Here is a 55,377-nt window from a genome sequence, read left to right on the forward strand (position 1 = left end):
CCGCAGCGCCACCGGCCCGCTCGGACCGTGTACGAGTCGGCTCCGGCCCCTCTTACAGCACGAGATCGGTGAGCTGGTCCCAGTCGAGCTGGATGCGGATCGGCAGATCGACGGCGAACGCGGTCTGCGGCTTCAACACGCGGGCGAGCCGGTAGTGACCGACGCTGTGGTCCAGGCCGTAGGTCTCGATCGCGGTCACCTCGGTGTCCGACACGCTGACCAGCCAGTACCACGGAATTCCGGCAGCGGCGTATTCGCCCATTTTCTCGAGTCGGTCCGTTTTGACATGGCTGGGCGAAATGATCTCGACGGCGATCTTCAGATGGCGCGCAGGCATCGGTCGCACATCCGCTGGCACGCACTCGAACAGTGCGATGTCGGGACGCCGAATCGTCGCTCGGGGCACTTCCCAAAGGACCACGTCGAAGTCGTGGTTGGCGTCCAGACATGCCGACGGATCTTCGGCCATGTATTCACGAGCCGCCGATTCCAGCATCGCCAAGAGCCGGTGGACGGCTTTCTGATGTGCCCTACTCGGTGATTCGCAACGGACCGCGTCCCCGTTCACCACTTCGACCAAGCGGCAGAACTCTTCCGGAAGCTCGCGCCAGATGTCGACCGTGATCGGCTCCGGCTGCACATTGTCCGGCCGGGCCCAGTCGAAGATCGCTGACATGCGTCGGATTGTAATCACGGCACCACGGTCGACCGCCTCCGTCGACATCACCTGCCGTTGGATTCGTCTCGCCTGCCGACCGCGCCGCCGCCAGGTTCGAGACAGCTCTGCCGATCGCTCCACACAGCACGCATGTCCCCTGTCGACGAAATAACGAATCAGCATCGATCGCCGCTATGGCCTTGGATCGCGGCGAACCGGCGGCGGTCGATCCGGCTATCCGGCTCGGAGTGTCCGCGTGTGTTCCGAAGCCGCAGCTCATCGCGCTGCGTGGCCTAGCACGACGCGCGCAGGAGGCGACGGCCGACCCCGGGACGCAACTTCGGGCACTTGTCCAGCAAGGCGCGGATTCACCGCGTATGCTGCACCTCGACGCACTTCTTACTCAGCAGTAAGATAGCCTTACTCTGGAGTAAGATAGCTGGGAAAGACCGCACCAACCCATCCGAGAAAACAGGTGATGATGAGCACTCGAGACAGCGCAACGAAGCGACGTCCAGACACGTCCGCGGTCGGCCTGAACCATCCCAAGCGGGATTGGATGGGCGCGGCGATGCGGGTCATGACGAGCATTACCGGGTCGGAACTGGCCGAGAAATACAACCTGCGCAAGCCGATCGAGCGCGTCACCTACGAGGGCACCAAGACCGGCTTCCGCACGCTCGGCGCGGCGACCCGCGCCTTCGCCAAGGTCGCGGGCGGCGGTGCGCCGAAGCGCCTGGCCACCAACGAGGCGAAGAACAAGGACTTCTTCGACCTGACGCCCAGCGACGAGCAGCAGATGATCGTCGAGACGGTGCAGGAGTTCGCCGCCGAGATCCTGCGCCCGGCCGCCTACGAGGCCGACAACGCCGCCAAGGCGCCGCGCGACCTGCTCGAGCGCGCCGCCGAGCTCGGCATCACCCTGATCAACGTCCCCGAGGAACTCGAGGGTGCGGCCTCCGAGCGCGGCGCGGTGACCAACTCGCTGGTCGCCGAGGCGCTGGCGCACGGCGACATGGGCTTGGCCCTGCCGATCCTCGCTCCCAGCGGCGTCGCGGTCGCGCTCGCGCAGTGGGGCAGCGACGCGCAGCAGAAGACCTACCTGCCCTCCTTCACCGGCGAGAACGTGCCGCAGGCTTCGGTGGTGATCAGCGAGCCCCGCGCCCTGTTCGACCCGTTCGCCCTGGACACCAAGGCCGTGCGCTCGCCGAGCGGCTACCGCATCTCGGGCGTGAAGAGCCTGGTGCCCGCCGCGGCCGACGCCGAACTGTTCCTGATCGCCGCCGAGCTCGACGGCCGTCCCGCGCTGTTCATCGTCGAATCGGACGCGCCCGGTCTGGTGGTCGAGGCCGATCCGAGCATGGGTCTGCGCGCCGCGGGCCTGGGCCGGCTGATCCTGGACAACGTCGCGGTCGGCGCCGACGCCATCCTGGGTGACGGTGACGCCGCGACCCGCGCCGAGGAGTACGCCGACGCCGTGCGCCTGGCCCGCCTCGGCTGGGCTTCGCTCGCCGCGGGCACCGGCCGGGCCGTGCTGGACTACGTGATCCCGTACGTCAACGAGCGCGAGGCGTTCGGCGAGCCGATCTCGCACCGGCAGGCGGTGGCCTTCATGGTCGCCAACATCGCGATCGAACTCGACGGCCTGCGGCTGGTCACCCTGCGCGGCGCGTCCCGCGCGGAGCAGGGCCTGTCCTTCGGCCGCGAGGCGGCGCTGGCCCGCAAGCTCGCCACCGACAAGGGCATGCAGATCGGCCTCGACGGCGTGCAGCTGCTCGGCGGCCACGGCTTCACCAAGGAACACCCGGTCGAGCGCTGGTACCGCGATCTGCGTGCCATCGGCGTCGCCGAAGGTGTCGTGCTCATCTGACCGGCCCGTTCCGTTTTCCAGGAGACCTCACAACATGATCAACCTCGAACTCCCCAAGAAGCTGCGGGCCAGCGCGAACCAGGCGCACCAGGTCGCGCAGGAGATCTTCCGCCCGATCTCGCGCAAGTACGACCTCGCCGAGCACGACTACCCGGTCGAGCTGGACACCATGGCCGCCATGGTCGAGGGCTTGGCCGACTCCGGCACCCAGAAGATCGGCGGCGCCGCCGGTGGCCGCTCGGATGACAGCGAGGGCGACCGCCACGCCACCGAGCTGCTCGGTAACACCAACGGCGGCAACATGTCCGCGCTGTTGAACGCGCTGGAGACCTCGTGGGGCGACGTCGGCCTCATGCTGTCGATCCCTTACCAGGGCCTGGGCAACGCGGCCATCGCCGCCGTCGCCACCGACGAGCAGCTGAAGCGCTTCGGCAAGGTGTGGGCCTCGATGGCGATCACCGAGCCGTCCTTCGGCTCCGATTCCGCCGCCGTGTCCACCACCGCCGTGCTCGACGGCGACGAGTGGGTGCTCAACGGCGAGAAGATCTTCGTCACCGCGGGTCAGCGCTCGACCCACATCGTGGTGTGGGCGACGGTGGACAAAAGCCTCGGCCGCGCGGCGATCAAGTCGTTCGTCGTGCCGCGTGACGCTCCCGGCCTGTCGGTGGCGCGGCTCGAGCACAAGCTCGGCATCAAGGCCTCCGACACCGCCGTGCTGCTGTTGCAGGACTGCCGGATCCCGAAGGACAACATCCTCGGCAGCCCGGAAGTCAACGTGGAGAAGGGTTTCGCCGGGGTCATGCAGACCTTCGACAACACCCGACCGCTCGTCGCCGCGATGGCGATCGGCGTGGCCCGCGCCGCGCTGGAAGAACTGCGCTCGATCCTGACCGCGGCGGGTGTGGAGATCTCCTACGACACCCCCGCGAACAACCAGCACGCCGCAGCGGCCGAGTTCCTGCGGATGGAAGCCGATTACGAGTCCGCCTACCTGCTCGCCCTGCGCGCCGCGTGGATGGCCGACAACAAGAAGCCCAACTCGCTCGAGGCGTCCATGTCCAAGGCGAAGGCGGGCCGCACCGGCACCGACGTCACCCTCAAAGCCGTCGAACTGGCCGGCGCCATCGGCTACTCGCAGCGAACGCTGTTGGAGAAGTGGGGCCGCGACTCGAAGATCCTGGACATCTTCGAAGGCACCCAGCAGATCCAGCAGCTCATCGTCGCCCGCCGGGTGCTGGGCAAGACCAGCGCCGAGCTGAAGTGACGCCGCGCTAGACGGTCGACAACGGAATCCGGTGCGAGCTTCTCGGACTCGCACCGGATTTTCGTTCTCTCCGCCGCCAGTAGGCGAATGACGTGTCCCCGAACACTTTCAGTGATGCGTAGCTATGGATTTCGCCCCGCGGGTTCCGTACTCTTCGCCCCCATGTGGAGCATCGTTCTCATTTCGATCGTCAGTTGTTTCGTGATAGCCGCTGGATTCGCGTGGGGGCTGCCCGGCGACTGAGACGCCCCCTCGTATCAGCGCGTTCGCTCGCTGACTTGGGCACCGCCGAGCGTTTCAGTCCGGGTTTCGGCGAGCGAGCCGGGCGGCGGTGACGTCGGCTGTCCAGAGGGGCTGGAGCATGTGCCAGTCGGCGGGGTGGGCGGTGATTCCCGCCGCGAATCGATCGGCCAGCGCCTGGGTGGTCTCACGCACTCCACGGCTGGTGTCGATAGGTGGATCCACGCGGAATCCCCAGCCGTCGGGGGTGTACCAGCAGTGCACGGGGAGAAGTGGCGCGCCGGTGTCGATGGCCAGCCGAGCCGGACCGGCCGGCAGCCGAGCCTGCTCACCGAAGAAAGTGACCGGTACGCCCGTACCGGACAAGTCGCGTTCCCCGAGTAACCCGACTATCCGCCCCTGCCGGATCCGGGCGAGCAACTGCGGGAACGGCGGCGTCGCGGTGCCGGTGAGGGGGATGATCTCGAAGCCCAAGCGTTCACGGAAACGAACGAAGCGCCGGAACAACGATTCCGGCGCGAGCCGCTCCGCGACCACGGTCGGCGAGCCGACGCGCTGCACCAGCCAGACCCCCGCCAGGTCCCAATTACCGCTGTGCGGCAGGGCGAGCACGGCTCCGGTGCCGCGTTCGACCGCCCGGTGGATGTGTTCGAGTCCGGTCGCCGAGGATTCGATGGCGTCGGCCAGGCTCAGCGGGTCCATCGACGGCAGCCGGAAGGCTTCGCGCCAGTACCGGGCATAGGAGCGCAGGCTCGCCAGGACCAGCGGCTGCGGCACATCCTCCGGCGCGGTGCCCAGGACCCGAGAAAGGTTCCGGCGCAATTGGTTCGGTCCGCCGTTCTGAGCCGCGCGTTCGGCTCCCACATCGAAGAGGCGGACGGCCAGTGGTTCCGGCAGGGCGCGCACCAGCCGCCAACCCGCGGCGTAACCGAGATCCCATGCCCTGGCCGCCGGATCCATCGGTCACCCGCCTGCGGCCTGCGTCGTTTCGTCGGTCGCCATGGCAGGAGTTGCGGCGACAGCGTCGCTGAATACGGGCAGATCGACCGCGCCCGGCATCGGCGCGCTGGTATCGACCGGCTCGCTCCGATGGCTGAACAGGTCAGATGAGGGTCGGTTACTTCGATACATTCCGGGGTTCTCCGCTCACTCGCGATCGATGGCACCCGACTGGGTGGCGTACCGCGAAGACACGATCGCCGCCGCCGCGAATTCGGCGGTCACCTCGAGAACTCCACACTACGCCTGCGCAGATCAAACGGAATGGTTTTATCGGAAGTGCGCCGAACCGCTCCTTGGAAGAGACCCGCGATGATGGCGACGACCGCGGCCGGTTCCCTTCGCGATGTCCGACGACGAGGACAACCACCGCGGCTGCTGTCGACGGGCAGGCCGCTGCATCGATGTGTCAATGACACGATCACGCCAATCCGCGTTCATCCCTGGACAGACGCGCCCCGGCCGAGGCAGCCTATCGCCCTGAGTCGCTGGATCGACGAATCAGCGGACGTATCTTCACTCGAGCAGTACCAGCAAACTTCAAGGAGAACTGGTTATGCAACGACTGAGTTTCACGCGTCGCCTCGCCACCGCTTTGGCCGCCTCGGCAGTGTTGACAGCGCCCTTCGCCGGACACGCCGCCGCCCAACCCGCCGCGGTCGATTGGTCCGCCGCCGCGCAGCAACTGCGGACCGCCGCGGCCGGTAATCCGGCGGCGGAGCAGGCGGTGGATCGGCTGATCGCCTCCGGACAGCTCGCGAAGGCAGGTCAGGTCGCCTTGCCCGCCCAGCCGTTCCAGGTTCCGGCGCAGTCGGATATCGGACGCGGTGAGGGGCCGGGCGTGTACGGATCGGGAATCGCCCTCGGGATGGACGGATTCCGCATCGGGTTCTTCGGCGGCCCCGGCACCATCTCGCCGAACCAGGGCGGCGCGAAGCTCGAGGCGCTGTGGATCAACCTGGCCAACGGGCGCAGCGGCACCGAACTGCTCTACGAACACAACGACGTTCCGGTGGACACCACCATTCGCAGCCGCGCCCTGGACACCGGCGCGGGCCCGGTGGTCGCCGCGGTGTACGGATCGCTGTGGCATCGTTGGTCGGTGCCCGTCAGCGACATGAACCCGGATGGGTACGCCTACCGGTTGGGCACCATCTCGGTTCCGTCGTTCGGCGCCGTCTACAACTGAGTACGAAAGGCCCCGGCTCCCGCCGCCACGGGAGCCGGGGCCATCGGTTTGTCGGAAGTTATGGAATTCCGTAGCTTTTGGGTTCGTGAGCCTGGAAGACCGAGTCGCCGAGTTGGAACGGCGGCTCAGCGCGCTGGAAGAAAGAATTCGCCCCGAAGATCTCCCGCCGGGCGCCGAGCAGTGGGCGGTGGCTCGTCTGCGGGACGAGTTCGCCGCGGCCGACGAGCCCGACGGCGGCGTGGTCTTCGCCGGGTCGGTCCGTTTGCCCAACGACCAGCAGCGCGAGTGGCAGGCCCGGTTCACCACCGGCGACCTCATCGAGGACGACTGGGCCGAGACGGCGGAATGCCTTGCGGCGTTGGGCAGCCCGGTGCGGCTGCGGCTGCTGCGCGAGATCATGGGCGGGCGGCGAACCGCGGCCGAACTGGCCGGAGTGGACGGTGTCGGCGACTCCGGCCAGATCTATCAGCACTTGCGGCAACTGGCCGCCGTCGGCTGGCTGCACACCGCGGGGCGCGGGCGATTCGAGGTGCCCACCGCCCGGGTGGTGCCCTTACTCGTCGCCCTGGCCAGCGCTCGCCGCTGATTCCGGCGGCACTCCGGCGGCCACGTATCCGGCGGTGGCGAGCATCCCACCGATCTGCTCGTAGGTCGCCCGCTCCTTGGGCGCGACCGTCGCCAGGCCGTCCACATAGCGGTTGAACATGCAGAACGCCGAAGCGATGAGGACCGCGTCGTGGATGTCCTCGTCCTTGGCGCCCGCGGCGCGCGCGTTCTCGACGTCCTCCGCGGTCACCTCGAGTCCCGACCGGCGCACCTTGTCCGCGATGCGCAGCAGCGCACGCAGTTTCGGATCGATCGCGGCGGAGTCCGCGTCTTCGATGACGGCGTCGATCAGCTCGCGACCGCCGTCGACCAGCGCTGCCGCGGTCGCCGCGTGCGACTGGGTGCAGAAGTAGGTCTGGTTGCGCGACGACACGTACGCGGCGATGGTTTCGCGCTCCCCCGGCGTCAGCGGGGACGACCCACGCAACAGGGTCTGCGCGAATTCGCTGAGCGCCGTTCCGGTTTCGGGCTTGAAAGCGAACAGGCCGCGGATACCGGGCAGATCGCCGGGAATGTCGATGAACGGTGCACGGTCCTTCGGATCGGACATTGGCCGCGTCTCCCTTCGAGCGGTCTCGAGACGTTGCGAGGGTAGCGCTACCGGCCGGTAACGGCGGGCGAAAAGACCGAAATCGGACCGGCGACCGCTCTCACCTGCGGTGGCCGCGACCGAACCGAGACGGGTTTGTCCGTTTCTGTTGTGACCTGTCACACTCCGCACTGCTACGGTGTCAAGTCACACGCCGTACCGGTTCGCTAGGTCGAGGACCGACGCGAGGGTTTTGTGGAGGTTGTTCGACATGAATTTGGCCCACACGCTGGAGGCCGTGAAGGCGCTGGGTGTGCTGCGCAGCCGGGGTGTCACCGATCCCCGGAAGCCGCTGGAGACACTGCGGACGATGAAGGAGTCGCGCATCCTCGGCCCGCAGGCCACGCTGATCCGGCACTCCGCGCGCGTGGCGCCGGACGCTCCGGGCATCGTGGACGAGGCGGGCGCCCTGACCTACCGCGAACTGGACGACCGGTCGACGGCCGTCGCGCGCGGCCTGCAAGCGGCGGGCATCTCCGAAGGCCAGGTGATCGGCGTGCTCGCGCGCGACCACCGCGGGCTCATCATCGCCATGGCCGCCGCGGGCAAGCTCGGCGTGCGAGTCGCGTTGATGAACACCGGATTCGCGAAGCCGCAGTTCGCCGAGGTGTGCGCCCGCGAGAAGGTCAAGGCGGTGCTGCACGACAGCGAGTTCCTCGGCCTGCTCGACGCGTTGCCCGCCGACTTGCCGCGCTACATCACCTGGGTCGACGAGGGCGCCACACTCCCCGAGGGTGCGCAGACGCTCGACGACCTGGTGGCCGCCAACTCCGCCGAGCCGCTGCCCGCGCCGAGCAAGCCCGGTGGCTTCATCATCCTGACCAGCGGCACCACCGGCCTGCCGAAGGGCGCTCCGCGCACCAAGGTCACTCCGCTGTCGACGGCGCAGATGGTCGACCGCATCCCGTTCCCGCAGCGCGGCACTCAGGTGATCGTCTCGCCGATCTTCCACAGCACCGGACTGGCCACCTGGCTGGTCGGCGCGGCGCTGGCCAACAAGGTCGTGGTGCGCCGCCGGTTCGACGCCGAGGCCACGCTCGCCCTGGTCGCCGAGCACAAGGCCGACATGCTGGTGGCGGTGCCGACGATGCTGCACCGGATGGTCGAACTCGATCCGGCGATCCGGGCGAAATACGACACGTCCTCGCTGAAGTCGATCGTGCTGGCCGGTTCGGCGCTGTCGCCGGAACTGACGATCAAGGCCACCGAGGCGTTCGGTCCGGTGCTCTACAACCTCTACGGCTCCACCGAGTGCGCCGTGGCGACGGTGGCCAACCCGGAGGATCTCGCCCTCGCGCCCGGCACCGTCGGTCGCGCGCCGATCACCTGCGAGGTTCGGCTCTACGACGACAACGACCAGCGCGTCACCGCCACCAACACCACCGGCCGCATCTTCATCCGCAGCGGCGCTCCGTTCGAGGGCTACACCGACGGCAGGCACAAGCAGATCATCGACGGCTACATGTCCAGCGGCGACGTCGGCCACTTCGACGAGAACGGCCTGCTCATGGTGGACGGCCGCGACGACGACATGATCGTGTCCGGCGGCGAGAACGTCTTCCCGCAGGAGGTGGAGAACCTGCTGCTGGAACGGCCCGACATCTTCGACGTGGCCGTGGTCGGCGTGGACGACGTGGAGTTCGGCAAGCGCCTGCGCGCCTTCGTAGTTCCCGAGCCGGGCTCCTCGCCCGACGGCGAGGAGATCAAGGCGTACGTGAAGAACAACCTGGCGCGCTACAAGGTGCCGCGCGAGGTGGTCTTCCTCGATGACCTGCCGCGGAACGCCACCGGCAAACTGCTGCGCCGCGTGCTGGTCGAGTACGAGGTCAAGGCCTGATGAACAGCGGGCCGGGCCACCGCGCCCGGCCCGTTACCAGCGGGTAGCGTCCGCTGAGATACATGACACAACCGGTTACACAAGCTTGCTAGTGTTAGCACCAGCACTGGGTATCGAAATTGCGGTCCGCACCACCCGGAGGATCACCGGGTGATACCGCCGGAAGGTTGTCGTCGATGTCTCTTTCCCTCCCCGCGTTGGGCGGCGCCGCCCGCAAGGCTGGCGATCTTGCCCTTGGCGTGAACGTGATGGTCAAGCGGCGGCTGTTCAATCCGCTGCGCCCCGACCATGCCGCTCGGTCGGCGTTCAATATCTTGAAGTTCGGCCCGTTCGCGGGTGTCGTCATGCATGCCGCGCAGACGAGGCCGCACGCCGTCGCGATCGTCGACGAGCGCGGGGAGCTGACTTTCGGCGGTCTCAACGAACAGTCCAACGCCTTGGCCCGCGGCTTGCAGAGCAAAGGCATCAATCCCGGTGACGTGGTGGCGATCCTGGCGCGCGACCACCGCGGCATGGTGCTGAGCCTGCTGGCCACCGGCAAGCTCGGCGTGCGCGGCGTGCTGATGAACACCGGGTTCGCCAAGCCGCAGTTCGCCGACGTCGCCGAGCGCGAGAACGTCAAGGCGGTGCTGCACGACAGCGAGTTCATCGACCTGATGAGCGCCATCCCCGCCGCGATCCCGCGCATCCTCACCTGGGTGGACGAGAAGGACAACGCCGATCCGGCGATCCCGACCGTCGATTCGCTGATCAGCGGGCAGTCCGGCGCATCGCTGCCCGCCCCGGCCAAGCCCGGCGGCATCGTCATCCTGACCAGCGGCACCACCGGCACCCCGAAAGGGGCCCCGCGCGACCGGGTCAGCCCGTTTGCCTCGGCTCAGTTCGTCGACCGGGTGCCGCTGCCCGCCAACGGCACCATGATCATGGCGGCGCCGATCTTCCACGGCACCGGCTTGTCCCAGTTCACCCTCGGTCTCGCGCTGGGCAACCGGGTGGTCTTCCAGCAGCGCCGCTTCAATCCCGAGCAGACCTTGGCGAACATCGAGAAATACCGGGCGGATTCGCTGGTCGTGGTGCCCACCATGCTGCAACGCATCCTGGACCTGGATGCGGACGTGCTGGCGAAGTACGACGTCAGCAGCATCAAGGTGATCTTCGCGGCGGGCTCGGCCATCGCGCCGGACGTGGTGACCCGCACGCTGGACCACTTCGGCGACAGCCTCTACAACCTCTACGGCTCCACCGAGTGCGCCGTCATGACCGTCGCGACGCCCGAGGACCTGCGCAAGGCGCCGACCACCGCAGGCAAGGCTCCGGTCGGCATCCGGATCGTGCTGCTCGACGAGAAGCGCAAGCCGATCACCGAGCCGAACGTGACCGGAACCATCTTCGTGGACAACGGCTTCGCCTTCACCGGCTACACCGACGGTCGCGGCAAGGAGATGGTCGACGGCATGATGTCCAGCGGCGATGTCGGGCACTTCGACGCCGACGGCCTGCTCTACATCGACGGCCGCGACGACGACATGATCGTCTCCGGCGGCGAGAACGTCTTCCCGCTCGAGGTGGAGAACCTCATCGCCGGTCGCGACGACATCTTCGAAGCCGCGGTCGTCGGCGTCGAGGACCGCGAGTTCGGCAAGCGGCTGCGCGCGTTCGTCGTTCCCGGTCCCGATTGCAAGCGCGATCCGCAGGAGATCAAGGACTACGTCAAGGCGAATCTCGCCCGCTACAAGGTGCCGCGCGAGGTGGTCTTCCTCGACGAGTTGCCCCGCAACGCGACCGGCAAGCTGCTGCGCAAGCCGCTCATCGAGATGGAGGTCGACGCGGGCTGAGCGGAGCGCGTCCACGGTCTTCCTGGCGGTGCGCCTGCCGCCCGCCATGGAGGCCTGAGTATTTTCGGGGCCTGCTGATGCGGTCGGACGCGTGCAACCGGTCCGCTATCATCAGCGGGTGAGTTACGAGTTCGACCGGTCTGCCGCGGGACGTCGCGGCGCCGTCGCGCGGGTGCGCGGTGGCTCGGCCGGTGCGATCTCGGGGGCCATTTCCGTCGCGGCGCACGGCTGGGCTTCCGGCGGCATGCTGCCGGACACCACCGCGCTGGCCCTGCTCGCCGCCGCGTCCGCCGTGATCGGCGCGCTGGTCGCGGGCCTGGCCCCGCTGCGCGAGACGTCGTCCGGGCTGGTCGCGGCGCTGGTCGCCGGGCAGTTGCTCGGGCACTTCACCATGGGGATCAGCTCGGGACACCTGCATCACGGTGATGCCCAGCTGACCCCGGCCATGCTGGCCGCGCACGTGTGCGCGGCATTCGCGGCGGCCATCGTGATCCGGGGGGCGGAGGCCGCCTACCGGATCGGCACCGCGGTGCTGCGCCAGGTGCTGCCGGTGCGGCACACCCCGCCCGTCGTCGCGGACCGCGCTCCTTTGCGGACGGCCCATCGTGACCGGGTCGTCCTGCGTGTTTTCGCCACCGAGGCGCTGCGCACACGCGCTCCGCCGCTCGCGGTCGTTCTCTGAATTCTTTCCACACCCGGTGCACGCGTGGCGTGAGTATCGCTCATCGTCACGGTCTTTCCTCGTGCAGCGCAGCGTCGCCGCGCACTCTCGTGCCCACTCCTGAGCGTGCCGACGCGACGCCGTTCACCGAATCGCACACCTTCCTTCCGTGCGGTGCCGAGATCGCGCTTCCGTCGAATGGACGCGTCCGCAGATGATTCCGCGACGGCTGTCCGCGCAGGACGGTCGCCGCGGCGGTCGCGTGCCCACGGCCGTCAGAAAAGGTTGCGTCCCACCCGGGTTCCGCCGTCAGAAACGAAATGATCGTGAGTACAACAGAAACTATTTCCGACGCCGACTTATCGGAGCCGTCGGATTCCTCCGGCCCACGCCGGGCCACCGCGCGTAACAGTTTGTACGCGCTGGCCATGCGGCTGCACTTCTACGCGGGAGTGTTCGTCGGGCCGTTCATCCTCATCGCCGCCGTCACCGGCGCGCTCTACGCGATATCGCCGACGCTCGAGTCGATCGCGTCGCGCGACCTGCTGACGGTCACCGCGACCGGAACGCCGAAGCCGCTGTCGGAGCAGGTCGGCGCGGCCGTCGCCACGCGGCCGGATCTCCAGCTCGTCGCCGTCGCCCCGGCGGGGGGCGCCGAGGACACCACCCGGGTGCTGTTCAGCGAGCCGTCGCTGGGGGAATCCGAGCGGCGGGCGGTGTTCGTGAACCCGTACACCGCGCAGCCGGTGGGCGATTCCGTCGTATACGGCAGCTCGGGTGCGCTGCCGATGCGCACCTGGATCGATCGGTTGCACCGGGACCTGCACCTCGGCGAACCCGGCCGGCTCTACAGCGAGCTCGCCGCGTCCTGGCTGTGGATCGTCGCGCTGGCCGGGCTGGTCATCTGGGTCCGCCGGGTGCGCAGCCGACGGGCCCGCAACGGCTGGGGCTGGCTGTTCGCGGCCGATCGGTCGCAGCGCGCGCGAGGCCGCACCCTGAACTGGCACGGTGCGGTCGGAATGTGGGTGCTTCCCCTGGCGCTGCTGCTGTCGGCGACCGGCATGACCTGGTCGACCTACGCGGGTGCGAACGTCACCGAACTGCGTGAGCAGCTCAGCTGGACCACACCCGCGGTCAGCACCGCGCTGCCCGGAACCGCTGCCTCGAGCCATGATTCGGGTTCCGATCACCACGGCGGCGGGCACGCCGACCACGCGCCCGCCGCCCTGGCCGAGCGGATCGCCCAGCTGGATCGGGTCTACGCGACCGCCCGCGCCGAAGGCATCACGCAGTCGGCCGAGATCGCCGTACCGGCCGCGCCGGGCAAGGCGTTCGCGGTGAAGGAACGCCGGATGCCCGGCACCTACACCGTCGACTCCGTGGCCGTCGACGGCGCGACCGGCGCGGTCACCGACCGTCTGCCGTACGCCGACTGGCCGCTGATGGCCAAGCTCACCAACTGGGGCATCCAGTTCCACATGGGGCTGATGTTCGGGTTGCTCAATCAGTTGTTGCTGCTCGCGGCGATGATCGGCCTGATCACCGTGATCGTGCGCGGCTACCTGATGTGGTGGCGCAGGCGGCCGACCCGCGATACGGGGCGGTTCGTGCTGGGCCGCGCCCCGCGACGCGGCGCGTTGCGCAAGACCTCGCTCTGGCTGGTCGTGCCGCTGGTGACCGCCGTGCTGGTGGTCGGCTGGTTCGTCCCGCTGGTCGGGTTGAGCCTGCTCGCCTTCCTCGCGATCGACGTACTGCTCGGCCTCGCCGGACGGATGCGCGCCGCCGCTTAACCACACATTCGCGGGCGAAGGCCCGTCACCCCAACGACCTACCGAAACGTCACGGGTATGGCCGTCGCTTCGCCATGCCTTCGAAACCGAGGATTTCCCATGCAGATCACGAAACTAGCCCTGGCCGCCGCGTTCACCACCGCTGCCGTGAGCATCGCCGCGGGCACGAGTTCCGCCGCCCCCGAGGTCGCTGCGGTGGACAGCGCGTCCGTCGAGGCCACATCCACGGAGGCCGCCGAGGCCGTCGGTTTCACCGCCCACGCCACCGAGACCGCCAGCATCATCAGCATCGATTCCGGCTCGCTTGTGGTCGAGGACCAGGTGCTGAAGGTGAAGGCCGCCGACGGCACCGTCGTCGCGGGCACGCCGTTGACCTTCCTGGTCGACGAGTTCGAATTCCCCATCGCTGCGGAGATTTCCGACCGCACCGCGACGCTGACCCCCCAGTTCGACCTGGCACACGCGGTCTACAAGCCGGTCGCCCTGCCGTTCGAGGACAAGGCGCCGTGGAAGACGGAGTACGACCGTGAGCAGGCGGCCTGGTCCCGGATGACCAGCACCATCTCCATGGGCGCCACCATCGGAACCCTGGTCGGCGGCATCGGCGGCGCGGCGGTGGGCTGCGTGCTCGGCGGCATCGCCGGAGCGACCGTCGCCGCCGCCACCATCGTCGGCATGTTCGGCCCGTTCATTCCGGCCGCCGCCGTCGGCTGCCTCGGCGGCATCGTCGCCGTCGGCGCCCTCGGCACGGTCGCGGGCCAGATCCTGGTGACGGCCCCCGTCGCCATCGGCGCGGCGATCATGTACTTCTCCACGATCAACGCACCCATGCCGGCTCCGCTGAAGTAATCTCCGGCCCGGCATCGAGAGCGTGTCACTCGGTGCCGGGCCCCGCTTCATCCGTTATCCGAAGACCGATTTCGGCGAGCAGGTCGCGGACGTGCCGTTCGATCTCGGTGCGGATCGCGCGGACGGTGGCGCGGTCTTGTCCGGCGGGATCGTCGAGCTTCCAATCGAGATAGCGTTTTCCGGGGTAGTAGGGGCATGCGTCGCCGCAGCCCATGGTGATGACGACGTCGGAGGCTTCGACAGCTTCGGGCGTCAGGATCTTCGGCTTCCGGTTGGTGAGGTCTATGCCGATCTCGTTCATGACTTCGGCGACGACAGGGTTGATCTCGTCGGCGGGGGCCGAGCCTGCGGAGCGGACCTCGACTTCGCCCTGAGCGAGGTGGGCGAGCAGGGCGGCGGCCATTTGGGAGCGTCCGGCGTTGTGGACGCAGACGAACAGCACGCTCGGTATGGCTGGCATCGCGGCCTTTCAGTGAGTGTCGATGGTGTCGCGGGGGATGACGGCCTTGTCGGCGGCGGCGGCGGTGGCCGGGTAGAGGATGGCGACGAGGGCCATGCCGATGAGTGCGCCGAGGAGTTGGGCGGCGAGGTAGCCGGGCACTGAGGCGGGGGCGATTCCGGCGAAGGTGTCGGAGAAGACGCGGCCGATGGTGACGGCGGGGTTGGCGAACGAGGTGGAACTGGTGAACCAGTACGCCGCTCCGATGTAGGCGCCGACCGCTGCCGCCGACAGGGCCGCTCGCCCGCTGCGGGCCAGGCCGAAGACGACGGCGATCAGTCCGGCCGTGGCGACGACTTCCGCGATCACATGGCCGGTGGTAACGCGATGGTGGGTGGAGATCTGCAGCGCGGATCGATCGAACATGATGTTGGCGAGGATCGCTCCGAAGACGGCTCCGGTCGTTTGGGCGGCGATGTAGCCAGGGAGGTCTCGGCCGGAAAGGCCGGTGCCTTGGCGTCGCCCGAGTAGCCAGTCCACCACGGAGACAACGGGATTGAAGTGTGCGCCCGACACCGGCCCGAAGACCAGGATCAGCACCGCGAGTCCGAGAACGGTGGCGGTGGAGTTCTCCAGCAGCTGCACGCCGATGTCATCGGGCGACAGTTGCCGGGCAGCGATGCCGGAGCCGACGACGACGGCGACGAGCAGGGCGGTGCCGAGGAATTCGGCCAGTAGCCGCCGGGCCAGGTCGGTCATCGCGCCGCTTCCGAGACGGTGATGTCGAGCAGGCGGGACAACTGCCGCAGCGCGGCGGGTTCGATGCGGTAGTACACCCACGACCCGCGACGCTCGCTGCTGAGCAGTCCGGCTTCGCGCAACACTTTCAAGTGATGGGAAATGGTCGGCTGGCTGACGTCGAAGCCTTCCGACAGGTCGCAGACGCACGCCTCCCGCCCGGCATGGCCGGCGACCACCGACAGCAGCCGCAAACGGACCGGGTCCGACAGCGCTTTGAAGACGCAGGCCAGCTCGATGGCGGCGTCGGCGGTCAGCGGTTGGCGGATCATCGGCGTGACCTCACACGATGGTGCGGTCACGCCGACGAGCGGTAACTCCTGTTTCGACACAGGTCGATATTGATATATATCGAATCCAGAGGCAAGCGAACACCTGGTGAACGCCGCCCGGGGTCAGCGGCAGCAGGTGGCGCCTGAGTCGATTGCCTCCTTCTTCGCGGCCGAGCCGCAGCACGCACCTTCGGCGGCGGCTTCCTCGGCCGTGCCGCAGCAGGCCTGAACCGCCTCGGCGTCGGAAGGTGTGGCCGCACCGGTGAGTTCGGGTGCCGTACCGAAGGTTTCGCTGTCGGCTAGCACGGTGTAGACCTCCCAGCGTTCGGTGTCCGGCGCGGTGACCCAGACTTTGTCCTGCGTGGCGAAGCAACAGGTGGTGGCGATCTGCTCCTCGGTGAACAACCCGGCTTCCGACAGGCGGGCGATCTCGGCGTGCACCCGGTCGGAGGTTTCGACTTCGACGCCGAGGTGGTTGACGCTGCCGCCGTGGCCGGGGTTCTCGATCAGCACGAGTTTCAGGGGTGGTTCGGTGACGGCGAAGTTGGCGTAGCCGGGCTTGCGCTTGGCGGGTTCGGTGCCGAACAGGGTCGAGTAGAACCGCACGGCTTGGTCGATGTCGTCGACGTTGAGGGCGAGTTGGATGCGGGACATGACTACCTCCACTTGTGTGACATATATCGAAGAACCGGTTCGATGCCGAGTCTGCCACCTTTTCGACATATGTCAACAAAGTCGGTAGAGTCGATCGCATGCCCAAGACGCTGCCCGTGATCGACATGTCCGTCCCGGTCTGCTGCGCGCCGGTCGCGGCCGGGCCGATCGACGACGCCGCCGCGCTGGAGGTGGCGTTGCGGTTGAAAGCGATCGCCGACCCGGCGCGGGTGAAGCTGCTGTCACTCCTGTTGACCAGCACTTCCGACGAGGAGAACGGCGGCGATCTCGCCGCGGCGGTCGGATTGTCGGAGTCGACGGTCAGCCATCACCTCGGCCAACTGCGTAAGGCCGGGCTGGTGGAATCGGAACGTCGCGGCATGAACACCGTCCACCGAGCCCGCCGCGACGCCCTATCGGCACTGTGCTTCGTCCTCGACCCCAACTGCTGCCGCTGAACCTGTTCCGCGAACCCTCCGAGACCGGACGGAATCCTGCTGCGTTCCGCAGCCAATCCCTCCCACAGCGAACGAACTCTCCCCACCAACGAATCCGTCCACACCCCACCGTTCTGGCCCCCTTCAAGATCAACGGCACATGGTGGAGAGGCTTACTCGCGAAATGCCGCAGTCATGCGCCGTTGACCTTGAACCTACTTGGGAAGCGCGGTGACGCATTCGTACATGTGGCCGTCGAAAGAGCCGAGCGGGGCCACGCTCCAGAGCATTCCGGTTTCTTCCATGCTGGGGGTGTAGATTTCGCTGCCCGCGCTGTTGAAGTAGCCGAAGGACGTTCCGGGGAACTTCTTGCCGGAGGAATTCAGGTATTCCGTCATCGAGTCGACGAAGGCGGAGAAGCGCGCGGAGTCGCTGGATTCCTCTTCCGCTACCGCGGCGGCGTTCTGCGACCAGTCGTCGTATTGCTCCATCAGCGAACCGGAGGGCGCGGGTGTGCCGGACGGGAAGGCGATGGCCTCGTAGATTCGGGAGCGGTCGCGGAACCCCGACAACGTCCAATAGATCGACGACGCGTCGCCACGATCGACGCCCGCGTTGTCCGACATGTGGCACACGCCGTACGCATGGACGTCCAGTTTCAAGCCGAGGCGGCTCAGCCAGCCGGGGAGCACGTCTTCGAATTGGCTGAGACACGCCTCGTCGTCGCTGCCGTCCTCTTCCGCCTCGGTGGCAGCCATCAGGCAGGCGAGCTGGTACGCGCCGTAGGCGTCGTCCCGGCCGCCGTTGGAGCCCTGAATGCGCTTTTTCAGTGCCTCGGGATCGCGCCTCTCACTGCGGGCGGGCATGTCGAAGATCTCGACCTTCTTCATTCGAACCCTCCTTCACTCGATCATCCGGCATCTGTTCGTCCTCAACCCTGACCACACGCGGGCCTGCCGTCCTCGCACATTCCGGGTGGTTCTCACGCTCGGGATGTGCGGCGCGTCGGTTCCGGAGACGCTCGGGGCGGGCTGGCTGGGCCGGTGGCGGGAACGGCGGAGCATGGCGACTCGCTGGCGGTCGAGGACCAAATGCCGGAGGTGGAGGCCGCGGTCGCCGAGACCGCCACGCTTCCCGACGCCAGGCGGCAATACCGCTGAAACGATCGCGCGAGCCCTCGATTGTGTTGTGCCAGAAGGATTGTCTGAACCAGGGGGCATCTCGTTGAAGTCGAAGTCCGTACTCGCTGGGACAGTCGTCCTGTGCGTGCTGGCTGCCTGCGGTAACGACAGTCCGATTCGAGCCCCGAGGATCAGAGCAACCCAGGAACCTCCGACACAAAGCTGGCAGTGCCCGGGCTGTACGACGCGAACAAGGGCTGGCGGATAGAAGTGCGCGAGGAACCGGCCATCTTGCCCCACTCGAAGGCCGTCGCGGTCTGGCGCGGCGAGCGGCTGGACGAAGGCGCTTTCGCCGTGCTGGACGCGACCACCGGGAAGGCTCGCTGGAGCCGACAGCGGTACGCGCGCTGGACGCATTGGCCGCCGACGTCCTCGTCTGAATTGATTCGGGAAGAAAACATGGGCCTGATCGGGCCGGAGACCTGGTCCGACGGCGCTGGGCGGCACGTGTGACGAGGATTCCGCTCTGTTTGCCCCCCAACGACCCGGGTAAGCGACCAATGTCCCGAGTCGCCCCACAAGGGAGCGCTTGTCAACCGAGAGACGCCGACCCGCGAAAGACGCGGATGGGCGAGGAAAGGGGTAGCAAGTGAGCACAATGGCCGCCACGGTGGACGTCGAGGTTCCGGTTCGCACCGCCTACAACCAGTGGACGCAGTTCGAGTCGTTTCCGCAGTTCATGGAGGGTGTCGAAGCGGTACAGCAGATCGATGACCGGCATATGCACTGGCGTGTCCATGTCGGCCCGTCGACGCGGGAGTTCGACGCGACCATCACCGAGCAGCATCCCGACGAACGCATCGCCTGGAAGTCCGACAGCGGACCCAAGCACGCGGGCGTCGTCACGTTCCATCGGCTCGACGACACCCACACCAGGGTGACCACACAGATGGACGTCGACCCGGAAGGGTTCGTGGAGAACGTCGCCGACAAGCTCGGTGTGCTGAAGCACCGGGTGAACGGTGACCTGGAGCGCTTCAAGCAATTCATCGAGCATCAGGGCAGCGAGACCGGCGCGTGGCGCGGCGACATCCCGCGTCCGGACGCCGGCGGCACCGCGACCGAACGCGGCACGGCTCCCCGGCCCGGCGTCGGCGGAACCGGCATGCCGGGCGCAGGCGGAACCGGGACCCCGGGAACGGGCGGAACCGGCAGCCCGGGTGTCGGTGGGACCGGCACACCCGGCACGTGGCCCGGCGGAACCGGTAGCCCGGGCGTCTGACCAGTGCGATGACGACGCCCCCTGGGTCTCCCAGGGGGCGTCGTTCGCGTCAGGCGGAGTCGCGCTCCTCATCGGTGTCCGCCGGACGCGCTTCCGGTGGCACCTGGACCGGGCGCAGCAGCGCCCAGGCCACGAAGGCCACCGCCACCACGCCCATGCCGAGCCCGGCCCACAGGTTCACGTTCACCCCGCCGGTCTTGGCCTGCTCGGCGGCGGTGTCGTGCACCAGGCCGGTGACCACGAGAACGATCGCGTAGCAGCCGAGCAACCCGCCGACGATGGTACGGATATCGAAAAACATTGCGGCGATTCCTTATCCGACGAAGATGTTGAGCGCGATCACGAGCACGAGCGCGATGCCTGCCAGCAGGACCGGGCGCTGGTACCAGGGCAGCGTGTCGGCCTCCGGGTCGGTGCGCACTTCCTTCGGCGTCTCCGAGTAAACCAGCCCGATCAGTTCCGCCGCCGGTTTCGGCTGGGTCACCTGGGTGACCAGAACACTGACGAGGATGTCGACCACGAACGCGACACCGGCGGCGACGAAACTCGCCCCTTGGCCGGACAGCTCGAAGACCTTCGTCTCGTGCAGGATGAAAACGACTATGGCGGAGGCTGTTCCGCAGACCAGACCGGTCCAGCCCGCGGTCGGCGTCATCCGTTTCCAGAACATGCCGAGGATGAACGTGGCGAACAGCGGCGCGTTGAAGAAGCTGAACAAGGTTTGCAGGTAGTCCATCATGTTGCTGAACCCGGAGGCGATGAACGCGGTGAAGATCGCGGCCACGGTCGCGCCGATCGTGGCCAGCCTGCCCACGCCGAGGTAGTAGCCGTCCGCGCGGTCGCGCCGCACGTACTGCTGCCACAGGTCGTAGCTGAACACCGTGTTGAACGCGGAGACGTTGGCCGCCATGCCCGCCATGAACGCGGCGAGCAGGCCTGCCAGCCCCACACCCAGCAGGCCGTTGGGCAGCACGTCCTTCATCAGGTAAAGCAGCGCCTGGTTGTAGGTGGTGTCGCTCTCGAAGTCCGGATTCGCCGTCACCGCCGCCTTGTACTCCGCCATCTGCGGCACCAGCACCGCGCTGATCATGCCGGGGATCACCACGATCAGCGGGATGAACATCTTCGGATACGCGCCGATGATCGGCGTGCGCCGCGCCGCGGAGATGGAGTGCGTCGCCATCGCGCGCTGTACCTCGACGAAGTTCGTGGTCCAGTACCCGAACGACAGCACGAATCCGAGGCCGAACACGATGCCGAGGATCGACAGGAAATCGTTGGAGAATCCGCTGAGCGCGTTACCGGGCCACGATTCCAGCTGCGCCGCGCCGCCCGGCGAGGCGGTCACTTTGTCGCGCAGCCCGTCCCATCCCCCGACCCGGTGCAACCCGACCAGGGTGAGCGGCAGCAACGCGGCGACGATGACGAAGAACTGGAGCACTTCGTTGTAGATCGCCGCGGACAGACCGCCGAGGGTGATGTAGGACAGCACGATCACCGCAGCCACGATCACAGAGACCCACAGCGGCCAGCCCAGCAGCACGTTCACGATCGAGCCGAGCAGGTACAGGTTGACCCCGGCGATGAGGATCTGCGCGACGGCGAAACTCAGCGCGTTCACCAGATGGGCTCCGGTGCCGAAGCGGCGGCGCATGAATTCCGGCACGCTGCGGACCTTGGAGCCGTAGTAGAACGGCATCATCACCACGCCGAGGAACAGCATGGCGGGCACCGCCCCGATCCAGAAGTAGTGGAAGGTCGGGAAGCCGTACTCCGCGCCGTTGGCGGACATGCCCATGATCTCCACCGCGCCGAGGTTGGCGGAGATGAACGCAAGGCCGGTCACCCAGGCCGGTAGCGAGCGCCCGGACAAGAAGAAGTCGATGCTGGATGACACCCGTTGCCTGGCCAGAAGGCCGATGCCGAGCACGAACACGAAATACAGGGCGACCAGCGCGTAGTCGACGGGCTGCGCGTCCAGGCGGAGGGTCTCGGCGGCTTCGAGGTGCGGTGGCGAAGCGGCCGAGTGCAGGCCGGGCACGGCGGCGAGAACGGACGAATCGACGAGCGGCACAGCGTTCCTCCTGGCGGTGAAACCGGGGCGGCGAGCGAGGTCGTTCGTCGTGCGAGAGCCGCGTCGTGCTGGTCCTGCCCGGCGCGCGCGACCTCCTCGTCGCCCGCCGAATGGTGTCGGCAGACACCACTGTGCGCGATCATGCCCAACGGCGTGGCACATTCGCGCACAAATCCGGTCGGTCGCTCAGTCGACCCGGTGGGCTCCAGGGGCGGGGACCACCACGAAAGTGCGCGGATCGGGGAGATCCGCGTCGGCGAAACGCTGCCGCACCGACTCCGCCACCGCCGCGGTGCGGTCCCGGTCGACGAGCGCGATGACGCTGCCGCCGAATCCGCCGCCGACCATCCGCGCGCCGTGCGACCCGGCCGCCAGCGCGGCGTCGACCGCCGCGTCGAGGGCCGGAGTGGACACCTCGAAGTCGTCCCGCAGCGAGACGTGTCCGGCGGTGAGCACCGGGCCGATTCCACGCGGGTCGAGCCCTTCCCGCAATTTTTCGGCAACTGCGACCACTCTGGCGTTCTCCGTCACCACATGCCGGGCGCGCCGACGCAGCACGTCGTCGGCGATCCGGGTGGTGTCCGTCGCCGACGCCACGTCGCGCAAGGTCTCGACGCCGAGTGCCTCGGCCGCCGCAGCGCATTCCGCGCGGCGCTCGGCGTAGCGGCCGTCGGCCAGTTCGTGCGGCTGGCCGGTGTCGACGACAAGGAGTTCCAGCTCGAAAGCGCCGAGATCGAAAGGGATCTGCTCGACGCCGCGCGGCGCGGCGGTGTCGGCGGCGAATGCCCGCACGTCCAGCAGCAGCGCGTGCCCGGCGGTGCACAACATCGCGGCCGATTGGTCGAGCAAGCCGGTCGGCGCGCCGACGTAGTCGTTCTCGGCGGCGCGGGCCATGTCGATCAGCGTGCGATCGGTCAGGCCCGGCGCGAACAGATCACGCAGCGCGATGGCCACCGCGCAGGACAGCGCCGCCGAGGACGACAGGCCCGCGCCGATCGGCACCGCGCCGTCGAGGTCGAGATCCACGCCGGGGATCCGGTGTCCGCGCCGGGTGAACTCGGCGACCACGCCGAGCGGATAGCGCGACCAACCAGGCACCCGCGCCCGCGCGCCTTCGAGGTCGGACACCGCGACGAGCACCGGCTCGCCGGGCCGCTGCCGCGAGCCGACCCGCACCAGCCCGTCCGTGTGCGGCGCCGCCGTACACCGCGCCACCAGCGGCAACGCGATCGGCAGGACGTAGCCGTCGTTGTAGTCGGTGTGCTCACCGATGATGTTGACCCGCCCCGGCGCCACCCATGTCCGCACACTCGCTCCTCGCTGTCCCGGTCGGTGCCAGGGTACGAGACACGCCGCCCGGACATCGTTTTCGGCCCGGTCGGCTGCGGGATCGGCGTTCGTGCCGCAGAGTCGAATTCGACGCAAGTCCGGCCTGCGAAATCTGGCGGCCGCGGCGGATCGGGAGGGCACCATGATTCACGACGCCTCACGCGGCGACCTACGCGCGCGGCCTCGCCCGGATCGGCTGCGGCCGCCGCTGGAGCGGACGTTCCCGGCGCCGCTGACGATCGAGATCGGCGCGGCGACCGGCGCGGGACCGACCGCCATGTCGGCGTTCGACGCGGCGCTGCGCGATCTCGGCGTGGGTGAGGCGAACCTGATCCGGTTGTCGTCGGTCATCCCGCCGCGCGCCACCGTCGAACGGATCGGCCGGGTACGCAAGCCGATACCGTGGGGTGACCGGCTGTACTGCGTCTACGCGGTGCGGCACGCCTGCGAACGCGGCGCGACCGCCGCGGCGGGCATCGGCTGGGCGCTGCGCGACGACGGCTCCGGCGCGGGGTTGTTCGTCGAGCACGAGGCCGACACCAGCGACGAAGTCGACGCCCTGATCCGCGCCAGCCTGGCGGACATGACCCGCCACCGCGGCGACGGCTTCGGCCCCGTCCAGTTGTGCACCGTGGACGCCACCTCCGACGGTGACCCGGCGTGCGCGCTGGTCCTCGCCGCGTATCACACCATTCCGTGGGGCCCGCGATGAGCGAGATCACCGTGACCGTCGAGGCGGCGATTCCGGAGGAACGGATCGCGATGTTCCATCGCCTGTACGAGGAGGCGTTCGGCCCGTTGCGCGCGAAGGCCATCGCACGGCAGGTGCTGCACCCGGAGGAGTTCCGGGAGGAGATGGTGGATCCCCGCGTGCAGAAGTACGTGGCGCACGCCGACGGCGAGCCGATCGGCGTCACCACGCTGACCAGGCATCTGGAGACCGTGCCGTGGATCAGCCCGGACTATTTCGCGGCCCGCTATCCCGAACACGCGGCGCGCGACGCGATCTACTACGCGGGTTTCACCCTTGTTGCGCCAAGTGCCCGCCAAGGGGCGGCGTTCCATGCCATGATCAAATCAGTTGTCCAGATATTGGTTGCCGAGCGCGCTGCGGTCGGTTGGGACATCTGCTCGTACAACAACACTCGGTTCTCGTTCGCCGACAGCATCAGGGCGGTGCTCGACGAACAGGCGAACGTCGAAGTCGCGGTGGAGGATTCACAGATCTATTACGCGGCCCGGTTCACCGGGGATGGAGCGACCAAGGGGGGCTGATGACACCAAGTGAACAGCCACAGACCAGCCGTCCGCGCGGCATCGGATCGGGCTGGTACCCGGTACTTCTGGGGGGAAGCGCGGCCGCGATCGCGGTCCATCTGGCGGTGGACTCGCACGTGGCGGCGTTCGTGACGATGACGATCATCGTCGGCGCGACCCTCGCCATGATCGCGGTCGGCGTGCGCACGCACCGGCCCGCGCACCCGTTGCCGTGGTATCTGCTGTCCGGCTCGGCGGTGCTGTTCGCCACCGGCACCACGCTGCGCGACATCGGCGACCACGCGGTCCATCCGCTCGACGACGCGTTCACTCTGCTGGGTTATCTCGGCGTCGGGCTCGCGGCGCTGATCTGGTTGTGGCCGCGCCAAGTGCACGGCGACTACGACCTGCTCCTGGACTCGGCCCTGATCGGGCTCGGCGCGCTGCTCGCCTCCTGGACCTTCCTCATCTCCCCGATCCTGCAATCCACCGCGACCGGGCTGGACGCGCTGTTGGCGGCGACCTACCCGGTACTCGACGCGCTGCTGCTGACCTTGGTGGCGCACTCCATGGCGACCTCAACGCGCGCGGAGACCTCGCTGTGGTTGCTGCACGCCGGACTCGTCGCGGTGCTGCTCGGCGACTTGGGCTACAGCCTGGAGACCGCGGGCGCGACCGTGTTCGGGCGTGAAGTGCTGCTGGCTCCCCTGCTCGCCGCCTACGCCACCGTGGGCGCCGCGGCGCTGCACCCGACCATGACCGCGCTCGGCACGCCACGGCGCATCCACCCACACCACTCCAGGCAGCGCGCCAGCCTCATCGCGATCGCGCTGATCGTGGCCTCACTGGTGCCGGTGGTCGGGTCGAGCCTGCGCCCGCTCGATCGCGTGGTGGTGTCGTCGCTGTTCGGGTTACTGCTGATCGGCATGCTGGTGCGCAGCGAGCGCGCCATCGTGCGCAGCGCCCGCAGCGAGCGGCGCGCGCAGTACCAGGCCGACCACGACATACTCACCGGATTGCTGAATCGAGCCGCACTGCTGCGCGCGCTGCGGCAGCGCGGCGAACAGTGGGCCGAGCAACCGATCTCGCTGCTGTTCATCGACCTCGACGGCTTCAAGCGGGTCAACGACAGCTACGGGCACGCCGTCGGCGACGAACTCATCTCGACGGCGGCCGGCCGGATCCGGCGAGTCGCGCGCCACGAGGACGTGGTGACCCGCTACGGCGGCGACGAATTCGTCGTGCTCGCCCGGCTCGCCCGGCCGGAGGCCGCCGTGCTGGCCGAACGGCTGCTCGGCGCGTTCGTCCGGCCGTTCGGGCTGAGCGCCGGGGAGATACCGATCACCGCGAGCGTCGGCGTGGCGTGCGTCGGTCCACGCAGCTCGGACACCGACGTGCACGGCCTGCTCCGGGACGCGGACGCGGCCATGTACCACGCGAAGCAGTACTCGCTCGGTTACGCGTTCCACGACGACGTGCGGCACACGCCTCCCGGCACTGAGCGACGGATCTGGCGCACGGCTGCCCGATCCGCCAGTCCCGCGGTCTGACTCAGTCGCTCAGCTCGTTCAGCAGGCGCTTGGCCTCCTCGAGCTCGGCCTGTAACTGCTGCACCTTGGCCTCCTGCACCCCGCGCAACGCGTCCAGGACGCCCGCGACCACCTCGGCGACCTCCGGATGCAGGATCTTCGCCGCCTGCGCCACCGTGGAACCGGCCACCGGAAGACCGCGCAGGGTGCGCTTCTTCCCGCTGACCACGTCGATGGACCACTCGCCGTCGGCGGTGCCGGTGAGCGTCACGGTGACCTCGGGCGCCTTGGCCTTGCGGGCGGCGGCCGCTTTGGCCGGTTTGGGCGCCGCGGCCTGCTTGGCCGCGCTGTCGGCTCGACTCGCTTCCGCGGCCGCCGCGGGCTTCGGGGTGGCCGCGGGCGCGGGTGCGCTCGGCCGCGCGGGCTCGGTCGTGGTGCTCGTCGTGGTCGACGACTGCGTCACAGGGGATTCCTTCCGTGTTGTCGACTTCTGCTGGGCGGTGGCGCCCGCCGCCCCTCGCGGCGGCTTGGTCAAGGTCACCTCGGTGGGAGAGAAGGACAGTACATCCTTCGATCCGGTCGGCCGGACCTGGAGGAAGTCACCGTCGGCAGGGTCGCCGAGCGCGATCACCTTGCCCGAGCGCCCCTCCGGCACGCCGACCGCGGCGGAGGTGAACCACACCATGGGCGGGCTGCCACCGGCTATGTCCGCGGCGATCTGTTGAATCTCGCTGTCCGACAAGGGCTGCGGTTTGGTTCGTGGGGACGACATGGGTAACTCCGAGCGATTTCGTGGTTGGCTGCGTGCACAGATGATGCCGCACGACGCCGACAGATTCGCGGGCCACCGTCGAATAGGGGCGGCGGACGACACCGTTCACGCATCCAGCGAACAGTGGGCAACACATGCCGTCACCCTGCGGACAGCCCCCACAGACCACAACGCTTCGGCGTCCTATGCGAGAAAACCAGTGCTGGAGGCCTTCTCGCACCTCAGCCGACCCGACGTCACCGACTGGCCCGCCCAGGAAGGTCGACTGTGCCGAACAAGCCCGCTCAACTCGCGTCCGTCGGCGCGCGCAGCGCCGGAAACCAGATGTCGGTGAGCACTTCGACGGCTTGCTCCACCGAGACGTCGATGGTGCCCTGCATCGCCCATCGGGTGAAGAACCGCTCCAGTTGCGCGACGAGCAATTCCACGCGCAACCGCGCCTCGTCGCGCCGGTCGGCGGGCCACGCCGCCAGGTAGGCGGTCATCGCGTTGGGCAATGCGAGGATGCCGTCGCGGGCGATCTCGCGAAACTCCGGTTCCAGCGCGGTCGCCTCGTCCCAGGCGGGCAGCAGGTCTTTGTATTGGTGGAACCACTCGATGGCGCGGGTCATCCAACGGGCGAACTCGGCGCGCGAACCGGTCTCCAGCACCCGATCGAGGTCCTGATAGGAGTGCAGCACGGTAGACAGGGTGCCCTGCTGGGCGATCGCGCGCAGGATCTCTTGTTTCCCCGCGAAGTGCAGGTAGAACGTGGCGCGGCTGCAACCGACGGCAGCGACGATGTCGTCCACCCGCACCGCCGCGTAGCCGCGGGTGGCGAACAGCTCCTTGGCGCCCTCCATCAGCCGGACCCTGGTCTGCTGCTTCTGCTCGTCCCGCAGGTTCGCGCTCGCGTTCGTACGCATGGTGAACAGGTACCTCGTATCCGTGAAAAGAGGGACTGACGTGCGGTTGACGCCGCCCGAGTCTACGCGGGAACGGGAGCGATGGACAGTGCGTCACTCACTAGACACTATGTCTACCGAGTGTTACTTTGTTGCCTACGTCACTCCGGCGCGTGAGCCGCACCGGACGGTTCGGCCGTCACCGACGACGGCCTCCAGCACGAGGACAGTGAATGACGTCAACCGCACTCCCCCGCGTCTGCGTGATCGGGGCGGGTCCCTCCGGGATCACCGCCGCCAAACGCCTGAACGATTACGGCATACCGTTCGACTGCTACGAAGCGTCCGACGAAGTCGGGGGCAACTGGTACTTCAAGAACCCCAACGGCATGTCGGCGTGCTACCAGAGCCTGCACATCGACACGTCCAAGTTCCGCCTGGCCTTCGAGGACTATCCGGCGCCCGACGAGTGGCCGGACTTTCCCCACCATTCGCAGCTGTTCCAGTACTTCCGCGACTACGTCGACCATTTCGGCATCCGCGACCGGATCGTGTTCGGCACCAGGGTGACCGCGGCCGAGCGCGGGACGGACGGCCGCTGGCTGATCAGCACGAGCGACGGGAGCACCAAGGACTACGACGCGCTCATCGTCTGCAACGGGCACCACTGGGATCCCCGCCTTCCGGACTACCCGGGCGAATTCGACGGCACGCTGCTGCACAGCCACGCCTACAACGACCCGTTCGACCCGGTCGACATGCGCGGCAAGCGCGTCGTGGTGGTCGGCATGGGCAACTCGGGCCTGGACATCGCCTCCGAGCTGTCGCAGCGGTTCATCGCGACGAAGCTCTACGTCTCCGCCCGGCGCGGAGTCTGGGTACTGCCGAAGTACGTCAACGGCAAGGTCGGCGACAAACGCTCGATGCCACGGTGGATGCCGCCGAAGCTGGGCCTGAAACTCAAGCAGCGTTTCGTCCGCAAATTCCGCGGCAACATGGAGGACTACGGCCTGCCCAAGCCCGACCACCTGCCCTTCGAGGCGCATCCATCGGCGAGCGAGGAGTTCCTGCACCGCGCGGGCTGCGGCGACGTCACGTTCAAGCCCGCGATCACCGCGCTGGAAGGTTCGCGGGTGCGCTTCGCCGACGGCAGCGCCGAGGAGGTGGACGTGATCGTCTGCGCCACCGGTTACCGCATCTCCTTCCCGTTCTTCTCCGATCCGGAACTGCTGCCCGACAGCGACAATCGCTTCCCGCTGTTCAAGCAGATGGTGAAGCCCGGCATCGACAACCTGTTCTTCCTCGGGCTGGCCCAGCCGCTGCCCACGCTGGTGAACTTCGCCGAGCAGCAGAGCAAGCTGGTCGCCGCCTATCTGACCGGCCGCTACCACCTGCCGCCCGCGGAGGAGATGCGGGCGGCCATGCGGTCCGCGGAGTCGGCCAGGTCGGGGCGCTACTACGACTCGCCCCGGCACACCATCCAGATCGAATTCGAACCGTACGTGCGGGACATGCGGCGGGAGCTGGCGCGCGGCGCGAAACGCGCCACCGCCGCGGGAAACGCGCTGCCGGTTCCCGGCCGCACGCCCGAACACGTGTGAGGCGGCGATGACCACTACCACGGGCACCGCCACCTCGGGATTCTGCGCCGAACGATTCGCACGGGTCCGCACGGAACTGGAGTCCCGGCTCGCCTCCGGCGACGAGCTGGGCGCATCGATCTGCGTCACCGTCGACGGCGAAACGGTCGTCGACCTCTGGGGCGGCTACCGCGACCGGGAACGCACGCAGCCGTGGACCGAGGACACCTTGGTCAACGTCTTCTCCATCACCAAGACCATGACCGCGCTGTGCGCCCTGCTGCTGGTCGAGCGCGGCGAACTGGACGTGCACGCGAAGGTGGCCAGGTACTGGCCGGAATTCGCGGCGAACGGCAAGGGCGACATCGAGATTCGTCATCTGCTCGCGCACACCTCCGGCGTCTCCGGGTGGCAGCCGCCGATCGAGCTCGCCGATATCTACGACGCGGAAGCCTCCGCCGCCCGTCTCGCGAGCCAGCCGCCGTGGTGGGAGCCCGGCACCGCCTCCGGCTACCACGCGCTGGCCTACGGCCACCTGATCGGCGCGGTGATCCGCCGCGTCACCGGTCGCTCGCTGGGCGAGTTCTTCGCCGATGAGCTCGCCGGGCCGCTGGGCGCGGACTTCCACATCGGCACCGCGCCCGAGCACCACGGGCGGATCGCGACCTTGATCCCGCCCGCCATGCCGGAATTCGACATGGCCGCGCTCGACCAGGAAAGCGTGCTGGTCAAGACGCTCACCAGCCCGCTGCTCGACATCGCCGAGACGGCGAGCGCCGGGTGGCGGCAAGCCGAGATCGGCGCGGTGAACGGCCACGGCAACGCCCGTTCGGTGGCGCGGGTGCAATCGCTGGTGTCCTGCGGCGGCGAACTGGCCGGACGGCGGCTGCTGTCGGAGCGGACGATCGAGCTGATCTTCCAGCAGCAGTCCGACGGCGTGGATCTTGCGCTTGCGGTGCCGCTGCGATTCGGCATCGGCTACGGTCTGCCGCAGCGGCAGACCGCCCCGGAGGTTCCCGACGGCCGGGTGTGCTGGTGGGCCGGGTACGGAGGCGCGATGGTGGTCAACGACCTCGAGCACCGCACCACCTTCGCCTACGCCATGAACCGGATGGCGCCGGGGCTGATCGGCTCCGACCGCGGCGATGCCTATCTGCGCGCGACATTCGCGGCGGTGCGCGGATGATGCGGGCACTGCAGCTCACCGAGCCCGGTGTGCTGGAACTGCGCGAGGTACCGATTCCGGAGATCGGTCCCACCGATCTGCTGCTGCGGGTGGGCGCGGCGGGCATCTGCCATTCGGATCTGCACGTGCTGCACATCCCCTTCCGGATGCGCGAGGAACCGTTGACCCTCGGCCACGAGATCGCGGGCACCATCGAAGCCGTCGGCGCCGGGGTCGGCGGCCGCCGGGCGGGCGAGCGCGGCATCGTGTATCTGTGCTGGTCGTGCGGGGTCTGCCGGGAGTGCGTCGGCGGCAACGAGAACGTCTGCCTCGCCGCGGGTCGCACCGCCATGCCGCCGTGCCCCGGACTCGGTCCGGACGGCGGGATGGCCGACTACATCCGGGTGCCCGCGAGTTCGTTCGTGCCGATCGGCGACCTCGACTTCGCCGAGGCCGCGCCGCTGGCCGACGCCGCGCTGTCGAGCTACCACGCCATCCGCGGCGCTCGTGATCGGCTGGGGCCGGGGTCGGTGGCGGTGGTCGTCGGGATCGGCGGGCTCGGCCACCTCGCGGTGCAGATCCTCGCCGCGACCACGGCGGCCGAGGTGCTGGCCGTGGACGTGAGCGCCGACAAGCTCGAACTCGCCGCGCGGTGCGGTGCGGCCGAAGGACTTCTCGCGGGCGACGACACGGCGAAGGAGATCCTCGACCGGACCGCAGGTCGCGGCGCGGACGCGGTGTTCGACTTCGTCGGCGTCGACGCCACCGCGCGGCTCGCGGTGGAATCGGTGGCGCCCGACGGGGCCTACCGCATGGTCGGCCTCGGCGGTGGCGCGCCGGAGATCACGGCGGCGCCCGCCACCGGCACGGGCTGGCCGTGGGGCGCCACGGTCCGGAAATCCTACGGCGGCACCAGATCCGACTTGATCGACGCCGTGGCGTTGGCCGCGGCGGGCAAGCTGCGCGCCGAAGTGGAGCGCTATCCGCTGGCCGACGGCCGCGCCGCCCTCGACCGGCTGGAGCGCGGGCTGATCACCGGCCGCGCCGTGCTGATCCCAGAGCCGTGACGAATCAACCCTTGCGCAGTGACGAGGAAGTATCCGATATGACAAAAGCCATCGACCCGCAGACGTTCGTGGCACAGGCCGCGAGCAGGCTCACCGGACCCGGCGGTCGATTCGAGATGGTGGTCGAGGACGTGCTCGGCGCGCCGCTGCCGGTGGTGCGCCATCGCAAGTCCTCGCTGCGGGAAGTGCTCGTCGCCGGGGCCGCGCACGGCGACCGGGACTATCTGGTCACCGCGGACCGCAGGATGTCGTTCACCGAGCACGCCGCCGCGGTCGCGGCACTGGCCACGGCCCTGCGCGACCGCTTCGGCGTCGGCAAGGGCGACCGCGTGGGCATTCTCGCCGCGAACACGCCCGAGTGGGTGCTCACCTTCTGGGCGGCCCAAGCGCTCGGCGCGATCGCGGTGGGTTACAACGCGTGGTGGGCGCCGCGCGAGATCGCCTACGGCGTCGAGCACACCAGCCCCTCCGTGCTCGTGGTCGACGCGAAGCGCGCGGCGCTGGTGGCGGAACTGGATATCCCGGTCCCGGTGCTCACCATGGAACACGACATACCCTCGCTGCTGGCCGAATACCGCACCGACGACCTGCCCGACACAGAGATCGACGAAGACGATCCCGCGGTGATCCTGTACACCAGCGGCACCAGCGGCCGACCCAAAGGGGCGGTGCACTCGCACCGAAACCTGGTGGCGGTCACCGACTATCACCTCTTCAACGACGCGCTGGCCGCCGCGCTCACCGAGGCGGACGAACTGCCGAGCGGGCGGCGCTTCCTGCTCACCTCGCCGCTGTTCCACATCGCCAGCCTGCACAACCTGGTGGTTCCCCGGCTGGTCAGCGGTGACGCGGCGGTGATCCACCAGGGCTCGTTCGACGCCGACCGGGTGCTGCGGCTGATCGAGGCGCAGCGGGTCACCAACTGGGGCGCCATGCCGACCATGGCGACCAGGATGCTCGAACTCGACCTGTCCGACTACGACCTGTCCTCGCTCGCTTCCTTCTCGCTGAACTCCGCGCCGTCCTCGGCCGCGTTGCAGGAGAAACTGCGCGATCAGCTGCCCGTCGCCCGCAACGCGCTGGTGACCAGTTACGGGCTCACCGAATGCAGCACCGCCGCGACGCTGGCGAGCCCGGCCGAGCTGGCGGCGTTCCCGGACACCGTCGGTCGTCCGGTCGTCGGGGTCGCGCTGGAGATCCGCGACAGCGCGGGCAACGTGGTCCCCGACGGCACCGAAGGCGAGATCTGCGTGCGCAGCCCTTACGTGATGCTGGGCTACTGGCAGAACGAGGCAGCGACCGCCGCGGCGATCACCGCCGACCGCTGGTTGCGCACGGGCGATATCGGGGTGCTGGAGGACGGCAGGCTGCGCTTGTCCGGGCGTCGTTCGGATCTCATCCTGCGCGGCGGGGAGAACGTCTATCCCACGGAGATCGAGCAGTGCCTCGAGGAGCATCCGGCGGTGCGCGAGTGCGCGGTGCTCGGGGTACCCGACGCCGACCTCGGACAGCAGGTCGCCGCCGTGGTCGTGGTCGAAAGCGTCACGGCGACAAGCGAAGAGGAGCTGCGCGCGTTCGCCGCCGAGCGGCTCGCCTACTACAAGGTGCCCGCCCGCTGGCGGCTCACCACCACCGCACTACCGCGCAACGCGACCGGCAAGGTCATACGCGCCGATCTCGAGGTGTAAAGCCATGTACGACACCATCATCGCGAACGGCCAGTGGTTCGACGGCACCGGCGCGCCCTCGGCGATCCGGCACCTCGGCATCCGCGACGGGCGCGTCGCGACCGTCTCGGCCGACCCGATCGAGGACCCCGACTGTCCGAACATCGTGGACGCCACCGGGAAATGGGTGATCCCGGGCATGCTCGACATCCACACCCACTACGACGTGGAGGTGCTCCAGCATCCCGCGCTGACCGAATCGCTGCGCCACGGCATCACCACGGTCCTGCTGGGCTCGTGCTCGCTGTCGACCGTCCACGTCGACGCCTCCGACGCGGGCGACCTGTTCGCACGGGTCGAGGCGATTCCGCGCAAGCACGTCCTCGCCGCGGTCGGCGAGCACAAGACCTGGCGCTCGGCGCACGAATACGCGGCCGCCCTGGAACAACTGCCGCTGGGCCCGAATGTGGCCGCGTTCATCGGGCATTCGGACATCCGCGCCGCGGAAATGGGTCTGGAGCGCGCGACCCGCAAGGACGTCCGGCCCGATGCCGCCGAACTGGCGGGGATGGCGGCGAAGCTGACCGAGGCGCTGGACGCCGGGTTCGTCGGCATGTCCTCCCAGCAGCTGCTGTTCGACAAACTCGACGGTGCGGTGTGCCGATCGCGCACCCTGCCGTCCACCTACGCGACCACCCGGGAACGGCGCAGGCTCAACGCCATCTTGCGCCGGCGCGGGCGGGCACTACAGGGCGGACCCGACGTGTCCCGCCCGCAGAGCCTGGTGACGATGGCGGCCGGTAGCCTCGGCCTGTTCCGCAAGCCGCTGAAGGTCAGCCTGCTCTCTGCCGCCGACCTCAAGGCCATTCCCGGCATCGCGTACCTTTTCCCGCTGATCGCGCGAGTGCTCAACGCGCTGGGCGGCGATTTCCGCTGGCAACACCTTCCGGTGCCGTTCGAGGTCTACGCCGACGGCATCGACCTGGTGGTGTTCGAGGAGTTCGGTTCCGGCGCCGAAGCGCTGCACCTCGCCGACCAAGTGGACAAGCGCCGGGAACTGTTGCGCGACCAGCAGTACCGGCGCCGCTTCCGCAAGGACTACGACAAGAAATTCGGTCCACGGGTGTGGCACCGTGATTTCTTCGATGCGCGGATCGTGGAATGCCCGGACGCGAGCGTGATCGGCAAGACCTTCGGCGAGGTGGGCGCGGAGCGCGGCGGCACGCACCCGGTGGACGCGTTCCTCGACCTCGTGGTGGAACACGGCGGCAAGGTCCGCTGGCGTACGACGATCTCCAACCACCGACCGGAAGTGCTCGATCGGCTCGCCGCCGACCCCGGCGTGCAATTGGGCTTCTCCGACGCGGGAGCGCATCTGCGCAACATGGCGTTCTACAACTTCGGGCTCCGCTTCCTGCGCCGGGTGCGCGACGCCGCGAACGCGGGCCGTCCGTTCCTGTCGATGGAACAGGCGGTGCACCGGCTCACCGGCGAACTCGCGGACTGGTACGGCCTGGACGCCGGACATCTGCGGGTGGGCGACCGAGCGGACGTCGTCGTGCTCGATCCGGCTCGCCTGGACGATTCGCTGGACGCCTACCACGAATCCCCCATCGCCCCCTTCGACAACCTGTCGCGCATGGTGAACCGCAACGACGAGGCGGTCACCGCGGTCTTGGTCGGCGGCGTGCCGGTGTTCGGCGGCGGCGCGCCCGCCGCGGAGCTCGGCGCCCGGCGGACCGGCCGTTTCCTGCGCGCGGCGACCGCCACCGGATAGTCCAACCGCCCGCTCGGTCCGGTTCGTCCACGTAAAATCGCTGCTACCCGGCGGTTCGCTCGCCGGTGGTTCGTAGGGAGTCAGCGTGGACGTATTCGAACATCGGGGCAGGTCCGTGGTCTTCGACCGCACGGGCAGCGGGTCTCCGGTCGTGTTCCTGCACAACGCGGGCACGCAACGCCGCATCTGGGACGACCAAGTCGCGGCACTGCGGGACTCGCATGAGGTCTTCGCGCTCGACCTGCCCGGCTACGGGCAGTCCGACCAGCCCGCGACCGGCTACCGCCTCACCGATTACGTCGACATGCTCACGGCGTTCCTCGACGCCCAACGCGTCACCGACGTGGTGCTGATCGGCAACTGTCTCGGCAGCGCCACCTCGCTGCGCTACGCCATGGGGCATCCCGACCGGGTGCGCGCGCTCGTCCTGATCAATCCGCTCACCTTGGACACTGTGAGTTCGGGACAGTCGGCGGGCTTGGCCTGGCTGGACGCGCGGCTGCCGCTGGGGCCGCTGGCCCGCCGGATCAGCCTGCCGGACCCGGTGGTCTCGCTGATCGTCGGCAATCAGCTCGGCCCCCGCGGCCGGCGTCTGCGCACCCAGCACGAGCCGCGCGTGCGGGCGCACTGGACCGATCGGGGCAGGCTGCGAGCTCTGCACGGCTTGGTGCAGGATTTCCCGTCCTACCGCGCGTTGGACACCTTCGAGCCGCCCGCCGGTTTCCCGCCGATCTGCACGATCTGGGGGCGGCGCAACCGCATCCTGTCGGCGAAGGCGGGCGGACGGCTGAACCGCAAGCTGCGCCCGCACACGGCGGTGGAACTACCGGACTGCGGTCATCTTCCGATGGTGGAGGCTCCGGAGCGGGTCGCTTCGATCATCACCGGCTTCCTGGCCGCGACCGACGTCCCGGCGCGCGAGCAGTCCGGCGGCCGCTGAGCCGCACTCAGAGCGGAGCCACGGTCGGGCACAGTTCGGCGAAACTGGCCGAGTGCACTCCGCATCCGGCGCATTCGAACACCATGCCCATGTCCAGCATCCAGTGGATGCGGGTATGGCAGGTCTCGCAGAGGAAATCCACACCCGCCGGATGGCAGCAGGACCGTTTACGGATGAACCATTCCGCGCGATGACGGCAGGGCACGGAATCGAAGCGGAACGTGCACTTCGGCGCGGCGGGCAACTCGGCGACGACGGCATCGAAAGCCGTTGTGGCCGTATGGGTGTTCACAGCGGATACCTTCCGGCGGAGCAGGGGCGGGAGAACGAGCGGTGCGGCGGCGCCTTCTACCCCCTGGATCGATCTCTCTCGATTAGCTGTTACCCGGATGAGTCCGCTTTCACACGGCGGCGGACCCGCTTGTTTGGTCACGAATCGCGCGGGAATCCGAATTGTGACGCCATCTAAGGGAAGGGGTTCTGTCATGTTGTTGCGCCGACTCGCCCGGCCGCTACTGGCCACCGTGTTCGTGGTCGACGGGGTCGATACGCTGCGGCACCCGGACGAGCGGGTGAAGTCCGCGAACGCACTGCTGGAACGGGGGCAACGGCAGCTGCCCGCAGAGGTCGCCGCGAAATTGCCATCGAATCCGTCGACCGTCGTGCAGGTCAACGCCTTCGCCCAGGTGGGCGGCGGCGTCCTGCTGGCCCTCGGCAAGGCGCCGCGACTGGCCGCTTTGGTGCTCGCCGCGACCGTCGTGCCCGCGGCCGTCACCGAGCAGGACTTCTGGAACGAACAGGATCCCGCCCGCAAGTCGGCGAAGCGCACCGCGTTCCTGAAGGATCTCGGGCTGCTCGGCGGACTGATGATCACCGCCGCCGACACCGAGGGCAAGCCTTCGCTGGGTTGGCGTGGCCGCAGGGCCGCGCGCGATGCCGCCGCCGCGGTGACCGCGGCGTTGCCGTTCGGCGCGGCCTCGGACACCGCCACCGGCGCGGCACTGCGCAAGCACGCGCACGAGGCCGCGGACAAGGCGCGGGCAGTGGGCGCGGTGGCCGCGAGCAAGGGGGCGGAACTCGCCGAATCGGCCCAGCGGCACCGGCCCGGGTGGGCGGAGTCGGCCAAAGAGCACAGCAGCGACTGGGCCGAGACCGCCAAGACGCACGGGCAGGAGTGGGCCGAGATCGCCAAAGAACACGGTGCCGACTGGGCGGAGATCGCCAAAGAACGCGGCGCGGACTGGGCGGAAATCGCGAAAGAGCGCGGCGCGGAATGGGCCGAGATCGCCAAGGAGCGCGGCGCCGAATGGGCGGAGGTCGCCAAGGAGCAGAGCGTTCACCTCGCGGATCTGGCGAAGCAGCGCGGCGCCGAATGGGCGGAGATCGCGAAAGAGCGCGGACCTGAGCTCGCCGACGCCGCCAAGGAACGCGGTGTGCACGCGGCACACCTGGCGCGCGAGCGTGGAGCCCAGACCGCGCACGCGGCCCGCGACGCGATCGAGTCACGTCGCCACTGACGCTTCACCACGGGCTCTCGGCCCGGAAAGGAAAGACGTGTCCGGCGAGCCGCACGAGGTGCGGCGCCCGAGTCCATGGCCGCCGGTCATGTCGGCACGGACACGTCGCGCACAAGGTGGTCGGCTGGGCCATGCTCGGCCTCATGAGCGTTCGGTAGCGGGTGTCGCGCGACACCCGCTACTTTCGCGGGTGGGCATCCGTTTCGCCGCGCACGCCTTCGAGCGACTCGCCGTTACGCGCCCGTTGTGACGGGACATGCGCTATGAGGTGCTCGCGCTCCCGCCGCAGGAGATGGTGACGGCTTCGCCGTTGAAGTGGCGGCCGTGCTCGGAGACCAGCAGCAGCATCGCCTCGGCCACCTCGGCGGGCTGGATCAGATCACCGTTGGGCGGCCCGGATTCGATGATCGCCATCCAGTCCTCCCTGGTGGGATTCTCCTTGTCCGGCATCATGAGCCGCCAGGTCGCCGGATTCTGGATCATGTCGGTGTCCACGCCGGAGGGCAGCAGCGCGTTCACCGTGATGCCGTACTCCGCCACTTCCAACGACAGTGACTTCACCAAGCCGAGCACGCCCCATTTGCTCGCGGCGTAGTGCGCCGCGTTGCGCACGCCCATCTTCGCCACGATGGAGGAGGTGGCCACCACGCGACCCCAGCGGCGCTCGATCATGTGCGGGACGACCGCGCGGAAGCTGTGGAACACGCCCGTCAGGTTGGTGTCGATCATGTCCCGCCACAACCGCTCGTCCATCTCGGCGACGGGCGAGTTGGACGCGATGCCCGCATTGGCGACGAGGATGTCGATGCGATCGAACTCCTCGAGCGCGCGCTCGGCGACCGTCCGCATCTGTTCCAGGCTGCGCACGTCGGCTCGGACGGCGACACAGCGGCGGCCGGTCCGCTCGACCAGCGCGGCGGTCTCGGCCAAATCGCCGGGGGTGCTCAGCTCGTAGGGCAGGCCGGGCACCGGTGCGGCGATATCGCACACCACGATGTCCGCGCCCGCGTTCGCCAGCGCCAAGGCGTGCGCGCGCCCCTGCCCGCGGGCGCCGCCGGTGATCACCGCCACCCGGTCGTCGAGGTTGCCCATGACTGGCCCTTCGTCGGTCGGTACCTGCTTCGGCCGCCCCCATCGTGTCATGGGCGAACGAGCTGATCTCCCGGTTTTCCGGGGGCCGCGTCGCCGAGGCGATATTTCCCAGAGTTGGGAACGGGCCGCACCCGCTGCCTGGCACGACGTGCGCTTCTGCGTGCCGCAGCACGTCCGCAACCTGCGTAGACGGGGTCGCTGCGCCGAATTGTCCAGGGAGAGTGGAACAATGGGCACGATCTCGGCGCCGGAGCGGGCACGGCCATGGCACGGACGCGCCGACCCGACTGCGGCACGGAGACCACATGCACCCATTTCGACCCGGTCCAGCGACCGACCGTCCGCGATGTACGCTGCGCCCCGGAACGATCTCGCCCGTGCCCACCGCGTCGTTCCAGGCACGAGCGTCGCATTGACATGGTTTCCTGGGGGCCCGATGACCGATTGTGAGTACCTTCCCGTGAATCTCGACCGACAGCTCGACGCCGAACCGACCGAGCACGACAACACCCTCGCCGACCGGCTCGCCAGCCCGCGGCTGCGCAGGCTGCTGCACACGGCCATCGGCCTGTCCGAGGACTCCGTCGACCTGCTGACGACCATGACCACGCGCCTGCGCGCGGCCGAGGGCATGATCCTGCGCGACCCGCTCGAGGACTACTGACCCACGGGCGGCCGGGGACTCCGGGCGGACAGCCGGCAGGGCGGGTTGCCGAACCGGCAACGATATTTGCCGTTCCAGTCGGCCCGATGGATGGTGGGACGCATGAGTGCGACACCCCATCACCACGCCGACCGGACGACGCCGACCACTGTCGAGTACTGGGAGGCCTTCTACCAGGAGCGCGACCAGATCTGGTCCGGACGGCCGAACTTCTTGTTGGTGCGTGAGCTCGAAGCCGTCCCCCCTGGCACCGCACTGGACCTGGGCTGCGCCGAGGGCGCCGACGCGATCTGGCTGGCCGGGCGCGGCTGGCGGGTCACGGCGGTCGACGTGTCGGAGACCGCGCTGGCCCGCGCCAGGACGAACGCGGCCCGCCAGGGAATCGACGGCGAAATAGATTGGCAGCGGCACGATCTGGACCACACCTTCCCCGCGGGAAGTTTCGACCTCGTCACGGCGCAGTATCTGCACTCACCGGCGGCGAAGGACGGCGAACGGACGCGCATCCTGAGCCGGGCGGCCGATGCGGTGGCTCCCGGCGGGCTGTTGCTGATCGTCGGTCACGCGCAATGGCCCTCCTGGGTACTGGAACCACCCGCCGACGTGCATTTCCCGACCACTGCCGAAGTACGGGCCGGTCTCGCGCTGGATCCGGCCGAATGGCACGTGGAAGTGGACGAGGAGGTCGAGCGCGAACACGCGAGCCCCGAGGGCAGCCCGGGCACGCGAAAAGACAACATCCTACGAATTCGCCGCAACTGACGGCGAGAGCAAATAACGGGCCAATCTCCTTGCAGCCGAGGAGAATTCGCGGAGCCTGCGCACGGAATTAACTCCGATATTACTCAGGATTCATGGTGCCGAGACGTATTTCTCGCTACTGTGGACGAAGCCTACAGTGCGGTGGGAATCGAGAATCTCACGTCGGTCGGGGGGAAATTCGCCCGTAGGAGAGTTCCCAGTGAAGTATCCCGTATGCGCACGCGTGCTAGGTCCGTTGACGCTTGCCCTGAACAATCACAATGCGACGCCGACCGCGCAGAAGCAGCGGCAGTTGCTGGCATTACTTTTGGTTCGGCACGACACCGTTGTCCCGGTGACGGCCCTGATCGAAGAACTGTGGAACGACGATCCGCCGCGCAGCGCGGTGACGGTCGTGCAAACATACGTGCTCGGCATTCGCAAGAAGATGGCGGAGCAACTCGGAGTCGGACAGGCGGAGGTGGCCGAACGCTATTTGCGCACGCGCAGCAAAGGCTATTCCTTCGACGTGCGGGACTGTGTGTTCGACCTGCGTGACTACCAGTCCATGTCCGACGCCGCCCGATGCGCCGCCAAGACCGGCGACGACGAGCGCGCGGTGGACCTGTTCAGCGCCGCGGAAGCGCTGTGGAGCGGTCCCGCGCTGGTGGACGTGGAGGGTGGCATCCCGCTCGCCGCCGAGATCTCGCATCTGGATCACCTGCGGCTGACCAACATCGAGTTGCGCGTGGAGGCGGAATTGCGACTGGGCAGGCATCGTGAGGTCTGTCCCGACCTGGCGCGGCTGACCATGCAGCATCCGCTGCACGAGCGGCTCCAGGCGTACTACATGTTCGCCCTGTGCCGGTCGGGCCAGCGCGCTCGCGCCCTGGCCTCCTACCAGCGGTTCAGCCGGTCCATGCAGGACGAACTGGGGCTCGACCCCTGCCAGAAGCTGCAGAAGTTGCACCGGGACATCCTGACCGCCTCCGACGACTCGGTGAGCGCGATGCTCAACAGCCGCCACGCCGGTTACCTGATCGGGTGGTACTCCCCCGAGCGCCGCGCCGCCGCCGAGACCGCCTGACGCCGACGCCCGGCCGCGATCGCCGCGGGCCGGGCGAACCTCCGGCGCGCTCATCCCCGCCCGAGGAGCTCGTCCACCAGCCCGGTGGTGTGCGTGGCGGCGCGCATGGCTGGATGGTCGAGCACCTCGTACAGGAAATCCCGGGTGGTCGCGACGCGGGCGCCGGAAATCCGGAATTCCGCCAGCGCCCGCCGCATCCGGGCCAGCGCCCGGTCCCGGTCCGGCGCCCACACCACCAGTTTGGCCAGCAGCGAATCATAGTGCGGAGGTATCGAATAACCGGCGTGCGCATGGGTGTCGACGCGGACGAAGGGGCCGCCGGGCGGGGTGAATTCCGCCAGGATTCCCGGAGCGGGCGCGAAGTCCGCGGCAGGGTCTTCGGCATTGATCCGGCATTCGATCGCCGCGCCGCGCAGGACGATATCTTCCTGATCGATGCCGAGTGGTTGCCCCGCCGCGACTCGAATCTGCTCGGCGATGAGATCTATACCTGTCACCATTTCGGTGACCGGATGTTCGACCTGAATTCGGCAGTTCACTTCCATGAAATAGTAATTGCCGTCCCGATCGACCAGGAATTCCACGGTTCCCGCGCCGGTATACCCTGCCTCGAGCACACCGTGCACGGCGGATGCGCCCATTTGCTCGGCCAGACCGTCCGGCAGCAGCGGGGCAGGCGATTCCTCGATCAATTTCTGGTGCCTGCGCTGCACCGAGCAGTCGCGTTCACCCAGGTGCACGCCATTGCCGTAGGCATCGCACAGCACCTGGATCTCGACGTGTCTGGCGGCGGCGAGGTACTTCTCCAGGTACACCCGGCTGTCGCCGAACAGCATCCGCGCCGTCGCCCTGGTCTCCTGATAGGCGCGCGGGAACGCCGCACTCTCGTGCACCACCTGCATGCCGCGCCCGCCTCCGCCCGCGGCCGCCTTGACGATCACCGGGTAGCCGATCGAATCCGCGAGCGCGTGCGCCTCGTCGAGTTCGAGCGGATCGAGGCTGCCCGGCAGCAGCGGCAGTCCCGCCTTCGCCATCAGCGTGCGCGCCGACTGCTTGTCGCCGAGCTGGGCCATCACGTCGGCGGGCGGCCCGATCAACGTGACGCCCGCCGCCCGGCACGCATCGGCGAAATCCGGTGACTCGGAGAGGAATCCGTATCCGGGATGGATCGCGTCCGCGCCGGTGAGCTCGGCGGCGGCCAGGATCGCCGCGGCGTTCAGATAACTGCGCTTGGCCGCGGACGGGCCGATCTGCACCGCCTCGTCGGCGAAACGCACCACCGCCGACTCGGCGTCGGCGACCGAGTGCACCGCTACGGTGCGCACGCCGAGTTCGCGGCAGGTGCGCGCGACGCGCAGCGCGATCTCACCACGGTTGGCGATCAGGATCTTCTCGAACATGGCGCCACTCCTACGCGACCGACCGGACCAGGACCTGCCGCCGCGCGCCGAAGCGCCGGAACCGGGCGCGGCGCTCGTCGGCCAGCTCCGCACCGGTGCGACCGGACAGTTCGCCGAGGGTCGCGGTCAGGGCCCGGTGCAGCTGTTCGGCCGCGGCCACGGGGGCCGCGCCCACGTCGTCGCCCGGCTCGGGCAGCACCGCGTCGACGACACCGAGACGCAGCAGGTCCCGCGCGGTCAGCGACAGCGCGGCCGCGGCCTCCGGTGCGGCGGCGGGATCGTTCCACACGATCGCCGCGCAGCCTTCCGGGCTGATCACCGAGTACGTGCCGTTCGCGAACATCAGCACCCGGTTTGCGACGCCGAGCGCCAGGGCCCCGCCGCTGCCGCCTTCGCCGATCACCACGCTGATCACCGGCACCCGCAGCGCGGACATCAACCGGATGTTCTCCGCGATGACGATCGCCTGCCCCTGCTCCTCGGCGGTCGCGCCCGGATACGCGCCGGGCGTGTCGATCAAGGTGACCACGGGCAGCCCGAGCTTCTCGGCCAGGCGCATCAGACGAGCCGCTTTGCGATAGCCGGCCGGAGTCGGCATGCCGAAGTTGCGTTCCATCAGCTCCTTGGGGTCGTGTCCTTTCTGGTGGCCGATCACCATGACCGGCCGCCCGCCGAGCCACGCCGTTCCGCCGACCACCGCGGCGCAATCGCCGGAGATCCGGTCGCCGCGCAGCTCGCGGAACTCGTCGAAGGCGAGTGCGAAGTAGTCCAGCGCGGTCGGCCGCTGCGGAGACCGCGCCCGGCGCACTTGTGTCCAGGGATCGGTCGCGGGAACGCGGGCCGGATCGGTGATCACGCCCGCGTCGGCGGGGACGAAGGTCTCGGCGGAATCGACCGGCCCCGCGGCCCGCAGCAGTGCGCCGAGCGCCTGGCGCAGGCCCGCGCGCGGCACGATCTTGTCGATGAGCCCGCGTTCCAGCAGGAATTCGGCGGTCTGGAACTTCGGCGGCAATTCCTGCCGGATGGTCTGCTCGATCACTCGCCGTCCAGCGAACCCGAGCCGGGCGCCCGGTTCGGCGATCAGCACGTCGGAAAGGGTGGCGAAGGAAGCCGCGACGCCGCCGTAGGTTGGGTCGGTGATCAGGGTGACGGTGAGGATGCCCGCCCGGTCCAGTTGCTCCAGCGCCGCGCTGGTCTTGGCCATCTGCATCAGCGACAGCGGGCCCTCCTGCATCCGGGCGCCTCCGGAGGCGGTGACAATGATCAGCGGAACACGTTGGGCCAGAGCGGTTTCGGCGGCAACGGTGATCATTTCGCCGACCGCGGTGCCGAGGCTGCCGCCCAGGAAGCGGAAGTCCATGGCGGCGATCACCACCGGCCTGCCCTCGATCGCGGCCAGCGCGCACAGCACCGCGTCGTGCATGCCGGTGCGGGAGCGCGCGGCGGCCAGCCGGTCCGGGTAGGGCTTGGTGTCGGTGAAGGTCAGCGGGTCTTCGTCGGTGGCGGCGACCGGCAGCGACTCGAAGCGTCCCTCGTCGGCGAGCTGCTCGATGCGCTGCCGCGCGGTGATCGGCGTGTGCCTGCCGCATTCGCCGCAGACGCCGAGGTCGCGGGCGAACCGCTTGCCGTACAGCGGGATCAGGCATGCCGGGCAGAGCACCCAGTCCGCGGCGCCGTGCTGGCCGTGTGCTGACTTCATCACGCGTGTCTCCTGTGCTCGGGAACAGGTGATCGATCCGGGCGGCGCCGGCCGGGCGATCACAACGACAGCCTGCGCCCCACCGCTCGAGAACAACTCGACTCGCTCGCTCGAGCGAGGTTCGAGGACCGTCCCCGATGCTCGATCGCACCATCGAAGGGAGAACGCCATGAACACCAATGCATCCGGTGGTGTGCGATGAGCCGCCGCGTTGTCGTCACCGGGCTCGGCGTCCGCGCGCCCGGCGGGTCGGGCAAGGACGAGTTCTGGAAGCTGCTGTCCGAGGGCCGCACGGCGACGCGCCGGATCTCGTTCTTCGACGCCTCGCCGTACCGGTCCCAGGTGGCCGGCGAAGCGGACTTCGACCCGGCGCTGGAAGGGCTGTCCCCCAGGGAGATTCGGCGCATGGACCGGGCTGTGCAGTTCGCCGTGGTCTGCGCGCGGGAGGCGGTGGCCGACAGCGGGCTCGACCTCGCGACGGTCGATCCGCACCGGCTCGGCGTGAGCCTCGGCAGTGCGGTCGCCGCGGCCACCAGCCTGGAGCGCGAATACCTGGTGCTGTCGGACTCCGGGAAGAACTGGCTGGTCGACGAGACGTATCTCTCTCCGCACATGTTCGACTACATGATCCCCAGCGTGATGCCCGCCGAAGTGGCCTGGAGCGTGGGCGCCGAGGGACCGGTGGCGATGGTCTCCAACGGATGCACCTCGGGACTGGACTCGGTGGGCCACGCGGTGCAGCTGATCCGCGAGGGCTCCGCCGACGTCATGGTTGCGGGCGCGTCGGACACCCCCATCACACCGATCGTGGTGGCCTGCTTCGACGCGATCAAGGCGACCACCCCGCGCAACGACGAGGCGGAGGTGGCCTCACGGCCGTTCGACAACTCGCGCAACGGGTTCGTACTCGCCGAAGGCGCCGCGATGTTCGTGCTGGAGGCGTACGAGAGCGCGCGCAAGCGTGGCGCGCACATCTACGCCGAGATATCCGGGTACGCGACCAGGTGCAACGCCTACCACATGACGGGCCTCAAGGCCGACGGCCGCGAGATGGCCGAGGCGATCCGGGTCGCGCTCGACGAATCCAGGATAGACCCGACCGGTGTGCACTACATCAACGCGCACGGCTCCGGCACCAGGCAGAACGACCGGCACGAGACCGCGGCGGTGAAGCGCAGTCTCGGCGCGCACGCCTACGCCACGCCGATGAGCTCGATCAAGTCGATGGTCGGGCATTCGCTCGGCGCGATCGGCTCGGTCGAGATCGCCGCCTCGCTGCTGGCGCTGGAATACCAGGTGGTGCCGCCGACGGCGAACCTGCACGAACCCGATCCCGAATGCGATCTGGACTACGTGCCGCTGGTCGCCCGCGACCATCGGATGGACACCGTGCTCACAGTGGGCAGCGGGTTCGGCGGCTTCCAGAGCGCGATGGTGCTGCGCAAGGCGGAGGCGGTGGCGGCATGATCCTCGTGACCGGAATGGGAGTGCTCGCGCCGAACGGCATGGGCGTGGAGCGTTTCTGGGACGCCGTGCTGGCCGGGCGCGGCGGGATCGCGCCGCTCACCCGGTTCGACACCAGCGGCTCGTCGGCGCGACTGGCCGGACAGGTGGCCGATTTCGACGCCGGTGAGCACCTGCCGAGCAGGCTGCTGCCGCAGACGGACGTCTCGACCCGGATGGCGCTGGTCGCCGCGCAGTGGGCGCTGGACGACGCGAAGGTCGACACGGCGACGATGACCGACTACGACATGGGCGTGGTGACCGGAAACGCTTCCGGCGGTTTCGAGTTCACCCATCGCGAATTCAACAAGCTGTGGTCGCTCGGCTCCGAGCACGTCAGCGTGTACGAGTCCTTCGCGTGGTTCTACGCGGTCAACACCGGCCAGATCTCCATCCGGCACGGCATGCGCGGACCGAGCAGCGCCTTGGTCGCCGAGCAGGCGGGCGGACTGGACGCGATCGGCCACGCGCGGCGCACCGTGCGGCGCGGGACGCCGCTGGTGGTCACCGGCGGCGTCGACTCGGCGCTGGACCCGTGGGGCTGGGCCTCGCATCTGTCCAGCGGCGGGGTGAGCGCCGCGACCGACCCCGACCGCGCCTATCTGCCGTTCGACGCCCGCGCCGCCGGCTACGTGCCCGGTGAAGGCGGCGCGATGCTGGTCGTGGAGGACGCCACCGCCGCGCGTGCCCGTGGGGTGCCCAAAGTGCACGGTGAGATCGCCGGCTACGCCTCGACCTTCGACCCGCCGCCCGGTTCCGGTCGTCCGTCGGGCCTGCGCCGCGCCGCCGAACTCGCGCTGGCCGACGCCGGGATGACGCCCGGTGACATCGACGTGGTGTTCGCCGACGCCTCCGGCATACCCGATCGCGACCGCGACGAGGCCGCCGCCATCGAGGCGCTGTTCGGGCCGGGCGGCGTTCCGGTCACCGCGTCGAAACCGCTGACCGGACGCCTGTTCTCCGGTGCGGGTCCGCTCGACGTCGTCACCGCGCTGCTGGCCATGCGCGACTCGGTGATCCCGCCGACCGCCCGCACCTCCACGCTCGCCGAGGATTACCGGATCGATCTGGTTCTCGGCGCCCCGCGCTCCGCCACCGTCGGCGGCGCGCTCGTCCTGGCACGCGGGCGCTGGGGTTTCAACTCCGCGGTCGTCGTGCGCGCCGTGTCCGATCGAGATCTGCCGAGGAGCGAATCATGACCATGACCATCACCGAACTACGCCGCATTCTGGTGGACTGCGCGGGCGGCGAGGACCTCGCCGAACTCGGCGGCGACATCGCCGCCGTGGAATTCGAGGAGCTGGGCTACGACTCGCTCGCGCTCATCGAGACCGCGGCGCGGATTCAGCGCGATTTCGGCGTGACGATCCCGGAGGAAGAACTCGTCGAGGTCAAGACGCCGCAAGAGCTGGTCGACATCGTGAACGCCCAACTGCGCGGTGCGGCATGAGCGGCGAAGTGATGTCCCACAGCAGGGTGGTGCAGGCCGCCCCGGACGTCGTCTACGGTCTGGTCGCCGACGTGACCAGATGGCCGGTGATCTTCGAGCCGAGCGTGCTGGTGCGCCACCTGCACCAGGGGCCGGACGAGGAGCGCTTCCGGCTGTGGGCGACCGTCGGCGGCGCGGTGAAGAACTGGACGTCGCGGCGGGTGCTGGACGCCGAGCAGCGCCGCATCGTGTTCGAGCAGGAACGCAGCCAGGCGCCGTTCGCGTCGATGGGCGGCGGCTGGTCGTTCCGCGAGATCGGTCCCGGCGCGACGAAGGTCACCTTGGACCACCACTTCGCGGTGGTGGACGGGGCCGATGCCGCGCAGGTCGCCGCGTCGGTCGATCGCAACAGCGTGGTCGAGCTCGCGGCGCTGGCCCGCGTCGCCGAGCTCGGCCACCCGGTGGACGAGGTGATCCACACCTTCCAGGACACCGTGACGCTGGAATGCTCGTCCTCCGAGGCGTATGACTTCGTCTACCACAGCGAACGCTGGCCCGAGCAGGTGCCGCACGTCGGCCGCATCGAGCTCACCGAGGATGCCGATGGCGTGCAGCTGATGGAGATGGACACGGTGACGGCGGGCGGGATCCCGCACACCACGAAGTCGATCCGGGTGTGTGTTCCCGGCGAACGAATCGATTACAAACAGTTGGTGCCGCCCGCGATCCTGTTCGGCCACAGCGGTGCGTGGGAATTCGCCGAGGGTCCGGACGGCGCGGTGGTGACCGCGCGGCACACGGTCGCGATCAATCCCGAGGCCGCGCGCGAGATCCTCGGCGCGAACACCGATCTCGCCGACGCCCGCGCGTACCTCACCGAAGCGCTGTCCGCCAACAGTCGCAACACGCTGCGGTGCGCGGAACGCTGTGCCGCGACGACGAAGTCACCGACATGACCGCCACCGAGACGACCGCGACGCCGCGCGTACAGGAGATCGCCGACGGCGTCCACGCCTACACGCACAGCCGCGGCGGCTGGTGCGTCAGCAACGCCGGCGTGCTGACCGGGCCGGACGGCGCGGTGGTGATCGACACGCTGGCGACGGAAGGGCGCACCCGGGCACTCGTCGAGTTCGTCGACGGGCTGGGTACCGGCCCGGCCCGCGTCATCGTGAACACCCATCACCACGGCGACCACAACTTCGGCAATCACCTGTTCGGCCCGGCCGCCGTCGTCGTCGGCCACGACCGGATCCGGCCGGAGATGATCGAGACCGGCCTGGCGCTGACGAAGCTGTGGCCGGATGTCGAATGGGGCGATGTGCGGGTCACGTTGCCGAGCATCACGTTCAGCTATCACCTGACCTTGCACCAGGGCGAGCGCCGGGTGGAGCTCATTCACTTCGGCACCGCCGCGCACACCACCAACGACGTGGTGGCGTGGCTGCCCGAGGAGCGCGTGCTGTTCGCCGGAGACCTGGTGATGGCGGGCGCTGCGCCGTTCTGCCTGATGGGGTCGGTCAGGGGTTCCGTCAACGCGATCCGGCGGCTGGCCGCGCTGGGCGCCGAGACGGTCGTCGCCGGACACGGCCCCGTCACCGGACCTGAGATCTTCGACCAGACGCTGCGTTATCTGCGCTGGGTGCAGGACCTGGCCGTGGAGGGACGCGCACTCGGGCTGACGCCGCTGGCGATCGCGCTGGAGGCCGATCACGGTGAGTTCGCCGACCTGGTCGACCAGGAGCGGTTGGTCGGCAACCTGTATCGCGCCGATGCGGAACTGTCCGGCGGCGAACTCGGCGAGCCGCTGGACGTGCCGGCGATTTTCGACGAGATGGTGCTCTACAACGGCGGGCAGGTCCCCACATGCCTGGCGTGAGCACCGAATCCGTGCGGGTCTGCGTGATCGGCGGCGGCCCCGCCGGATTGATGACCGGCCTGCTGCTGGCGCGTTCCGGCGTGGAAGTGCTGGTGCTGGAGAAGCATCCGGACTTCCTGCGGGATTTCCGGGGCGACACCGTGCACACCTCGACACTGCTCGCGATGAACGAACTCGGCTTGGCCGAGGAATTCCTCGCGCTGCCGCACGTCGAGCTGCCCCGGCTGCCGATGGCGACCGCCACCGGTCCGGTGGTGTTCGCCGACTTCAGCTCCCTGCCCGGGCCCTTCCCGTTCGTGGCGTTCATGCCGCAGTGGGATGTGCTGAATTTCCTCGCCGAGGCGGGCGGGCGCTACCCCGGCTTCCGGTTGGTGCAGGAAGCGGAGGTCACCGAGCTGATCCAGCGCGGCGGTGCGGTGGCGGGCGTACGCGCCGAGACCGCTGACGGTCCGCTGGAGGTCAGCGCCGACCTGGTGATCGCGGCCGACGGGCGGCACTCGATCGTGCGCCGATCGGGGCTGCTCGAGGTCGCCGCCAGCGCGGCGCCCATGGACGTGCTCTGGTTCCGCGTCGGCAAGCCGGAGGGCGAGCGCCTGCCCACCGTGCGCAGCGGGAAGGGATTCTTCATCGTCTGTATCGATCGCGGTGACTATCTCCAGGTCGCGTACATGATTCCGAAGGGCGGCTTCGCGACGATCCGGGCGGCGGGGCTGGCGCGGTTCCGTGCGGATCTGTCCGGCATCTATCCCGTGCTCGCGCCGTGTCTGGAGGCAGAGATCCTGGACTGGGACGACGTGAAACCCCTCGACGTCCGGGTGGACCGGCTGCGCCGCTGGTACCGTCCCGGGCTGCTGGCGATCGGGGACGCGGCGCACGCGATGTCCCCGGCGGGCGGGGTGGGCATCAATCTCGCGGTGCAGGATGCCATCGCGACCGCTCGCCTGCTGGCGCCGATCCTCGCCGCGGGCGCGACCGCGTCCACGACGCAGCTGCGCACCGTTCAGCGCCGCCGCGAATTCCCGATGCGCGTGGTGCAATTCGCGCAATTGCACTTGCTGTCGGACCTCTACCCCAGTGCGGGACGGCCCGGGACCGACAAGCCGCTGCTGGTGCGGCTGCTGCGCCGTTTCCCGCGCCTGCCCCGGCTGGTGGCCAGGGTGATCGGCCTCGGCATCCGCCCGGAGCCGGTGCCGACCGCGACCGAAACCGTCACGACTCTAACGAAACTCAGGGAGAACTGATCGTGTCGACCTACCTGCTCATTCACGGCGCCTTCCACGGCGGATGGGTCTGGCAGCGGGTGACTCCGCTGCTGGAAGACGCTGGTCACCGCGTGCTGGCCCCCTCGCTGGTCGGTCTGGGCGACCGCGCGCACCTGCTGACCCCGGATGTCGGGCTCGACACCCATGTTCAGGACCTGATCGAGCTGGTCACCGCAGAGGACGCGACCGAAGTCGTCCTGGTGGGTCACAGCTACGGCGGCATCGTCGTCACCGCGCTGGCCGACGCCGTGCCGGACCGCATCGCCGAACTCGTCTACATCGACACGTTCGTGCCGCGCGACGGCGAGGCGGTGGCCGACATCATGCCGGGCATGGTCGATGCCTTCGCCACCGCGGCGGCCGCAACCGGCGACGGCTGGCTGGTGCCGCCGCAGACCGAACCGACCGGCGACGGCGGCCTCTACGGCGTCACCGAGGAACCCGATCTCGGCTGGCTGGCGTCCATGCAGACGCCGCAGTCGCTGAAGACCTTCCAGCAGCCGATGACACTGACGAATCCCGCCGCACTGGCGAAAATTCCGGTGACGCACGTCCACTGCGGCGAAGGCGGCGAGGACTTCAAGGCGATGCGCGCGGCCATGCCCCGCACCCTGCCACCGGCCGATCTGCCTCCCGACCGCCTCCATGTACTCCCCACCGGGCACGACTGCATGATCACGATGCCGCGCGAGTTGGCCGGATGCCTGCTCGAACTCGCCGCTCGACCAGCGCCCGCACCGTAGCGCCACCGCGCTCGGCGCTCGTCCGCGATGGCCGGCGCAGTGGCAGCGGCCGCCCTGGACCACGGATCACTCGTGTCTTCGGTAGGGCGGATCAGCCCGGGGTCTCTCCCGAGTCATAGGCGGCGCGGGCCGCGAGGACCTCGCCGAGGTGTTCGGACGACCAGGTCACGATGCTGCTGAACACCGGGGTGAGCGTTCTGGCCAGTGGGGTCGCCTCGTATTCGACGCGCGGCGGGACCTCGGGGTGGTAGGTGCGCGCGACCAGGCCGTCGCGTTCGAGCTGGCGCAGACGCTGGGTGAGGACCTTGGGTGTCAGGCCGGGAATGCGCTGTTGCAGTTCGGTGAAGCGCAGCTTGCCGTCGTGGGTGAGCACCCAGAGCACCTGGGTGGACCAGCGGCCGAACACCAGGTCGATGACGGGTGTGATCGGACAAGGGTCGACCGGCGCGGTTGTCATACGTCCTCCCGGTAAGTCACTTTCCCCTTGGTTACTACTATACTTTGGAAAGTAATGTGTTTCCAGGGGTCGCGAATACGCGAAATCCGAAGGGAGCACAGTCATGACGACGACAACAGTGGACGGCCGCCTGGATCTGCCACGGCGCTCCGGTGACCGGCCGCGCACTCGTGCGCACAATCCGCACCAGCAACTCGACCAGATCGCTCCGCCGGAGTTGCAAGAGGAGCTGTGGTCGCGGATGACCACGCTCGACGGCGTTCTGCTCGGCCGCAGTGGAGTCTCCCTGCCCGACACCCGGGCCCTGCACCTGCGGCCGACGATCGCCCATGGACCCGGCGAGGCGTATCTCGCGGGCACCGAATTCGCCCACCTGCACGGGCACGGGGACGGCAGTCTGCACATGTGCCTGCCGAAAGACACTGTGGCGCAGTCGATTCGGTTGGGCTGGGCGGAGGCGCATCCGATGGCCCGGCGGGGATACCTGCCCGGGACGCTGGTGATGGTGTACGGGCCGCGCGATCGCGAGGAGCTGGACGTCGTCTGGCAGCTGGTGCGGGCCAGTCACCGCTTCGCCCGGCAACCGGCTACAGCGTGATTAGAGCGGCGGCCGCCATCGTCGGTGTCATGAACGCAACCGATCTTGTCGGCACCTGGGAACTGGTCTCCTACTACGACATCGACGAGCAGGACGTCACCAGCACGGGCCCGCTCGGCGACGCACCACGCGGCCTGCTGATCTACGGCGCGCACGGTTACATGTCGGTGAGCATGATGCGCACCGACGGAGCCAAGGGAGCCACCCCGTTCATGGGGTACGCGGGCACCTGGCGGCGCACCGGCACGGAGGTGGTGCACGCGATCAGCGTCTGCTCCAACCCGGCTTGGGCGCGGACCGAGCAGGTGCGGCAGATGTCGCTGAACGGCGACGTGCTGACGCTCATCGGCGCCGCACAGGTCGGCGGGCGGACACAACGCCGGGTGCTCACCTGGCGTCGCGGCCGCCCGCTCGAAACACACCGTCATTCCGGCGAATACGAGAACAGGGGCTCGTCGAATTGAACCGGTTCGCCGTCTTCCTTGAGGATCCCGGTGATCACGCCCGCCTGCGCCGTCACCGGGATCATCAACTTCATCGCCTCGACGATGCCGACCTGCTGCCCGGCGCTCACCCGTTCGCCGACCTCGACGAACGGGTCCGCGCCCGGCTCAGGGCATCGGTAGAACACGCCGACACTGGGCGCGCGGACGACCGCGCCGAGCGCGGGAGCCTCCGGCGCGGCGACGGCTTCCACCGCGGCCGCCGCGATCGGTGCGGGCACGGCCGCCCACTCGGCCTCGACGGTCACCTCCCCCACCTGGAAGCGCAGTGCGCTCGGCTGCTGCGGAAAGCCCGCGAGCAGCTGCAACGCGCCGGTCTGGATCGCCTCCAGCACCCGCAGATAGTCCTCGTGTCCGGTGGTGGGGACGTTCTCCTCCACTGCGGTCATTGCCGTCACTCCTTGTCAGTAATTACCCAGGCCGCCACAGACGTTCAGCGCCTGCGCGGTGACGGCGCCCGCTCCGGGACCGATCAGATAGTCGACCATCGCCGCCACCTCGAACGGCTGCACGTAGCGGCCGATCGGCACTCGCGCGCTGACCCGGGCGTGCACCTCGTCGGTGTCCACGCCCCACAGCCCCGAATACACCTCCCGCACCCGCTCGGCCATCGGCGTCTCCACGAATCCGGGGCACACGGCGTTCACGGTGATCCCGGTCTTGGCCAGCTCGAGGCCCAGCGCTTTGGTGAAGCCGACCACGCCGTGCTTGGACGCGGAATACGGGGCGCCGTGCACCACGCCCTGTTTACCGCCGGTGGAGGCGATGTTGACGATGCGGCCGCTGCCGCGCTCGAGCATGCCGCCCGCGTTCAGCGCCGCCTTCGTCATCAGGAACACGCTGTTGAGATTGGTGTTGATCACGTCGAACCACAGTTCGTCGGTCACCTGCGCGGTGACGCCGCCGCCGCTGCGGCCCGCGTTGTTGATCAGGATGTCGATCGGGCCGTAGCGCCGCACACCCGCGTCGACGTACTCGCGGACCTGCGCGGCGTCGGCGACGTCGCAGACGGTGCCGTCCACCTCGTGACCGTCGTCCTGCAGACTCTTCACCGTGTCGGTCACCCGCTGCTGATCGCGAGCGCAGAGGAACACCGCGATCCCCTGGGCCGCCAGGCTTTTGGTGATCTCCAGGCCCATTCCGCTGGTCGCTCCGGTGACCAGCGCGACGCGCCGATTTTCCGCCATGACTCCTCCATCGGTCGAACTTCCGAACTCGCCGGGCTTCTCGACCACCAGGGTCGACCCGCGTCCTATAGATCCGGTCAACCGCGGACGACGGAGATCGGCTCAACCGAGGCTCTAGCGGCGTGGACCACGCTGGCGTGCAGCCGAGCCCCGCCGCGACCACAGGAGCAACCATGACCACCGTCGCCAGCCGCACCGAGTTGTACGCCGAGGTCCAGCAGTTCTACGCCGAACAGATGCAGCGGCTGGACAACCGCGACATCCCCGGCTACGCCGCGACTTTCACCGAGGACGCGGAATTCGAGCACACACCGGGCATTCCGCCGGCCCGGACCAGGGCCGGGATCATCGCCGACCTGGTCGAGTTCCACAAGCGCTTCGAAACCGACCCGATGCAGCGCAGGCATTGGTTCAACATGATCAACCTGCAGCCGCAGGACGACGGGACCATCGTGTCCACCGCCTACTGCCTGGTGGTGAAGATCCGCCCGAACAGCAAGCCGGAGATCGCGCCGAGCTGCGTCGTGCACGACGTGCTCGTCCGCGCCGACGGCGCCTTGCTGACCCGGTCGCGGCGCGTCGTCCACGACTGATCCGACCACTATCGAGGAGAAACCCTGTGAACTCCGTTCAGCCGGATTTGCTCACGCTCGCCGCCGACGCCGGGGACCTGCTGTTCCGGGAGGCCCGCACGGCGAACGCCTTCACCGACGAGCCGGTCACCGACGAGCAGATCCGCGCGATCTACGAGCTGGTCAAATATGGACCGACCTCGATGAATCAGCAACCGCTGCGGATCGTTCTGGTGCGCAGCCCCGAGGCCAGGGCCCGGCTGGTCACCCACATGATCGACAACAACAAGCCGAAGACGGCCGCCGCGCCGCTGTCGGCGATCCTCGCCGCCGACCTGAATTTCCACGAGCACCTGCCCACGGTGTTCCCGCACGCGCCGGAGGCCAAGGACTACTTCGCGGACGCCGACTACCGCGCGGAGTCCGCGCGCTTCAACGCCCTGATCCAGATCGGCTACTTCATCCTCGGCGTCCGTGCCGCCGGTCTGGCGGCGGGCCCGATGAACGGCTTCGACGGCGCGGGCCTGGACGAGGACTTCTTCCCCGGCGGCGAATACACCGGCCTCGTCGTGGTCAATATCGGCAAGCCCGGCCCGAACGCGTGGTTCCCGCGTTCGCCGCGACTGGCGTACGAGGAGGTGGTCAGCACGGTGTGATCCCGCCGAGCGAGTGACGAGGGCCGCTCGGCCGCACAGCGCACTCCCAGGTTTGCCCCAGCTTGCGGGCAGGCTGCCTTCCTAGCCTTCGAGCAGAGGTTCAGACGAAAGGAAGGCGAAATCATGGCGCTGATCACGAGCGTCCCGCCGGGCGTCGCGGCCGACGAGCGACTCGTCGGCGCCCATCGCGCACCGGCACGCCGGTCCCGGGCGGGTCGCGTGTTCTTCGGGCCCGCGACCCAACCGCGATGGGCGCGCCCGGCGTTGTTCGCGCTGCTCGGCGCGACCGCGGTGCTGTATCTGTGGAATCTGACGATATCCGGTTGGGCGAACGAGTATTACGCCGCCGCGGCGCAGGCGGGCACGCAGAGCTGGAAGGCACTGCTGTTCGGCGCGCACGACGCGGGCAACGCGATCACGGTGGACAAGCCGCCCGCGGCGCTATGGGTGATGGGGCTGTCGGGGCGGCTGTTCGGATTCGGCTCGTGGTCGCTGCTTGCGCCGCAAGCGTTGATGGGCGTCGGCTCGGTGGCCCTGCTGTACGCCGCGGTGCGGCGGTGGAGCGGGCCCGGCGCGGGCCTGCTGGCGGGTGCGGCGCTGGCGGCGACTCCCGTCGCCGCGTTGATGTTCCGCTTCGACAACCCGGACGCGCTGCTGACCCTGCTGTTGATCGCGGCGGCCTACTGCACGGTGCGGGCGATCGACTCGCACGACCCGCGCTGGCGTTCGGTGAGCACCGGCTGGCTCATGCTGGCCGGTGTCGCCATCGGTTTCGCGTTCCTGACCAAAATGATGCAGGCGTTCCTGGTCCTGCCCGCCCTGGGTTCGGTCTTCCTGGTCGTGGGCGCGGGCGGATTCTGGTCCCGCATCGGCAAATTGGTCACCGCGTGCGCGGCCATGGTGGTCGCGGGCGGCTGGTACGTGCTGCTGGTGGAGTTGTGGCCCGCGGATTCGCGC

General features: G+C 68.8%; 57 protein-coding genes and 1 pseudogene (1 of these 58 only partly in view). 38 read left to right on the plus strand and 20 right to left on the minus strand.

What is annotated here, in order from left to right; all coding sequences use genetic code 11:
• Nucleotides 1-52: 52 nt before the first annotated feature.
• Complete coding sequence (locus tag ACL03I_RS11440; protein ID WP_412805858.1) at nt 53-841, minus strand: Uma2 family endonuclease; 789 nt, start codon at nt 839-841, stop codon at nt 53-55.
• A 292-nt stretch (nt 842-1,133) separates the two neighbouring features.
• Here ACL03I_RS11440 and ACL03I_RS11445 point away from each other — a divergent pair, with 292 nt between their 5' ends.
• Complete coding sequence (locus ACL03I_RS11445) at nt 1,134-2,528, plus strand: acyl-CoA dehydrogenase family protein (RefSeq protein ID WP_379253215.1); 1,395 nt, start codon at nt 1,134-1,136, stop codon at nt 2,526-2,528.
• Between the two features lie 34 nt (nt 2,529-2,562).
• Nucleotides 2,563-3,792: an acyl-CoA dehydrogenase family protein gene (locus ACL03I_RS11450; protein ID WP_355077874.1), complete on the plus strand. Its 1,230-nt coding sequence runs from the start codon at nt 2,563-2,565 to the stop codon at nt 3,790-3,792.
• A gap of 297 nt (nt 3,793-4,089) precedes the next feature.
• On the opposite strand, the gene ACL03I_RS11455 is transcribed toward ACL03I_RS11450, so the two are convergent.
• On the minus strand, nt 4,090-4,992 hold the full coding sequence (locus ACL03I_RS11455; RefSeq protein ID WP_412805859.1) for a phosphatidylinositol mannoside acyltransferase: 903 nt from the start codon (nt 4,990-4,992) through the stop codon (nt 4,090-4,092).
• Nucleotides 4,993-5,587: 595 nt separating this feature from the next.
• On the opposite strand from ACL03I_RS11455, the gene ACL03I_RS11460 reads away from it, so the two are divergent.
• Together ACL03I_RS11460 and ACL03I_RS11465 are read left to right on the plus strand one after the other, a co-directional pair.
• On the plus strand, nt 5,588-6,220 hold the full coding sequence (locus tag ACL03I_RS11460; RefSeq protein ID WP_355077876.1) for a hypothetical protein: 633 nt from the start codon (nt 5,588-5,590) through the stop codon (nt 6,218-6,220).
• Between the two features lie 85 nt (nt 6,221-6,305).
• Nucleotides 6,306-6,806, plus strand: coding sequence for an ArsR/SmtB family transcription factor (locus tag ACL03I_RS11465; protein WP_355077877.1), 501 nt, complete (start codon nt 6,306-6,308; stop codon nt 6,804-6,806).
• Here the strand turns inward: ACL03I_RS11465 and ACL03I_RS11470 are convergent.
• Entirely contained in the window at nt 6,774-7,376 is a 603-nt protein-coding gene (locus ACL03I_RS11470) for a carboxymuconolactone decarboxylase family protein (RefSeq protein ID WP_355077878.1), read from the minus strand. The two genes, ACL03I_RS11465 and ACL03I_RS11470, sit on opposite strands and share 33 nt — an antisense overlap.
• A 250-nt stretch (nt 7,377-7,626) precedes the next feature.
• Here ACL03I_RS11470 and ACL03I_RS11475 point away from each other — a divergent pair, with 250 nt between their 5' ends.
• The 5 genes from ACL03I_RS11475 (at nt 7,627) to ACL03I_RS11495 (ending at nt 14,387) form a co-directional block, all read left to right on the plus strand.
• On the plus strand, nt 7,627-9,252 hold the full coding sequence (locus ACL03I_RS11475; RefSeq protein WP_355077879.1) for an acyl-CoA synthetase: 1,626 nt from the start codon (nt 7,627-7,629) through the stop codon (nt 9,250-9,252).
• Nucleotides 9,253-9,428: 176 nt separating this feature from the next.
• Nucleotides 9,429-11,087 (plus strand): acyl-CoA synthetase, encoded by a 1,659-nt coding sequence (locus ACL03I_RS11480; protein WP_355077880.1) that lies wholly within the window; start codon nt 9,429-9,431, stop codon nt 11,085-11,087.
• A 118-nt stretch (nt 11,088-11,205) separates the two neighbouring features.
• Entirely contained in the window at nt 11,206-11,769 is a 564-nt protein-coding gene (locus tag ACL03I_RS11485) for a hypothetical protein (RefSeq protein WP_355077881.1), read from the plus strand.
• A gap of 299 nt (nt 11,770-12,068) precedes the next feature.
• Entirely contained in the window at nt 12,069-13,538 is a 1,470-nt protein-coding gene (locus ACL03I_RS11490) for a PepSY-associated TM helix domain-containing protein (protein ID WP_412805860.1), read from the plus strand.
• Between the two features lie 99 nt (nt 13,539-13,637).
• Nucleotides 13,638-14,387 (plus strand): hypothetical protein, encoded by a 750-nt coding sequence (locus tag ACL03I_RS11495; RefSeq protein ID WP_355077883.1) that lies wholly within the window; start codon nt 13,638-13,640, stop codon nt 14,385-14,387.
• A 25-nt stretch (nt 14,388-14,412) separates the two neighbouring features.
• Here ACL03I_RS11495 and ACL03I_RS11500 read toward each other — a convergent pair whose 3' ends face one another.
• From ACL03I_RS11500 to ACL03I_RS11515, 4 genes are all read right to left on the minus strand, one after another.
• A complete protein-coding gene (locus tag ACL03I_RS11500) occupies nt 14,413-14,847 on the minus strand; it encodes an arsenate reductase ArsC (protein WP_412805861.1) in 435 nt (144 codons plus the stop codon).
• A 9-nt stretch (nt 14,848-14,856) separates the two neighbouring features.
• Complete coding sequence (locus tag ACL03I_RS11505) at nt 14,857-15,585, minus strand: MIP/aquaporin family protein (RefSeq protein ID WP_355077885.1); 729 nt, start codon at nt 15,583-15,585, stop codon at nt 14,857-14,859.
• Nucleotides 15,582-15,956 carry an ArsR/SmtB family transcription factor gene (locus ACL03I_RS11510; RefSeq protein WP_412805862.1) on the minus strand — a complete coding sequence of 125 codons (375 nt, stop codon included), beginning with the start codon at nt 15,954-15,956 and terminating at the stop codon, nt 15,582-15,584. Before ACL03I_RS11510 ends, ACL03I_RS11505 begins: the two co-directional genes overlap by 4 nt.
• 63 nt (nt 15,957-16,019) lie before the next feature.
• The gene (locus ACL03I_RS11515; RefSeq protein ID WP_355077886.1) at nt 16,020-16,550 is read right to left on the minus strand and encodes an ArsI/CadI family heavy metal resistance metalloenzyme; all 531 of its coding nucleotides are present in this window, start codon (nt 16,548-16,550) and stop codon (nt 16,020-16,022) included.
• A gap of 98 nt (nt 16,551-16,648) precedes the next feature.
• Between ACL03I_RS11515 and ACL03I_RS11520 the strand changes: the two genes are divergently transcribed.
• Nucleotides 16,649-17,008, plus strand: a complete 360-nt coding sequence (locus ACL03I_RS11520; protein ID WP_412805863.1) for an Rv2640c family ArsR-like transcriptional regulator — start codon at nt 16,649-16,651, stop codon at nt 17,006-17,008.
• A gap of 194 nt (nt 17,009-17,202) precedes the next feature.
• Here the strand turns inward: ACL03I_RS11520 and ACL03I_RS11525 are convergent, their stop codons facing one another.
• The gene (locus tag ACL03I_RS11525; RefSeq protein WP_412805864.1) at nt 17,203-17,877 is read right to left on the minus strand and encodes a hypothetical protein; all 675 of its coding nucleotides are present in this window, start codon (nt 17,875-17,877) and stop codon (nt 17,203-17,205) included.
• A 105-nt stretch (nt 17,878-17,982) separates the two neighbouring features.
• On the opposite strand from ACL03I_RS11525, the gene ACL03I_RS11530 reads away from it, so the two are divergent.
• The 3 genes and pseudogenes from ACL03I_RS11530 to ACL03I_RS11540 all read left to right on the plus strand — a co-directional run.
• The gene (locus ACL03I_RS11530; RefSeq protein WP_412805865.1) at nt 17,983-18,147 is read left to right on the plus strand and encodes a hypothetical protein; all 165 of its coding nucleotides are present in this window, start codon (nt 17,983-17,985) and stop codon (nt 18,145-18,147) included.
• Between the two features lie 189 nt (nt 18,148-18,336).
• Nucleotides 18,337-18,621, plus strand: a complete 285-nt coding sequence (locus tag ACL03I_RS11535) for a hypothetical protein (RefSeq protein WP_412805866.1) — start codon at nt 18,337-18,339, stop codon at nt 18,619-18,621.
• Nucleotides 18,622-18,757: 136 nt separating this feature from the next.
• Nucleotides 18,758-19,213 (plus strand): annotated as a pseudogene (locus ACL03I_RS11540) (SRPBCC family protein); the annotation flags it as partial.
• A gap of 226 nt (nt 19,214-19,439) precedes the next feature.
• Here the strand turns inward: ACL03I_RS11540 and ACL03I_RS11545 are convergent.
• The 3 genes from ACL03I_RS11545 to galK form a co-directional block, all read right to left on the minus strand.
• The gene (locus tag ACL03I_RS11545; RefSeq protein WP_355077890.1) at nt 19,440-19,691 is read right to left on the minus strand and encodes a hypothetical protein; all 252 of its coding nucleotides are present in this window, start codon (nt 19,689-19,691) and stop codon (nt 19,440-19,442) included.
• Nucleotides 19,692-19,703: 12 nt separating this feature from the next.
• Nucleotides 19,704-21,422: a sodium:solute symporter family protein gene (locus ACL03I_RS11550; RefSeq protein ID WP_355077926.1), complete on the minus strand. Its 1,719-nt coding sequence runs from the start codon at nt 21,420-21,422 to the stop codon at nt 19,704-19,706.
• A 228-nt stretch (nt 21,423-21,650) separates the two neighbouring features.
• Nucleotides 21,651-22,772 (minus strand): galactokinase, encoded by a 1,122-nt coding sequence (galK, locus tag ACL03I_RS11555; RefSeq protein ID WP_412805867.1) that lies wholly within the window; start codon nt 22,770-22,772, stop codon nt 21,651-21,653.
• Nucleotides 22,773-22,935: 163 nt separating this feature from the next.
• On the opposite strand from galK, the gene ACL03I_RS11560 reads away from it, so the two are divergent.
• From ACL03I_RS11560 to ACL03I_RS11570, 3 genes are read left to right on the plus strand one after another with little or no spacing between them, the layout of a single operon-like run.
• Nucleotides 22,936-23,505 carry a pyruvoyl-dependent arginine decarboxylase gene (locus tag ACL03I_RS11560; RefSeq protein WP_355077892.1) on the plus strand — a complete coding sequence of 190 codons (570 nt, stop codon included), beginning with the start codon at nt 22,936-22,938 and terminating at the stop codon, nt 23,503-23,505.
• Complete coding sequence (locus ACL03I_RS11565) at nt 23,502-24,068, plus strand: hypothetical protein (RefSeq protein WP_355077893.1); 567 nt, start codon at nt 23,502-23,504, stop codon at nt 24,066-24,068. Before ACL03I_RS11560 ends, ACL03I_RS11565 begins: the two co-directional genes overlap by 4 nt.
• Entirely contained in the window at nt 24,068-25,600 is a 1,533-nt protein-coding gene (locus tag ACL03I_RS11570; protein WP_412805868.1) for a diguanylate cyclase domain-containing protein, read from the plus strand. Before ACL03I_RS11565 ends, ACL03I_RS11570 begins: the two co-directional genes overlap by 1 nt.
• 1 nt (nt 25,601) lies before the next feature.
• On the opposite strand, the gene ACL03I_RS11575 is transcribed toward ACL03I_RS11570, so the two are convergent.
• Both ACL03I_RS11575 and ACL03I_RS11580 read right to left on the minus strand, forming a co-directional pair.
• On the minus strand, nt 25,602-26,351 hold the full coding sequence (locus ACL03I_RS11575) for a DUF6319 family protein (protein WP_355077895.1): 750 nt from the start codon (nt 26,349-26,351) through the stop codon (nt 25,602-25,604).
• Nucleotides 26,352-26,635: 284 nt separating this feature from the next.
• Nucleotides 26,636-27,256, minus strand: coding sequence for a TetR/AcrR family transcriptional regulator (locus ACL03I_RS11580; protein ID WP_355077896.1), 621 nt, complete (start codon nt 27,254-27,256; stop codon nt 26,636-26,638).
• A gap of 212 nt (nt 27,257-27,468) precedes the next feature.
• Between ACL03I_RS11580 and ACL03I_RS11585 the strand changes: the two genes are divergently transcribed.
• The 6 genes from ACL03I_RS11585 (at nt 27,469) to ACL03I_RS11610 (ending at nt 35,431) form a co-directional block, all read left to right on the plus strand.
• Nucleotides 27,469-28,836, plus strand: a complete 1,368-nt coding sequence (locus tag ACL03I_RS11585) for a flavin-containing monooxygenase (RefSeq protein ID WP_355077897.1) — start codon at nt 27,469-27,471, stop codon at nt 28,834-28,836.
• Between the two features lie 7 nt (nt 28,837-28,843).
• Entirely contained in the window at nt 28,844-30,001 is a 1,158-nt protein-coding gene (locus ACL03I_RS11590) for a serine hydrolase domain-containing protein (RefSeq protein WP_356960876.1), read from the plus strand.
• Complete coding sequence (locus ACL03I_RS11595) at nt 30,001-31,047, plus strand: NAD(P)-dependent alcohol dehydrogenase (RefSeq protein WP_412805883.1); 1,047 nt, start codon at nt 30,001-30,003, stop codon at nt 31,045-31,047. The genes ACL03I_RS11590 and ACL03I_RS11595 overlap by 1 nt, the downstream gene beginning before the upstream one ends.
• Nucleotides 31,048-31,085: 38 nt before the next feature.
• Complete coding sequence (gene casG / locus ACL03I_RS11600; protein WP_412805869.1) at nt 31,086-32,735, plus strand: steroid-24-oyl-CoA synthetase; 1,650 nt, start codon at nt 31,086-31,088, stop codon at nt 32,733-32,735.
• A 4-nt stretch (nt 32,736-32,739) separates the two neighbouring features.
• Complete coding sequence (locus ACL03I_RS11605) at nt 32,740-34,491, plus strand: N-acyl-D-amino-acid deacylase family protein (protein ID WP_412805870.1); 1,752 nt, start codon at nt 32,740-32,742, stop codon at nt 34,489-34,491.
• 85 nt (nt 34,492-34,576) lie between these two features.
• Nucleotides 34,577-35,431, plus strand: a complete 855-nt coding sequence (locus ACL03I_RS11610) for an alpha/beta fold hydrolase (RefSeq protein WP_355077901.1) — start codon at nt 34,577-34,579, stop codon at nt 35,429-35,431.
• Nucleotides 35,432-35,438: 7 nt separating this feature from the next.
• On the opposite strand, the gene ACL03I_RS11615 is transcribed toward ACL03I_RS11610, so the two are convergent.
• Nucleotides 35,439-35,723 carry a hypothetical protein gene (locus ACL03I_RS11615; RefSeq protein ID WP_355077902.1) on the minus strand — a complete coding sequence of 95 codons (285 nt, stop codon included), beginning with the start codon at nt 35,721-35,723 and terminating at the stop codon, nt 35,439-35,441.
• A gap of 193 nt (nt 35,724-35,916) precedes the next feature.
• On the opposite strand from ACL03I_RS11615, the gene ACL03I_RS11620 reads away from it, so the two are divergent.
• Nucleotides 35,917-36,948 carry a DoxX family protein gene (locus ACL03I_RS11620; RefSeq protein ID WP_355077903.1) on the plus strand — a complete coding sequence of 344 codons (1,032 nt, stop codon included), beginning with the start codon at nt 35,917-35,919 and terminating at the stop codon, nt 36,946-36,948.
• A 261-nt stretch (nt 36,949-37,209) separates the two neighbouring features.
• Here the strand turns inward: ACL03I_RS11620 and ACL03I_RS11625 are convergent, their stop codons facing one another.
• On the minus strand, nt 37,210-38,040 hold the full coding sequence (locus ACL03I_RS11625; RefSeq protein ID WP_355077904.1) for a mycofactocin-coupled SDR family oxidoreductase: 831 nt from the start codon (nt 38,038-38,040) through the stop codon (nt 37,210-37,212).
• 436 nt (nt 38,041-38,476) lie between these two features.
• On the opposite strand from ACL03I_RS11625, the gene ACL03I_RS11630 reads away from it, so the two are divergent.
• The 3 genes from ACL03I_RS11630 to ACL03I_RS11640 all read left to right on the plus strand — a co-directional run bounded on the left by ACL03I_RS11630 (nt 38,477) and on the right by ACL03I_RS11640 (nt 40,532).
• Nucleotides 38,477-38,704 (plus strand): hypothetical protein, encoded by a 228-nt coding sequence (locus tag ACL03I_RS11630; RefSeq protein WP_356960870.1) that lies wholly within the window; start codon nt 38,477-38,479, stop codon nt 38,702-38,704.
• Between the two features lie 102 nt (nt 38,705-38,806).
• Nucleotides 38,807-39,466 (plus strand): class I SAM-dependent methyltransferase, encoded by a 660-nt coding sequence (locus ACL03I_RS11635; RefSeq protein ID WP_412805871.1) that lies wholly within the window; start codon nt 38,807-38,809, stop codon nt 39,464-39,466.
• 199 nt (nt 39,467-39,665) lie between these two features.
• Nucleotides 39,666-40,532 carry an AfsR/SARP family transcriptional regulator gene (locus ACL03I_RS11640; RefSeq protein ID WP_355077907.1) on the plus strand — a complete coding sequence of 289 codons (867 nt, stop codon included), beginning with the start codon at nt 39,666-39,668 and terminating at the stop codon, nt 40,530-40,532.
• A 50-nt stretch (nt 40,533-40,582) separates the two neighbouring features.
• Here ACL03I_RS11640 and ACL03I_RS11645 read toward each other — a convergent pair whose 3' ends face one another.
• Nucleotides 40,583-41,932, minus strand: coding sequence for an acetyl-CoA carboxylase biotin carboxylase subunit (locus ACL03I_RS11645; RefSeq protein ID WP_355077908.1), 1,350 nt, complete (start codon nt 41,930-41,932; stop codon nt 40,583-40,585).
• Between the two features lie 10 nt (nt 41,933-41,942).
• Entirely contained in the window at nt 41,943-43,631 is a 1,689-nt protein-coding gene (accA, locus tag ACL03I_RS11650) for an acetyl-CoA carboxylase carboxyl transferase subunit alpha (protein WP_412805884.1), read from the minus strand.
• Nucleotides 43,632-43,829: 198 nt separating this feature from the next.
• On the opposite strand from accA, the gene ACL03I_RS11655 reads away from it, so the two are divergent.
• Genes ACL03I_RS11655 through ACL03I_RS11685 form a run of 7 tightly spaced genes read left to right on the plus strand, consistent with a single transcriptional unit; the run spans nt 43,830 to nt 50,447 of the window.
• Complete coding sequence (locus tag ACL03I_RS11655) at nt 43,830-45,098, plus strand: beta-ketoacyl-[acyl-carrier-protein] synthase family protein (protein ID WP_364431470.1); 1,269 nt, start codon at nt 43,830-43,832, stop codon at nt 45,096-45,098.
• Nucleotides 45,095-46,333, plus strand: coding sequence for a ketosynthase chain-length factor (locus tag ACL03I_RS11660; RefSeq protein ID WP_379253178.1), 1,239 nt, complete (start codon nt 45,095-45,097; stop codon nt 46,331-46,333). Before ACL03I_RS11655 ends, ACL03I_RS11660 begins: the two co-directional genes overlap by 4 nt.
• Nucleotides 46,330-46,584: an acyl carrier protein gene (locus ACL03I_RS11665; protein ID WP_355077911.1), complete on the plus strand. Its 255-nt coding sequence runs from the start codon at nt 46,330-46,332 to the stop codon at nt 46,582-46,584. Before ACL03I_RS11660 ends, ACL03I_RS11665 begins: the two co-directional genes overlap by 4 nt.
• Nucleotides 46,581-47,519, plus strand: coding sequence for an aromatase/cyclase (locus tag ACL03I_RS11670; protein ID WP_412805872.1), 939 nt, complete (start codon nt 46,581-46,583; stop codon nt 47,517-47,519). The genes ACL03I_RS11665 and ACL03I_RS11670 overlap by 4 nt, the downstream gene beginning before the upstream one ends.
• On the plus strand, nt 47,516-48,442 hold the full coding sequence (locus ACL03I_RS11675; RefSeq protein WP_412805873.1) for an MBL fold metallo-hydrolase: 927 nt from the start codon (nt 47,516-47,518) through the stop codon (nt 48,440-48,442). Before ACL03I_RS11670 ends, ACL03I_RS11675 begins: the two co-directional genes overlap by 4 nt.
• The gene (locus tag ACL03I_RS11680) at nt 48,439-49,683 is read left to right on the plus strand and encodes an FAD-dependent oxidoreductase (RefSeq protein WP_364431457.1); all 1,245 of its coding nucleotides are present in this window, start codon (nt 48,439-48,441) and stop codon (nt 49,681-49,683) included. The genes ACL03I_RS11675 and ACL03I_RS11680 overlap by 4 nt, the downstream gene beginning before the upstream one ends.
• 2 nt (nt 49,684-49,685) lie before the next feature.
• Nucleotides 49,686-50,447 carry an alpha/beta fold hydrolase gene (locus ACL03I_RS11685; protein WP_397276794.1) on the plus strand — a complete coding sequence of 254 codons (762 nt, stop codon included), beginning with the start codon at nt 49,686-49,688 and terminating at the stop codon, nt 50,445-50,447.
• Nucleotides 50,448-50,538: 91 nt separating this feature from the next.
• Here the strand turns inward: ACL03I_RS11685 and ACL03I_RS11690 are convergent, their stop codons facing one another.
• On the minus strand, nt 50,539-50,904 hold the full coding sequence (locus tag ACL03I_RS11690) for a winged helix-turn-helix transcriptional regulator (protein ID WP_355077916.1): 366 nt from the start codon (nt 50,902-50,904) through the stop codon (nt 50,539-50,541).
• 103 nt (nt 50,905-51,007) lie between these two features.
• On the opposite strand from ACL03I_RS11690, the gene ACL03I_RS11695 reads away from it, so the two are divergent.
• Complete coding sequence (locus tag ACL03I_RS11695) at nt 51,008-51,502, plus strand: luciferase domain-containing protein (protein WP_355077917.1); 495 nt, start codon at nt 51,008-51,010, stop codon at nt 51,500-51,502.
• A gap of 29 nt (nt 51,503-51,531) precedes the next feature.
• Nucleotides 51,532-51,966: a lipocalin-like domain-containing protein gene (locus tag ACL03I_RS11700; protein WP_355077918.1), complete on the plus strand. Its 435-nt coding sequence runs from the start codon at nt 51,532-51,534 to the stop codon at nt 51,964-51,966.
• Here the strand turns inward: ACL03I_RS11700 and ACL03I_RS11705 are convergent.
• Together ACL03I_RS11705 and ACL03I_RS11710 are read right to left on the minus strand one after the other, a co-directional pair.
• Nucleotides 51,927-52,394: an acetyl-CoA carboxylase biotin carboxyl carrier protein gene (locus ACL03I_RS11705; RefSeq protein WP_379253169.1), complete on the minus strand. Its 468-nt coding sequence runs from the start codon at nt 52,392-52,394 to the stop codon at nt 51,927-51,929. The genes ACL03I_RS11700 and ACL03I_RS11705 overlap by 40 nt on opposite strands.
• Nucleotides 52,395-52,409: 15 nt before the next feature.
• Nucleotides 52,410-53,192 carry an SDR family NAD(P)-dependent oxidoreductase gene (locus ACL03I_RS11710; RefSeq protein ID WP_412805874.1) on the minus strand — a complete coding sequence of 261 codons (783 nt, stop codon included), beginning with the start codon at nt 53,190-53,192 and terminating at the stop codon, nt 52,410-52,412.
• Nucleotides 53,193-53,365: 173 nt separating this feature from the next.
• On the opposite strand from ACL03I_RS11710, the gene ACL03I_RS11715 reads away from it, so the two are divergent.
• From ACL03I_RS11715 to ACL03I_RS11725, 3 genes are all read left to right on the plus strand, one after another.
• Nucleotides 53,366-53,785 (plus strand): nuclear transport factor 2 family protein, encoded by a 420-nt coding sequence (locus tag ACL03I_RS11715; RefSeq protein WP_355077921.1) that lies wholly within the window; start codon nt 53,366-53,368, stop codon nt 53,783-53,785.
• A gap of 26 nt (nt 53,786-53,811) precedes the next feature.
• Nucleotides 53,812-54,420 carry a malonic semialdehyde reductase gene (locus tag ACL03I_RS11720; protein WP_355077922.1) on the plus strand — a complete coding sequence of 203 codons (609 nt, stop codon included), beginning with the start codon at nt 53,812-53,814 and terminating at the stop codon, nt 54,418-54,420.
• A gap of 123 nt (nt 54,421-54,543) precedes the next feature.
• A protein-coding gene (locus tag ACL03I_RS11725) for an ArnT family glycosyltransferase (RefSeq protein WP_412805875.1) crosses the window boundary here: on the plus strand, nt 54,544-55,377 show its 5' end (the start). 1,338 nt of this gene lie beyond the right edge of the window; only the first 834 of its 2,172 coding nucleotides appear in the window; its start codon is at nt 54,544-54,546; the stop codon falls past the right edge of the window.

Origin of the sequence: Nocardia sichangensis (genome assembly GCF_047200615.1) — a bacterium.
Lineage (GTDB): Bacteria > Actinomycetota > Actinomycetes > Mycobacteriales > Mycobacteriaceae > Nocardia > Nocardia sichangensis.

Bases quoted from the DNA above. Each gene is read 5' to 3' on its own strand.
- ACL03I_RS11440 (WP_412805858.1), bottom strand. From the start codon at position 841: ATGCTGATTCGTTATTTCGTCGACAGGGGACATGCGTGCTGTGTGGAG.
- ACL03I_RS11450 (WP_355077874.1), top strand. From the start codon at position 2,563: ATGATCAACCTCGAACTCCCCAAGAAGCTGCGGGCCAGCGCGAACCAG.
- ACL03I_RS11455 (WP_412805859.1), bottom strand. From the start codon at position 4,992: ATGGATCCGGCGGCCAGGGCATGGGATCTCGGTTACGCCGCGGGTTGG.
- ACL03I_RS11460 (WP_355077876.1), top strand. From the start codon at position 5,588: ATGCAACGACTGAGTTTCACGCGTCGCCTCGCCACCGCTTTGGCCGCC.
- ACL03I_RS11470 (WP_355077878.1), bottom strand. From the start codon at position 7,376: ATGTCCGATCCGAAGGACCGTGCACCGTTCATCGACATTCCCGGCGAT.
- ACL03I_RS11475 (WP_355077879.1), top strand. From the start codon at position 7,627: ATGAATTTGGCCCACACGCTGGAGGCCGTGAAGGCGCTGGGTGTGCTG.
- ACL03I_RS11480 (WP_355077880.1), top strand. From the start codon at position 9,429: ATGTCTCTTTCCCTCCCCGCGTTGGGCGGCGCCGCCCGCAAGGCTGGC.
- ACL03I_RS11490 (WP_412805860.1), top strand. From the start codon at position 12,069: ATGATCGTGAGTACAACAGAAACTATTTCCGACGCCGACTTATCGGAG.
- ACL03I_RS11495 (WP_355077883.1), top strand. From the start codon at position 13,638: ATGCAGATCACGAAACTAGCCCTGGCCGCCGCGTTCACCACCGCTGCC.
- ACL03I_RS11500 (WP_412805861.1), bottom strand. From the start codon at position 14,847: ATGCCAGCCATACCGAGCGTGCTGTTCGTCTGCGTCCACAACGCCGGA.
- ACL03I_RS11505 (WP_355077885.1), bottom strand. From the start codon at position 15,585: ATGACCGACCTGGCCCGGCGGCTACTGGCCGAATTCCTCGGCACCGCC.
- ACL03I_RS11515 (WP_355077886.1), bottom strand. From the start codon at position 16,550: ATGTCCCGCATCCAACTCGCCCTCAACGTCGACGACATCGACCAAGCC.
- ACL03I_RS11520 (WP_412805863.1), top strand. From the start codon at position 16,649: ATGCCCAAGACGCTGCCCGTGATCGACATGTCCGTCCCGGTCTGCTGC.
- ACL03I_RS11525 (WP_412805864.1), bottom strand. From the start codon at position 17,877: ATGAAGAAGGTCGAGATCTTCGACATGCCCGCCCGCAGTGAGAGGCGC.
- ACL03I_RS11545 (WP_355077890.1), bottom strand. From the start codon at position 19,691: ATGTTTTTCGATATCCGTACCATCGTCGGCGGGTTGCTCGGCTGCTAC.
- ACL03I_RS11560 (WP_355077892.1), top strand. From the start codon at position 22,936: ATGATTCACGACGCCTCACGCGGCGACCTACGCGCGCGGCCTCGCCCG.
- ACL03I_RS11565 (WP_355077893.1), top strand. From the start codon at position 23,502: ATGAGCGAGATCACCGTGACCGTCGAGGCGGCGATTCCGGAGGAACGG.
- ACL03I_RS11570 (WP_412805868.1), top strand. From the start codon at position 24,068: ATGACACCAAGTGAACAGCCACAGACCAGCCGTCCGCGCGGCATCGGA.
- ACL03I_RS11575 (WP_355077895.1), bottom strand. From the start codon at position 26,351: ATGTCGTCCCCACGAACCAAACCGCAGCCCTTGTCGGACAGCGAGATT.
- ACL03I_RS11580 (WP_355077896.1), bottom strand. From the start codon at position 27,256: ATGCGTACGAACGCGAGCGCGAACCTGCGGGACGAGCAGAAGCAGCAG.
- ACL03I_RS11585 (WP_355077897.1), top strand. From the start codon at position 27,469: ATGACGTCAACCGCACTCCCCCGCGTCTGCGTGATCGGGGCGGGTCCC.
- ACL03I_RS11590 (WP_356960876.1), top strand. From the start codon at position 28,844: ATGACCACTACCACGGGCACCGCCACCTCGGGATTCTGCGCCGAACGA.
- ACL03I_RS11595 (WP_412805883.1), top strand. From the start codon at position 30,001: ATGCGGGCACTGCAGCTCACCGAGCCCGGTGTGCTGGAACTGCGCGAG.
- casG (WP_412805869.1), top strand. From the start codon at position 31,086: ATGACAAAAGCCATCGACCCGCAGACGTTCGTGGCACAGGCCGCGAGC.
- ACL03I_RS11605 (WP_412805870.1), top strand. From the start codon at position 32,740: ATGTACGACACCATCATCGCGAACGGCCAGTGGTTCGACGGCACCGGC.
- ACL03I_RS11620 (WP_355077903.1), top strand. From the start codon at position 35,917: ATGTTGTTGCGCCGACTCGCCCGGCCGCTACTGGCCACCGTGTTCGTG.
- ACL03I_RS11625 (WP_355077904.1), bottom strand. From the start codon at position 38,040: ATGGGCAACCTCGACGACCGGGTGGCGGTGATCACCGGCGGCGCCCGC.
- ACL03I_RS11630 (WP_356960870.1), top strand. From the start codon at position 38,477: ATGACCGATTGTGAGTACCTTCCCGTGAATCTCGACCGACAGCTCGAC.
- ACL03I_RS11635 (WP_412805871.1), top strand. From the start codon at position 38,807: ATGAGTGCGACACCCCATCACCACGCCGACCGGACGACGCCGACCACT.
- ACL03I_RS11645 (WP_355077908.1), bottom strand. From the start codon at position 41,932: ATGTTCGAGAAGATCCTGATCGCCAACCGTGGTGAGATCGCGCTGCGC.
- accA (WP_412805884.1), bottom strand. From the start codon at position 43,631: ATGAAGTCAGCACACGGCCAGCACGGCGCCGCGGACTGGGTGCTCTGC.
- ACL03I_RS11655 (WP_364431470.1), top strand. From the start codon at position 43,830: ATGAGCCGCCGCGTTGTCGTCACCGGGCTCGGCGTCCGCGCGCCCGGC.
- ACL03I_RS11660 (WP_379253178.1), top strand. From the start codon at position 45,095: ATGATCCTCGTGACCGGAATGGGAGTGCTCGCGCCGAACGGCATGGGC.
- ACL03I_RS11665 (WP_355077911.1), top strand. From the start codon at position 46,330: ATGACCATGACCATCACCGAACTACGCCGCATTCTGGTGGACTGCGCG.
- ACL03I_RS11670 (WP_412805872.1), top strand. From the start codon at position 46,581: ATGAGCGGCGAAGTGATGTCCCACAGCAGGGTGGTGCAGGCCGCCCCG.
- ACL03I_RS11675 (WP_412805873.1), top strand. From the start codon at position 47,516: ATGACCGCCACCGAGACGACCGCGACGCCGCGCGTACAGGAGATCGCC.
- ACL03I_RS11690 (WP_355077916.1), bottom strand. From the start codon at position 50,904: ATGACAACCGCGCCGGTCGACCCTTGTCCGATCACACCCGTCATCGAC.
- ACL03I_RS11695 (WP_355077917.1), top strand. From the start codon at position 51,008: ATGACGACGACAACAGTGGACGGCCGCCTGGATCTGCCACGGCGCTCC.
- ACL03I_RS11700 (WP_355077918.1), top strand. From the start codon at position 51,532: ATGAACGCAACCGATCTTGTCGGCACCTGGGAACTGGTCTCCTACTAC.
- ACL03I_RS11705 (WP_379253169.1), bottom strand. From the start codon at position 52,394: ATGACCGCAGTGGAGGAGAACGTCCCCACCACCGGACACGAGGACTAT.
- ACL03I_RS11710 (WP_412805874.1), bottom strand. From the start codon at position 53,192: ATGGCGGAAAATCGGCGCGTCGCGCTGGTCACCGGAGCGACCAGCGGA.
- ACL03I_RS11715 (WP_355077921.1), top strand. From the start codon at position 53,366: ATGACCACCGTCGCCAGCCGCACCGAGTTGTACGCCGAGGTCCAGCAG.